Annotated in this window: 53 protein-coding genes (2 of these 53 cut by a window edge); 30 read left to right on the top strand and 23 right to left on the bottom strand. The window is 72.0% G+C overall.

Annotated elements, in window-relative coordinates; all coding sequences use genetic code 11:
* Positions 1–1,146: the 5' portion of an MFS transporter gene (locus tag IW249_RS06610; RefSeq protein WP_196919942.1), read on the bottom strand. Its footprint begins 153 nt before the window's first position; the window shows 1,146 of its 1,299 coding nt (coding positions 1–1,146); it begins with the start codon at positions 1,144–1,146; its stop codon lies beyond the left edge, outside the window.
* 74 nt (positions 1,147–1,220) lie between these two features.
* Positions 1,221–2,501 carry an MDR family MFS transporter gene (locus IW249_RS06605; protein WP_196919941.1) on the bottom strand — a complete coding sequence of 427 codons (1,281 nt, stop codon included), beginning with the start codon at positions 2,499–2,501 and terminating at the stop codon, positions 1,221–1,223.
* A gap of 152 nt (positions 2,502–2,653) precedes the next feature.
* Between IW249_RS06605 and IW249_RS06600 the strand changes: the two genes are divergently transcribed.
* Positions 2,654–3,421 (top strand): phosphoglyceromutase, encoded by a 768-nt coding sequence (locus tag IW249_RS06600; protein WP_196919940.1) that lies wholly within the window; start codon positions 2,654–2,656, stop codon positions 3,419–3,421.
* Between the two features lie 64 nt (positions 3,422–3,485).
* On the opposite strand, the gene phoU is transcribed toward IW249_RS06600, so the two are convergent.
* The gene (gene phoU, locus IW249_RS06595; protein WP_196919939.1) at positions 3,486–4,139 is read right to left on the bottom strand and encodes a phosphate signaling complex protein PhoU; all 654 of its coding nucleotides are present in this window, start codon (positions 4,137–4,139) and stop codon (positions 3,486–3,488) included.
* Between the two features lie 204 nt (positions 4,140–4,343).
* On the opposite strand from phoU, the gene IW249_RS06590 reads away from it, so the two are divergent.
* Together IW249_RS06590 and IW249_RS06585 are read left to right on the top strand one after the other, a co-directional pair.
* Positions 4,344–5,627 carry a sensor histidine kinase gene (locus IW249_RS06590; protein WP_196919938.1) on the top strand — a complete coding sequence of 428 codons (1,284 nt, stop codon included), beginning with the start codon at positions 4,344–4,346 and terminating at the stop codon, positions 5,625–5,627.
* A gap of 24 nt (positions 5,628–5,651) precedes the next feature.
* Complete coding sequence (locus tag IW249_RS06585) at positions 5,652–6,335, top strand: response regulator (RefSeq protein ID WP_030329696.1); 684 nt, start codon at positions 5,652–5,654, stop codon at positions 6,333–6,335.
* A 61-nt stretch (positions 6,336–6,396) separates the two neighbouring features.
* Here the strand turns inward: IW249_RS06585 and IW249_RS06580 are convergent, their stop codons facing one another.
* A complete protein-coding gene (locus IW249_RS06580) occupies positions 6,397–7,050 on the bottom strand; it encodes an NADPH-dependent F420 reductase (protein WP_196919937.1) in 654 nt (217 codons plus the stop codon).
* A gap of 342 nt (positions 7,051–7,392) precedes the next feature.
* Between IW249_RS06580 and IW249_RS06575 the strand changes: the two genes are divergently transcribed.
* Positions 7,393–7,971, top strand: a complete 579-nt coding sequence (locus IW249_RS06575; RefSeq protein ID WP_196919936.1) for a TetR/AcrR family transcriptional regulator — start codon at positions 7,393–7,395, stop codon at positions 7,969–7,971.
* Between the two features lie 12 nt (positions 7,972–7,983).
* On the opposite strand, the gene IW249_RS06570 is transcribed toward IW249_RS06575, so the two are convergent.
* The 3 genes from IW249_RS06570 to IW249_RS06560 are packed head-to-tail and all read right to left on the bottom strand — an operon-like array spanning position 7,984 to position 9,400.
* Positions 7,984–8,367 (bottom strand): type II toxin-antitoxin system death-on-curing family toxin, encoded by a 384-nt coding sequence (locus IW249_RS06570; protein WP_196919935.1) that lies wholly within the window; start codon positions 8,365–8,367, stop codon positions 7,984–7,986.
* Positions 8,367–8,567: a ribbon-helix-helix domain-containing protein gene (locus IW249_RS06565; RefSeq protein ID WP_145790112.1), complete on the bottom strand. Its 201-nt coding sequence runs from the start codon at positions 8,565–8,567 to the stop codon at positions 8,367–8,369. Before IW249_RS06565 ends, IW249_RS06570 begins: the two co-directional genes overlap by 1 nt.
* Before the next feature lie 35 nt (positions 8,568–8,602).
* On the bottom strand, positions 8,603–9,400 hold the full coding sequence (locus IW249_RS06560) for a DUF3109 family protein (RefSeq protein ID WP_196924662.1): 798 nt from the start codon (positions 9,398–9,400) through the stop codon (positions 8,603–8,605).
* An 80-nt stretch (positions 9,401–9,480) separates the two neighbouring features.
* Here IW249_RS06560 and IW249_RS06555 point away from each other — a divergent pair, with 80 nt between their 5' ends.
* Positions 9,481–10,425, top strand: a complete 945-nt coding sequence (locus IW249_RS06555; RefSeq protein ID WP_196919934.1) for a Ppx/GppA phosphatase family protein — start codon at positions 9,481–9,483, stop codon at positions 10,423–10,425.
* Positions 10,426–10,500: 75 nt separating this feature from the next.
* Positions 10,501–11,307 (top strand): sugar phosphate isomerase/epimerase family protein, encoded by an 807-nt coding sequence (locus IW249_RS06550; RefSeq protein WP_196919933.1) that lies wholly within the window; start codon positions 10,501–10,503, stop codon positions 11,305–11,307.
* Positions 11,308–11,338: 31 nt separating this feature from the next.
* On the opposite strand, the gene IW249_RS06545 is transcribed toward IW249_RS06550, so the two are convergent.
* Genes IW249_RS06545 through IW249_RS06535 form a run of 3 tightly spaced genes read right to left on the bottom strand, consistent with a single transcriptional unit; the run spans position 11,339 to position 13,386 of the window.
* Positions 11,339–11,926: a CGNR zinc finger domain-containing protein gene (locus tag IW249_RS06545; protein WP_091402753.1), complete on the bottom strand. Its 588-nt coding sequence runs from the start codon at positions 11,924–11,926 to the stop codon at positions 11,339–11,341.
* A gap of 19 nt (positions 11,927–11,945) precedes the next feature.
* Complete coding sequence (locus IW249_RS06540; RefSeq protein ID WP_196919932.1) at positions 11,946–13,112, bottom strand: glutathionylspermidine synthase family protein; 1,167 nt, start codon at positions 13,110–13,112, stop codon at positions 11,946–11,948.
* A gap of 1 nt (position 13,113) precedes the next feature.
* Complete coding sequence (locus IW249_RS06535) at positions 13,114–13,386, bottom strand: hypothetical protein (protein ID WP_307788538.1); 273 nt, start codon at positions 13,384–13,386, stop codon at positions 13,114–13,116.
* A gap of 106 nt (positions 13,387–13,492) precedes the next feature.
* Here IW249_RS06535 and IW249_RS06530 point away from each other — a divergent pair, with 106 nt between their 5' ends.
* The 11 genes from IW249_RS06530 (at position 13,493) to IW249_RS06480 (ending at position 23,895) form a co-directional block, all read left to right on the top strand.
* Positions 13,493–14,413: a proline dehydrogenase family protein gene (locus tag IW249_RS06530; RefSeq protein WP_196919931.1), complete on the top strand. Its 921-nt coding sequence runs from the start codon at positions 13,493–13,495 to the stop codon at positions 14,411–14,413.
* A gap of 107 nt (positions 14,414–14,520) precedes the next feature.
* Positions 14,521–15,321, top strand: a complete 801-nt coding sequence (locus IW249_RS06525; RefSeq protein ID WP_196919930.1) for an alpha/beta fold hydrolase — start codon at positions 14,521–14,523, stop codon at positions 15,319–15,321.
* Positions 15,314–15,889 carry a TetR/AcrR family transcriptional regulator gene (locus IW249_RS34950; RefSeq protein ID WP_196919929.1) on the top strand — a complete coding sequence of 192 codons (576 nt, stop codon included), beginning with the start codon at positions 15,314–15,316 and terminating at the stop codon, positions 15,887–15,889. Before IW249_RS06525 ends, IW249_RS34950 begins: the two co-directional genes overlap by 8 nt.
* 69 nt (positions 15,890–15,958) lie before the next feature.
* Positions 15,959–17,248 carry a hypothetical protein gene (locus tag IW249_RS06515; protein ID WP_196919928.1) on the top strand — a complete coding sequence of 430 codons (1,290 nt, stop codon included), beginning with the start codon at positions 15,959–15,961 and terminating at the stop codon, positions 17,246–17,248.
* A gap of 79 nt (positions 17,249–17,327) precedes the next feature.
* Positions 17,328–18,674: an efflux RND transporter periplasmic adaptor subunit gene (locus IW249_RS06510; protein WP_196924660.1), complete on the top strand. Its 1,347-nt coding sequence runs from the start codon at positions 17,328–17,330 to the stop codon at positions 18,672–18,674.
* Complete coding sequence (locus IW249_RS06505) at positions 18,671–19,585, top strand: ABC transporter ATP-binding protein (protein WP_196919927.1); 915 nt, start codon at positions 18,671–18,673, stop codon at positions 19,583–19,585. Before IW249_RS06510 ends, IW249_RS06505 begins: the two co-directional genes overlap by 4 nt.
* Complete coding sequence (locus IW249_RS06500; RefSeq protein WP_091402733.1) at positions 19,582–20,766, top strand: ABC transporter permease; 1,185 nt, start codon at positions 19,582–19,584, stop codon at positions 20,764–20,766. The genes IW249_RS06505 and IW249_RS06500 overlap by 4 nt, the downstream gene beginning before the upstream one ends.
* Before the next feature lie 213 nt (positions 20,767–20,979).
* A complete protein-coding gene (locus tag IW249_RS06495) occupies positions 20,980–21,189 on the top strand; it encodes a helix-turn-helix domain-containing protein (RefSeq protein ID WP_007465625.1) in 210 nt (69 codons plus the stop codon).
* A 270-nt stretch (positions 21,190–21,459) separates the two neighbouring features.
* Positions 21,460–21,561 (top strand): 30S ribosomal protein bS22, encoded by a 102-nt coding sequence (locus IW249_RS06490; RefSeq protein ID WP_007465623.1) that lies wholly within the window; start codon positions 21,460–21,462, stop codon positions 21,559–21,561.
* A gap of 122 nt (positions 21,562–21,683) precedes the next feature.
* Positions 21,684–22,760 (top strand): NAD-dependent epimerase/dehydratase family protein, encoded by a 1,077-nt coding sequence (locus IW249_RS06485; protein WP_196919926.1) that lies wholly within the window; start codon positions 21,684–21,686, stop codon positions 22,758–22,760.
* A gap of 55 nt (positions 22,761–22,815) precedes the next feature.
* Positions 22,816–23,895, top strand: coding sequence for a lysophospholipid acyltransferase family protein (locus IW249_RS06480; protein WP_231392427.1), 1,080 nt, complete (start codon positions 22,816–22,818; stop codon positions 23,893–23,895).
* A gap of 46 nt (positions 23,896–23,941) precedes the next feature.
* On the opposite strand, the gene IW249_RS06475 is transcribed toward IW249_RS06480, so the two are convergent.
* The 3 genes from IW249_RS06475 to IW249_RS06465 form a co-directional block, all read right to left on the bottom strand.
* Positions 23,942–24,811, bottom strand: a complete 870-nt coding sequence (locus IW249_RS06475; protein ID WP_196919925.1) for an HAD family hydrolase — start codon at positions 24,809–24,811, stop codon at positions 23,942–23,944.
* A 126-nt stretch (positions 24,812–24,937) separates the two neighbouring features.
* A complete protein-coding gene (locus IW249_RS06470; protein ID WP_196919924.1) occupies positions 24,938–25,807 on the bottom strand; it encodes a DUF5667 domain-containing protein in 870 nt (289 codons plus the stop codon).
* Positions 25,808–26,096: 289 nt separating this feature from the next.
* Positions 26,097–27,053 carry an ECF subfamily RNA polymerase sigma factor, BldN family gene (locus IW249_RS06465; protein ID WP_196919923.1) on the bottom strand — a complete coding sequence of 319 codons (957 nt, stop codon included), beginning with the start codon at positions 27,051–27,053 and terminating at the stop codon, positions 26,097–26,099.
* Between the two features lie 587 nt (positions 27,054–27,640).
* Between IW249_RS06465 and IW249_RS06460 the strand changes: the two genes are divergently transcribed.
* The 3 genes from IW249_RS06460 to IW249_RS06450 are packed head-to-tail and all read left to right on the top strand — an operon-like array spanning position 27,641 to position 30,175.
* Complete coding sequence (locus IW249_RS06460) at positions 27,641–29,248, top strand: AMP-binding protein (RefSeq protein WP_307788537.1); 1,608 nt, start codon at positions 27,641–27,643, stop codon at positions 29,246–29,248.
* Positions 29,238–29,492, top strand: a complete 255-nt coding sequence (locus tag IW249_RS06455) for a glutaredoxin family protein (RefSeq protein WP_030329740.1) — start codon at positions 29,238–29,240, stop codon at positions 29,490–29,492. Before IW249_RS06460 ends, IW249_RS06455 begins: the two co-directional genes overlap by 11 nt.
* A 20-nt stretch (positions 29,493–29,512) precedes the next feature.
* Positions 29,513–30,175 (top strand): HAD family hydrolase, encoded by a 663-nt coding sequence (locus IW249_RS06450; protein ID WP_196919921.1) that lies wholly within the window; start codon positions 29,513–29,515, stop codon positions 30,173–30,175.
* On the opposite strand, the gene IW249_RS06445 is transcribed toward IW249_RS06450, so the two are convergent.
* Positions 30,156–30,809, bottom strand: a complete 654-nt coding sequence (locus IW249_RS06445) for a response regulator transcription factor (RefSeq protein ID WP_030329744.1) — start codon at positions 30,807–30,809, stop codon at positions 30,156–30,158. The two genes, IW249_RS06450 and IW249_RS06445, sit on opposite strands and share 20 nt — an antisense overlap.
* Positions 30,810–30,926: 117 nt before the next feature.
* Positions 30,927–32,231, bottom strand: coding sequence for a sensor histidine kinase (locus tag IW249_RS06440; RefSeq protein ID WP_196919920.1), 1,305 nt, complete (start codon positions 32,229–32,231; stop codon positions 30,927–30,929).
* 371 nt (positions 32,232–32,602) lie between these two features.
* Here IW249_RS06440 and IW249_RS06435 point away from each other — a divergent pair, with 371 nt between their 5' ends.
* From IW249_RS06435 to IW249_RS06410, 6 genes are all read left to right on the top strand, one after another.
* Positions 32,603–33,373: a redox-sensing transcriptional repressor Rex gene (locus tag IW249_RS06435; RefSeq protein WP_030329747.1), complete on the top strand. Its 771-nt coding sequence runs from the start codon at positions 32,603–32,605 to the stop codon at positions 33,371–33,373.
* Complete coding sequence (locus IW249_RS06430) at positions 33,370–34,767, top strand: glutamyl-tRNA reductase (RefSeq protein WP_196919919.1); 1,398 nt, start codon at positions 33,370–33,372, stop codon at positions 34,765–34,767. Before IW249_RS06435 ends, IW249_RS06430 begins: the two co-directional genes overlap by 4 nt.
* On the top strand, positions 34,764–35,732 hold the full coding sequence (gene hemC / locus IW249_RS06425; RefSeq protein ID WP_196919918.1) for a hydroxymethylbilane synthase: 969 nt from the start codon (positions 34,764–34,766) through the stop codon (positions 35,730–35,732). Before IW249_RS06430 ends, hemC begins: the two co-directional genes overlap by 4 nt.
* Positions 35,729–37,309: a bifunctional uroporphyrinogen-III C-methyltransferase/uroporphyrinogen-III synthase gene (locus IW249_RS06420; RefSeq protein WP_112584249.1), complete on the top strand. Its 1,581-nt coding sequence runs from the start codon at positions 35,729–35,731 to the stop codon at positions 37,307–37,309. Before hemC ends, IW249_RS06420 begins: the two co-directional genes overlap by 4 nt.
* Before the next feature lie 20 nt (positions 37,310–37,329).
* Positions 37,330–38,313, top strand: a complete 984-nt coding sequence (hemB, locus tag IW249_RS06415; RefSeq protein ID WP_196919917.1) for a porphobilinogen synthase — start codon at positions 37,330–37,332, stop codon at positions 38,311–38,313.
* Between the two features lie 429 nt (positions 38,314–38,742).
* Positions 38,743–39,318 (top strand): helix-turn-helix transcriptional regulator, encoded by a 576-nt coding sequence (locus tag IW249_RS06410; protein ID WP_196919916.1) that lies wholly within the window; start codon positions 38,743–38,745, stop codon positions 39,316–39,318.
* Positions 39,319–39,385: 67 nt separating this feature from the next.
* Here IW249_RS06410 and IW249_RS06405 read toward each other — a convergent pair whose 3' ends face one another.
* The 3 genes from IW249_RS06405 to IW249_RS06395 form a co-directional block, all read right to left on the bottom strand.
* Entirely contained in the window at positions 39,386–42,664 is a 3,279-nt protein-coding gene (locus tag IW249_RS06405) for a lamin tail domain-containing protein (RefSeq protein WP_196919915.1), read from the bottom strand.
* Positions 42,665–42,756: 92 nt separating this feature from the next.
* Positions 42,757–43,773, bottom strand: coding sequence for a GNAT family N-acetyltransferase (locus tag IW249_RS06400; RefSeq protein ID WP_196924658.1), 1,017 nt, complete (start codon positions 43,771–43,773; stop codon positions 42,757–42,759).
* Between the two features lie 72 nt (positions 43,774–43,845).
* Positions 43,846–45,300 (bottom strand): lytic transglycosylase domain-containing protein, encoded by a 1,455-nt coding sequence (locus IW249_RS06395; protein WP_231392426.1) that lies wholly within the window; start codon positions 45,298–45,300, stop codon positions 43,846–43,848.
* A 37-nt stretch (positions 45,301–45,337) separates the two neighbouring features.
* Here IW249_RS06395 and IW249_RS06390 point away from each other — a divergent pair, with 37 nt between their 5' ends.
* The gene (locus tag IW249_RS06390; RefSeq protein ID WP_196919914.1) at positions 45,338–45,544 is read left to right on the top strand and encodes an FmdB family zinc ribbon protein; all 207 of its coding nucleotides are present in this window, start codon (positions 45,338–45,340) and stop codon (positions 45,542–45,544) included.
* Between the two features lie 152 nt (positions 45,545–45,696).
* Entirely contained in the window at positions 45,697–48,537 is a 2,841-nt protein-coding gene (locus tag IW249_RS06385; RefSeq protein ID WP_196919913.1) for an ATP-binding protein, read from the top strand.
* A gap of 134 nt (positions 48,538–48,671) precedes the next feature.
* Here IW249_RS06385 and IW249_RS06380 read toward each other — a convergent pair whose 3' ends face one another.
* Both IW249_RS06380 and IW249_RS06375 read right to left on the bottom strand, forming a co-directional pair.
* Positions 48,672–49,208 carry a phospholipase gene (locus tag IW249_RS06380; RefSeq protein ID WP_196919912.1) on the bottom strand — a complete coding sequence of 179 codons (537 nt, stop codon included), beginning with the start codon at positions 49,206–49,208 and terminating at the stop codon, positions 48,672–48,674.
* 178 nt (positions 49,209–49,386) lie between these two features.
* The gene (locus IW249_RS06375) at positions 49,387–51,048 is read right to left on the bottom strand and encodes a glycoside hydrolase family 10-like protein (RefSeq protein WP_196919911.1); all 1,662 of its coding nucleotides are present in this window, start codon (positions 51,046–51,048) and stop codon (positions 49,387–49,389) included.
* A 202-nt stretch (positions 51,049–51,250) separates the two neighbouring features.
* Between IW249_RS06375 and IW249_RS06370 the strand changes: the two genes are divergently transcribed.
* Positions 51,251–52,732, top strand: coding sequence for an amino acid permease (locus IW249_RS06370; protein WP_196919910.1), 1,482 nt, complete (start codon positions 51,251–51,253; stop codon positions 52,730–52,732).
* A gap of 37 nt (positions 52,733–52,769) precedes the next feature.
* Positions 52,770–53,777, top strand: coding sequence for a LacI family DNA-binding transcriptional regulator (locus IW249_RS06365; RefSeq protein ID WP_196919909.1), 1,008 nt, complete (start codon positions 52,770–52,772; stop codon positions 53,775–53,777).
* Here the strand turns inward: IW249_RS06365 and IW249_RS06360 are convergent.
* The 3 genes from IW249_RS06360 to IW249_RS06350 form a co-directional block, all read right to left on the bottom strand.
* Positions 53,774–54,499, bottom strand: a complete 726-nt coding sequence (locus IW249_RS06360; RefSeq protein ID WP_196919908.1) for a methyltransferase domain-containing protein — start codon at positions 54,497–54,499, stop codon at positions 53,774–53,776. The genes IW249_RS06365 and IW249_RS06360 overlap by 4 nt on opposite strands.
* A gap of 224 nt (positions 54,500–54,723) precedes the next feature.
* Positions 54,724–55,032 (bottom strand): hypothetical protein, encoded by a 309-nt coding sequence (locus IW249_RS06355; RefSeq protein ID WP_196919907.1) that lies wholly within the window; start codon positions 55,030–55,032, stop codon positions 54,724–54,726.
* Between the two features lie 38 nt (positions 55,033–55,070).
* Positions 55,071–56,174: the 3' portion of an ABC-F family ATP-binding cassette domain-containing protein gene (locus IW249_RS06350; RefSeq protein WP_196919906.1), read on the bottom strand. 534 nt of this gene lie beyond the right edge of the window; 1,104 of the gene's 1,638 nt are visible here — the last part of the coding sequence; its start codon lies beyond the right edge, outside the window; the stop codon is at positions 55,071–55,073.

Raw genomic sequence — 56,174 nt, 5'->3', positions numbered from 1 at the left:
GTCGCCGAGGTGCTGGAGGCTCACCCCGCCGAGGGTGGGCGCGACGAATGCCGCGGCCGGGAACGTCAGGTAGAAGACCGACTGGTAGCGCGCGCGTAGCTGCGGTGGTGCCAGGTCCGCGTTGATCTGCGCGTTGGGCGGGGCGGCGAGCATCGAGCCGACCGTCCAGACCACTGCGGCACCCAGGTAGATGGCCAGTTCGTCGGCGATGGCCAACGCCCCGAAGCCGAGCGCGAGCAGGGCGGTGGAGGCGGCCAGCACGACGTCCTTGCGGTGCCTGTCGATCAGCCGGGGCACGAACAGTTGCCCGACCACGATCAGCGCGCCGCCGAGCGCCACCACCAGCCCGTACGCCGATGGCCCCAGGCCGTCCGCGCGCATGGCCAGCGGCATGATCGTGGACGTCTGCATGGTGAGCACGGCCAGCACGAAGGTGAGCCCGACGAAGACCAGGAAGGTGCGGTCGGTGAGCGCGGTGTGCAGTCCCGGCCCCCGGGTCCGGACGGACCTCTGTGCCGTGGGGGTGGCGGGCGGTGGGCCGGCCACTGGCCGGGCCAGCCGCAGGGTTTCGGGCACCTTCCAGCCGATCACGGCGGCGGCGGTCAGTGTGGCGCCCGCGTCGACCAGGAACAGTGCGGTGAAGCTCGCCTCGGCCAGCACCCCGGCGAGCAGCGAGGCGACCGCCATGCCCAGGTTGAACGCCCAGAACTGGAGGTTGAACGCGCGCGAGCGGCGTTCGGCGGGCACCACGTCGACGATCGCCGCCACGAACGCCGGGCTGGGCATCGAGTGGACCACGCCGATCAGCGCGGAGAGCACAGCGATCAGCAGCAGGGGTCGGGTGAAGGCGAGCGCCACCATGAGGCCGACAGTGGCCAGGTGTGCGGCGAGCAGGGTCGCCCGGCGGCCCCACCGGTCGGCGAGCACCCCGCCGAGCAGGACGCCGGCCGCCCCGCCGGCCCCGTACGCGCCGACCACTGTGCCGGCCAGGCCTTCGCTCGCGCCGCGTACGTCGGTGAGGTAGAGCGAGAGGAACAGCATGGCGAAGGCGCCGGCCCGGTTGATCAGCAGGCCGGCCCAGAGATACCAGAAGGTGGCGGGAAGTCCGCCTGCGGTGTCGTGCCACCAGCGCCGCAGGGCGTGCACCCGACCTCCCGACAGTTCAGGTTGTTAACTGTTTCCACTGCACAGTAGGAAATCCGGCACCGCCGCGCCACTCATTACGCCTCGGCGGGCTGCGGGGCCCGGGAGGCGGTGGTCGGTGCCAGTGCCTCGCCGGAGCCGCGCAGTGCGACCGCCCGCCGTTCCCGGGCCGGCCCGGACACCAGGTGGGCCACAGCGGTCAGGAGGCCGAGCGCCGCGCAGCCGTACCAGAGCGTGTCGTTGCCGGCGTGCTCGCGCACCAGTCCACCGAGGATCGGCGCGCTGGCCCCGGCGATCTGCCACGAGAGGGAGAACACGCCCTGGTAGCGACCGCGCAGTTCGGCCGGGGACAGCTCGGCGATCAGCGTGGAGTTGGAGGGCGAGTTCAGCATCTCCCCGACCGTCCAGATCAGCACGGTCAGCCCGTAGAACCAGGGGGTGCCGGCGAACGCGGTCAGCCCGAACCCGACGCCCATCACCACGGATGCCAGCGCGAGCACGTGTGAGCGGCTCCGTCCGCGGATCAGTCGGGGCACGAAGAGCTGGCCGACCACGATGAGGATGCCGTTGAGTGCGATCACCGAGCCGTAGGTGGCCGGGCTCAGACCGTCGTCACCCATCGCGATCGGCAGCATCGAGATGTGCTGAAGGAACACCAGCGCGGCGAACAGGTTGAGTGCCACGAAGCCGAGGTAGACCCGGTCGGTGAGGATCGTGCGCAGCGCGCCTCGCGGAGCCGCTGCTGACGTGACGGCGGTGGCGGGGCCGGCCTGCCGGGTCTCCGGCACCTTGCTGAAGATGATCAGCGCGGTGATCAGCATGGTGCCTGCGTCGACGACGAAGAGCAGCAGGTAGTCGGCCTGGGCGGCGAGGCCGGCGAGGACGGCGGCGCAGGCGAAGCCCAGGTTGATCGCCCAGTAGTTGAGCGAGAAGGCGCGCAGCCGGTCCTTCGCCGGCACCACGTCGATCATCATCGCCCCGAACGCGGGTCGGGCCGCCTCGGCGAACATGCCGAGCAGCAGCGCGCCCAGCGCCACCGCCCAGAGGTCCCGGGCCAGCCCGAGCGCGAGCATCATGGCCGCCGCGCCCACGTGGGCGGTGAGCAGCGTCGGCCGGCGGCCCCACCGGTCGGCGAGGGTGCCGCCGGCGGTGGTGCCGAACGCCCCGCCGACGCCCCAGAGGCCGATCACCAGGCCGGCCTGCGAGGCCGAGAAGCCACGTTCCTGGGTCAGGTAGATGGCGAGGAAGACGAGGACGAACGAGCCGAGCCGGTTGATCAGGGTGCCGGACCAGAGGTACCAGAAGGTGGTCGGTAAGCCGCCGGTGGTGTCCCGGAACCAACTCCGCATCGTCCGCATATGGCGCCCCGCTTGCAAGTAATGACCGATGTGACTGGCGTGCCTTACAACCCTAGTGGCGGGCGGATCCGCTGGTCATCAGCTTTTTCACGTGGTGGTCGTCACGACGGCTGCCCGCGTGTCCGTCGGGCGGTTGAGGCAGGATGATCCGCATGACTGCGAGCGAAGGGCCCACCGTCGGGACGCTGGTCCTGCTGCGACACGGTGAGAGCGACTGGAATGCCAAGAACCTCTTCACCGGCTGGGTGGACGTCGACCTGACCGAGAAGGGCGAGGGCGAAGCGAGGCGCGGCGGCGAGTTGATGCGCGAGCACAGCCTGCTGCCGGACGTCGTGCACACCAGCGTGATGCGTCGCGCCATCCGCACCGCCGAGCTGGCGCTCAACGCCGCCGACCGGCACTGGATCGCCGTCCGCCGGTCGTGGCGGCTCAACGAGCGGCACTACGGCGCCCTGCAGGGCAAGAACAAGAAGCAGACCCTCGACGAGTACGGCGAGGAGCAGTTCATGCTCTGGCGCCGCTCGTACGACACCCCGCCGCCGCCGATCGACGACAACGACGAGTGGTCGCAGGTGGGTGACCCGCGCTACGCGCTGCTGCCGACCGAGCTGATGCCGCGCACCGAGTGCCTCAAGGACGTCGTCGAGCGGATGCTGCCCTACTGGTACGACTCGATCGTGCCGGACATCCTGGCCGGCCGGACGGTGCTGGTGGCCGCGCACGGCAACTCGCTGCGCGCCCTCGTCAAGCACCTCGACCAGATCTCCGACGAGGCGATCGCCAAGCTGAACATCCCGACGGGCATCCCGCTGCGCTACGACCTCGACCCGCAGCTGCGCCCGCTCACGCTGGGCGGCACCTACCTCGACCCGACCGCCGCGAAGGCCGCCGCCGCGGCGGTGGCCAACCAGGGGCGCTGAGCCAGCCGAAAGGGGCCCCTCGTCATCGCGGAGAGCGATGGCGAGGGGCCCCTTTCCGTGCCGGTCAGTTGCTGTTGGGCGCGCTCTCCCCGGTGATCAGGTAGATCACGTGCTCGCCGGCGTTGACAGCGTGGTCGGCGAAGCGCTCGTAGAAGCGGCCCAGCAGGGTGGCGTCGATCGCCGTCTCCACCCCGTACGGCCAGTCGTCGCCGAGCAGCACCGCGAACAGGTTCTTGTGCAGCTCGTCCATGGCGTCGTCGTCGCGGTCCAGCTCGCCGGCGAGGTCGGCGTCGGGCTTCGCCAGCACCGAACCGATCTTGACGGCCATCCGGTCGGCGATCTCGGACATCTCGGTGAAGACCGTCCGCAGCTCGGCCGGGACGGCGGGGGAGGGGTGCCGGCGCAGCGCGGTCTTGGCCACGTGCTCGGCGAGGTCGCCCATCCGCTCCAGATCAGCTGCCACGTGCAGCGCGGTGATCATCGCCCGGAGGTCGGAGGCGACCGGCGCCTGTCGGGCGAGCAGGTCACAGACCCGCTCCTCGACGTGCCGGTAGAGGTCGTCGATCTCGGCGTCCCGCTCGATGACCGTCTCGGCGGCCTGCCGGTCGGCGGTGAGCAGGGCCCGGGTGGCCTGGCGCATGGCGGCGCGGACGCCCTCCGCCATGTCCACCAGCAGTTGGCTGACGATCTGGAGGTCGGCCCGGAACTCGTCGCGCATCATCACGTCCTGTGGTCGGTCGCCGCCGACGGGTGCCGGCGCAGGGGGTTGAGCAGGTGCGACGCCAACGGTAGGGCGCGTGGACGGATCCCGGATGAACCACGGTGAACGACGCCAGACGTGGGGGTGAACACTTCCGTAAGTGAGGGTAGTTCGTCCCGGTCTGTGTGGTAGCCAGGTTAACAATGACCCTACGATCGCCGGGTGGAGTGGGCGGTGGCGGTCGTGGTGGCCGTGGCGTTGGTGGCCGGGATGGCCGCCGGTCTGCTGCTGCCCCGGTTCCTGCCGAGGCGGGGCGGCCGCTCCACGTCGACGGGGAGCGTCAGCTTCCGCTGGAGCAGGGGGAGGCCCGCGATAGCCGACGAGCAGCAGGCCGGGCTCGGCCGCCGGACGATCGACTCACTCCGGGCCGGTGTCGTGGTACTGGACAACGACGACGTCCCCGTGTTGATCAACCCGGCCGCCCGCGCGATGGGGCTGCTGCGTACCGGCAGCACCCCCGGCTCAATCGCCGCGCACCCGCTGATCCGTACCCTTGCCGGCCAGGTGCGACGCACCGGCGTGCGGCGCGAGATCGAGCTGGACCTGCCCCGGGGTCGCGACAGCGCGGGGGAGAATCCGCTCGGCGTACACCTGCGGGCGATGGGTCTCGGCAACGGCTTCATCGCTGTCGAGGCGGTCGACGTGACCGAGTCACACCGGCTGACCCGGGTGCGACGCGACTTCGTGGCCAACGTGAGCCACGAGCTGAAGACCCCGATCGGGGCCCTGCAACTGCTCGCCGAGGCGTTGCTGGACGCGACCGAGCCGGCCGACGTGGCGACGCCCGACCTCTCCGAGGACCTGGTGGCCGCCCGCCGGTTCGCCGAACGGATCCAGCACGAGTCGACCCGGCTGGGTCGGCTGGTGCAGGAGTTGCTGGAGCTGACCCGGTTGCAGGGGGCTGAGCCGCAGCCGCCACCGGAGCCGGTCGCGCTGGACTGGGTGATCGCCGAGGTGGTCGACCGGACGCGCACCACGGCCTCCGCCCGGGGTGTCGCGGTGACAGTGGACGGGCAGCGTGGCCTGACCGCGTACGGCAGCGACTCCCAACTCGCCACGGCGGTGGCGAACCTGGTGGAGAACGCCATCAACTACTCGGGCGAGGACACCACGGTCCGGGTGACCCTGCGCGGCGACGACGAGCACGTCGAGGTCGCCGTCGCCGACCAGGGCATCGGTATCGCCCCCACCGACGTCGATCGGATCTTCGAGCGGTTCTACCGGGCCGACCAGGCCCGCTCGCGTGCCACCGGCGGCACCGGGCTCGGCCTGGCGATCGTGAAACACATTGCGAGCAACCATGGCGGACGGGTCGAGGTGTCGAGCACTCTTGGTGGTGGATCGACGTTCACCCTCCGGCTGCCCGCCAGTCCACCGGACGACCTCCTGGCGACACTGCCGCCGGTTGGGATCGAGTCCGGTCCGACTGGGCTACGGCAGGTCTGACAGCAAATGGAAAGGAAATCCCCGTTGAGCCGCGTTCTCGTGGTCGAGGACGAGGAGTCGTTCTCCGACGCCTTGTCGTACATGCTCCGTAAGGAGGGCTTTGAGGTTTCGGTCGCCGCGACCGGCACCGACGCCCTCACCGAGTTCGACCGGACCGGCGCCGACATCGTGCTGCTCGACCTGATGTTGCCCGAGATGTCGGGGACCGAGGTCTGCCGGCAGTTGCGGCAGCGCTCCGCCGTGCCGATCATCATGGTCACCGCCCGGGACAGCGAGATCGACAAGGTGGTCGGGCTGGAGATCGGCGCTGACGACTACGTCACGAAGCCGTACTCGCCGCGGGAACTGGTCGCCCGGATCCGGGCGGTGCTGCGCCGGCAGAGCCCGGAGGTCGCCGAGGCGGGTGCGCCGACGCTGGCCGCCGGCCCGGTGCGGATGGACATCGAGCGGCACGTGGTGACAGTCGACGGCGGGGCCGTACAGCTGCCGCTGAAGGAATTCGAACTGCTGGAGCTGCTGCTGCGCAACGCGGGCCGGGTGCTCACCCGCGGCCAGCTCATCGACCGGGTCTGGGGCGCCGACTACGTCGGTGACACCAAGACGCTTGACGTGCACGTCAAGCGGCTCCGCTCCAAGATCGAGCCGGAGCCGTCGGCGCCGCGCTTCATCGTGACCGTCCGGGGTCTGGGCTACAAGTTCGAGCCGTGATCGGCGTACTCGAAGGGGGTCTGCGTTCGACGCAGGCCCCCTTCGGCCTGTCGGCCCTCGGTCAGCGGACGACCTTGATGTTGAACATGGCGGTGTCGAGCCGCCCGTAGAGTCGTAGCCAGAGCGGCAGCAGCATCTCGACGCCCCGGGCGGTCGAGATGTCACCGAGGTCGATGACGTCGGTGTGCCCGAAGCTGACGAGCAGCTCGGTGACGATCCGTTTGGCTTCCGCGTCGTCGCCGGAGACGAAGACGCTGTGCGCGCCGTCGGCGAGCTGACGTGGGCGCACCATCAGCTCCGCCGTCAGCGTGTTGAGTGACTTGACGACCTTGGTCTGCGGAAACTCACGCTGGATCCGTTCGGCGAGGGAGTCGGTGTTGTGCACCGACAGGGTGGGCGGGAAGCCCGCACCGAAGTCGAGCGGGTTGGAGATGTCGAGCACGATCTTGCCGGACAGGTTCGCCGCGCCGGCCGCGGTGAGCGCGGGCAGGGAGCCGTCGCCACTTGTGGCGTTGACCACCAGGTCGGCGTCGACGGCCGCGTCTGCCTGGGTCGCCAGGCCCACCTCGGGATGCTGCGCCGCCCAGGCCGCGTACTCGCCGGCCCGGGTGGTCGCGACGTCCCGGGTGCCGATGGTCACCTGGTGGCCCAACTCCGCCGTACGAGCGGCGATCGCCCGCCCGACCGATCCGGTTCCGAAAACTGCGATACGCATGTCGATCGCTCCTCCGTCGTGGCGCGGAGCGGGCTCGCGCCGAATGGCGAGCAGGCTAACAGACAGGTCTGTCTACTGCTGTCCCCTTGCCGCGTCCCAAGGCTGGCGCCGCCCTGCGGACGGCCCTGCGGTGTGCGATGGGGATGGGGATGGGGATGGACTCTGCTGGAGGACCTTTGGAGCTGATGTCGCAAACGAATCACCCGCTGATGTCGTAAGCGATTCAGCTCCAAAGGCCGCCCACCTGACACCCCCGCCTCCTCGCCCGCGTCACCGCACCGGGGCCGACAGACGGAACTGTCGGTATGATCAAGCCGACACCAGCAGATCAAGGGAGTACCGATGCCCGCGCCACGCACTCCGGCCGGCTCGGCCCGGGACCGGATCCTGGACACCGCGTTCCGACTCTTCTACGCGCACGGGCCGCGTGGCGTCGGGGTGGACACGGTCATCGCCGAGTCGGGCGTGGCCAAGGCGACGCTCTACAAGCACTTCCCACGCAAGGACGATCTGGTGCTGGCCTACCTGGATCGGGTCGACCAGGCGTGGTTCGGTGCGCTGCGGGCCGCGGCAAGGGATGCCGGCGACGAGCCGCGCGACCAGCTGATCGGGATGTTCGACGCGTTGGCCGGCGCCTGCCGCCGCGACGGCTACCACGGCTGCGCGTTCATCAACACCGCCGCCGAGTCACCTGCCGGCGGCCCGGTGCACGCCCGGACGGTCGAACACAAGACCGTGGTCCGCGCCTGGGTGACCGAGCTGGCCCGTCAGGCGGGCGCGGCCCACCCGGAGTTGCTCGCCCGGCAGCTCACCCTGTTGCTCGACGGTGGGCTCGCCAGCGGCGTGCTGGACGGAGACCCGGCGATCGCCGAGGCGGCCCGGCGCAGCGCCCGCACGATCGTCGACGCGGCGTTGAGCTGACGGGCGCCCAGCTCAGAACAGCTTGCGTAACACCGCGGCGATCTCGGCCACCTCCGTCAGCCGGCTCTCGGTAACGCTGATGACCAGGTCGTACGCGATGTCCTGGTCGACCTCGTCGAGCTGATCGATGGTGACGGCGTGATTCTGGAGCAGGAAGGTGATGGCCACGATCCAGCCGATCCGCTTGTTGCCGTCCACGAACGGGTGGTTGTTGACAAGCGAGTGCAGCAGTGCCGCCGCCTTGGTCCACAGGTCGGGGTAGGCGTCTTCACCGAACACGCTCGTCTGCGGCCGGGCCACCGCCGACTCGACGAGACCGGCGTCCCTGATCCCAACGCCGATCTTGCGGGCGATGCTCGCCACGTCAGCGAGCGTGGGGTAACGGATCTCCGTCATCACTCCGCCAGGCGAGCGAGCAGCGTGGCGTGGCGTTCGATGATTTCGTCAGCGAGGTCGCCGAACTCCTTGGCGTTCCGCCGAGCGAGGTAGTCGTCGATCGCGGTGACGACGACGGCGTGCATCGACCGCGCCTCTTCGTCCGCAACGAGTCGGAGTCGCCGTTCACGGTCGTCGTCAAGTCGAAGCGTCATAGCCATGACCTGAATGGTAGCAAGATTGCTACCAAGATCCGCTAGACCTCGTCGGCCGGGTGCGGGGCGATCATGCCCTGCTTCGTCCTGGTCGCGCACAGCTCGGCCAACCGCTCGTACGCGGCAGCGCCGATCAGCGCGGTCAGCTCCGGCCCGTACGACAGGTACATCGGCTCGGTGCCGACGTGCGCGTCCGTCGAGGAGGTGCACCACCAGTCCAGGTCGTGCCCGCCGGCTCCCCACCCCCGCCGGTCGAACTCGGACAGCGTGGAGACCAGCACCTTGCTGTTGTCCGGCCGCTTCACCCAGTCCTGATCGCGGCGGATCGGCAGCTGCCAACAGACGTCCGGCTTGTATTCCAACGGGTGCACCCCGTCGCGCAGCGCTTGGGCGTGCAGGGCGCAACCGCCCCCGCCGGCGAAGTCGGCGTCGTTGAGGAACACACACGGACCGTCGGCGCCCTGGGTGGCGGTGCGGCGGGCCGGGTTCTTGCCGTCGATGGTGTCCTCGTCGGTCCAGTTCTTGAAGCCGCGACGGAAATGCTGCCAGGTCGACGGGGCGAGCCGCCGGACGGCGTTGCGAACCCGCTTCTCGTCGTCCGAGTCGGTGAAGAACGCCCCGTGCGAGCAGCAACCGTCGGCGGCCCGGCCGGCGATGATGCCGTGGCAACCCTTGCCGAAGATGCAGGTCCAGCGGGAGAGCAACCAGGTCAGGTCGGCCCGGATCAGGTGCGTCTCGTCGGCCGGATCGGTGAACTCGATCCACTCCCGAGGGAAGTCCAGGGGCACCTCGCGGCTGCGCGGGTCACCCGGGTCGTCCACCAGCACACGGAGCTCCATCGTCACTCGGCCCAGCGTACGCGCGGTCACGTCCGCAGGCCGGTGAGCCGCGCAAACGTGTTGCGCCTAGGGTCTTCACCATGCGACTGGGTGTCCTCGACGTCGGATCCAACACGGTGCATCTCCTCGTGGTGGACGCGCACCACGGCGCGCACCCGTGGCCGGCGCACTCCGAGAAGGTGGTGCTCCGGCTGGCCGAGCAGATCGGCCCGGACGGCGCGCTGACCGAGGCGGGCGCGGACGGCCTGGTCAAGGCGGTGGGCATGGCCAAGGCGGCGGCCACCGGGTTGGCGGCCGACGACCTGATCGCGTTCGCCACGTCCGCGGTGCGCGACGCCACAAACGCGGCCGAGGTGCTGGCCCGGGTCCGGGACGAGACCGGCGTACGCCTGGCGGTGCTCTCCGGTGCGGACGAGGCGCGGATGACGTTCCTGGCCGTGCGGCGGTGGTTCGGCTGGTCGGCGGGCCGGCTGCTGGTGCTGGACATCGGCGGCGGCTCGTTGGAGATCGCCGCCGGCATCGACGAGGACCCGGACGTCGCTGTCTCCCTGCCACTCGGGGCGGGTCGGCTGACCCGGGAGCGGCTGCGGGTCGATCCGGCCAGTGCGGCCCCGCCGTCGGCGGAGGCCGTCGACAAGCTCCGGGAGTACGTGGACGGCCGGCTGGACAAGGTCGTCGACCAGATGACCGAGGTGGGCTGGGGTCGGGCGGTGGCCACCTCGAAGACGTTCCGCACCCTGGCCCGACTGGCCGGGGCGGCCCCGTCCGGTTCCGGGTTGTGGGTGCGACGCAGCCTGACCCGGGCCGGCCTGCGGCAGGTCATCGGCTTCATCCGGCATATCCCACCGGCGCAGTTGATGGAGTTGGAGGGGGTCAGCACGGGTCGGGCACACCAGTTGCTGGCTGGTGCCGTGGTCGCCGAGGCGGTGATGCGCCGCCTGGATCTGGACTCGCTGGACATCTGCCCGTGGGCGCTGCGGGAGGGTGTCATCCTCCGCCGGCTCGATCAACTGGAGCCGATCTGATCCGGAGGCCGTTTTCGGTAGGTTTGCCGGCGCTCGTCACGATGCCCCCGGCGCTGCCGGGCTACGCTGGCTGATGTGACTTCCCGCGTTCCCGTGCTCCTGTCCAGCTCGTCGGTCTTTCCCGAGCCGACCGCGGCGGCGTTCCAACTGGCCGCGGCGCTCGGTTACGACGGCGTCGAGGTGATGGTCTGGACCGACGTGGTCAGCCAGGACGCGGGCGCGCTGCGCGGCCTGTCCACGCACTACGACGTGCCGGTGCTCTCGGTGCACGCGCCCTGCCTGCTGGTCACCCAGCGGGTGTGGAGCCCGGACCCGTGGGAGCGGCTGCGCAAGGCCGCCGAGTTGGCCGAGACGCTGGGCGCGCCGACCGTCGTGGTGCACCCGCCGTTCACCTGGCAGCGCGAATACGCGCGAAACTTCGCCGAGGGTCTCGCCGCCGTCGCGGACCGGTTCCCCGGGCTGCGTTTCGCCGTGGAGAACATGTACCCGGTGCGGATGGCGGGTCGGCAGTTCGTCCCGTACGTGCCCGGCTGGGATCCGACCGACGCCGGCTACCCGTCGTACACCCTGGATCTGTCGCACTGCGCGGCCTCGCACAGCGACCCGCTGGAGATGGCCGACCGGATGGGCGCCGGGCTGGCGCACGTGCACCTCGGTGACGGCACCGGCGAGGGCCGCGACGAGCATCTGGTGCCCGGGCGGGGCACCCAGCCCTGCGGGGAGCTGCTCTCGTCGCTGGCCGGTCGAGGTTTCACCGGGGCGGTCGCGGTGGAGGTCGCCACCCGGGGCGCGAAGAGCCGCGCGGTGCGCGAGGCGGACCTGCGCGCCGCGCTGGAGTTCGCCCGCCAGCACCTGACCGCGTCGTCACCTGTCGACGCCTGACCCGTCCGCCCACGATCGGGCGGTGGCGGCGTCAGCTGACCGGCGAGAGGGAGTCTGCGGCGGAGGTCGGCTGCGGGGCGACAGTCACCTGCTCGCCGACCGCCGCCCGCTTGCGGGCGCGGTGCGCGGCGACGTGCGAGCGGGTGGCGCAGCGCTCCGAGCAGAACCGCCGGCAGCAGTTTGACGACGTGTCCAGGTAGACGTTGCCGCACCGCTCGTCGGCGCAGACCCCGAACCGGGCGCTGCCGTACTCGCAGAGCCAGACCGACAGCCCCCAGACCGCGCCGGCCAGGTATTCAGCACTGACCGAGGCACCCCGACTGGTCACGTGCATGTGCCAGTCGCTGGAGTCGTGCCCGGAGATGCGCGGCTGCACCGGGAACGCCTCCAGCAGCGCGTTCAGCTCGGTGACCGCCTGGGCGTCCCGCCCCGAGGTGCCGTACTCGAAGACGTCGCGCAACCGCTTCTGCGCCCGGCGGAAGATCGCCACGTCCCGGTCCGCGACCTCGTCGCGCATCCAGGCGTTCTCGTCGGGGAAGAGGGCTCGCAGGTCGTCGAGGTCGTCCAGGCGGGCGTTGACCAGGTCAACGCCGGTCCGGGCGTACGCGTCGAAGTTCACGCCCCCAACGGTAGACGACTCAGCGGGTGCGCGGCGCGTCGATGTAGTGCGGCAGGAACCGCGCGTAGCCGTCGGTGATCAGACTGGCGCTCTCCCGCACGCCCACGCCTGCCGACTCGCCGTCGACGATCCAGCTGCCCAGCACCATTCGGTTGCCGGCGAACTGCGGCAACGCCCGGAACTCCTGATAGCACCAGCCCTCGTCGCCGTAGATCCCCGGATTGGTGATCTCCTCATCGGCGGTGACGATGCGTACCGAACCGCCCTCGCGGCCGAGCAGTGGCTTGGCGACGTACTCCGGCATGCCGCGCGGCGAGTCGAGGTACGCCGGGAGCAGGTACTCGTGGCCGGGGTACAGCTCCCAGAGGACCGCGAGCAGCGCCTTGTTGGAGAGCAGCAGTTTCCAGGCCGGCTCGATCCAGGTGGTCGGGGTGCCCGGGGCCAGGGCCGCCGGCCCGTACGGCTCGGCCAGCATCCACTCCCACGGGTAGAGCTTGAAGCAGGTGGTCACCGGGCGGTCGTCGGCGTCGACGAAGCGTCGGCCGTCCCAGCCGATCTCCTGGATGGGTTGGAGCTCGACGGTCAGGCCGGCCTGCCGGGCGGTCTCGGCGAGGTAGCCGGCTGTCATGTGGTCCTCGCCGGACTCCTCCTCGTTCGACCAGAGCACGTGCACCCGGGGGTCGTGCAGCCCCGCCCCGATCTTGGCCCAGGCGCCGACCAGCCGCTCGTGCAGGCTGTTCCACTGGTCCAGCTCCGGCCGGGTCTGCTCCAGCCAGTACCACTGGATGATGCTCGCCTCGACCAGCGCGGTGGGGGTGTCCGCGTTGTACTCCAACATCTTCGGCGGCCAGGTGCCGTCGTACGCGAGGTCGAAGCGCCCGTACAGGGTGGGTGGCGCCTCGCGCAGCGACCGGGCCACCGCTTCGGCCGCCCACTCGGGGATGCCGAACTCGGCGTACCGGCGCTGCGCCACCACGTGCTCGGCGGCGGCCACCGACATCCGGTGCAGCTCCTCGGTGGCCTCCTCCAGCCGCAGCACCTCGTCGAGGTCGAAGGCGTACGCGGCGGTCTCGTCCCAGTACGACATGATCCCGCCGTCGGGCAGTTCGGTGTCGACGTAGACCAGCCCCTGCGACCGGATGGTGGCGTCCCAGTCGGGGCGCGGCGTGACCGACTCGCGGCGCACGTCAGCCGCCGCAGGCGGCGAGGTGGGTGCCGAATCCGCCGCGCTCGGGCAGGGCCGCCGTGGTCGGTTCCGGGGCGGTGCGACCGGCGGCCGGGTCGCTCACCCGCATCGCCAGCGCGACGGTGCCGCCGCCGCCGACCGGGCCGAGGGCGCAGTCGTCGTCATCGTCGTCGTCCGAGGTCATGTTGCAACCGGAGAGGGCAAGCGCGAGAGCGGTGAGCGCGCCGAGTTGCACGGAGGCCGATCGGAGCCGGCGGCGGGGGCGTTGGTCCACGGCATCGTTGTAGCCGATCGGCGCCACCGCCGCCGCCCCGCCCCCCGTGCCGAGCTGCCCGGCCGCCCCTCGGCAAGGGCCCTGGCAGGGGCGTTACGCTCGGCTCATGCTCCGTTCCGTCATCCTCGCCGCCTCCCGGTCATCCCAGGTCGAGCGGCTCGTCGCGACCGCCCCGTACACCCGGGACGTCGTCCGCCGGTTCGTCGCCGGCGCCGCCACCGACGACGCGTTGCGCGCGACCCGCGGGCTCGTCGACGACGGCCTCGCTGTCACCCTCGACCACCTCGGTGAGGACACCGTCACCCCCGAGCAGGCCACCGCCACCCGGGACGAATACCTGAAACTGCTGAAGATGCTCGGCGCCGCGGGGCTCACCCCGGCCGCCGAGGTGAGCGTGAAGCTCTCCGCCCTCGGCCAGATGTTCGACGAGCAGTTGGCGTACGACAACGCGCGGGCGATCTGCGCGGCGGCCGACGCGGCGGGCACCACCGTCACCCTGGACATGGAGGACCACACCACCACCGACTCGACGCTGGAGGTGCTGAGCCGGCTGCGCAAGGACTTCCCGTCGACCGGCGCGGTGCTCCAGGCGTACCTGCGCCGGACCGAGTCGGACTGCCGGGAGCTCTCCTCGGCCGGGTCGCGGGTGCGGCTGTGCAAGGGCGCCTACAAGGAGCCGGAGTCGGTGGCGTACCAGTCGGCCCGTGAGGTGGACAAGTCGTACGTGCGCTGCATGAACATCCTGATGTCCGGCGACGGGTACCCGATGCTGGCCACCCACGACCCACGGATGATCGCCATCGGCGAGGACCGGGCCCGGTGGTTCGACAGGGGGCCGGAGCGCTTCGAGTTCCAGATGCTCTACGGCATCCGCCCCGAGGAGCAGGCCCGGCTGGCCGGCGAGGGCTACACGGTGCGCACCTACGTCCCGTACGGCGACGAGTGGTACGGCTACCTGATGCGCCGGCTCGCCGAGCGCCCCGCGAACCTGGTCTTCTTCGGCCGCGCCCTGATCTCCAAGAAGTAACCTCTCCGACTCGGCCGACGGGCCGGCGGCGACCCGAAAGGTCGCCGCCGGCCCGTTTCGGTTTATCAGACTTGCCATCGTTGGCTAAGTGGCTTAGCTTTAAAGCTATGACAACTAGCCAGGTGCGGCGGGACGGCGGACACATCGCGTACGAGGTGCGGGGCGACGGGCCGCTGGTGGTCCTCGCGCACGGCATGGGGGAGAACAGGGCGAGCTTCCGGCACCTCGTTCCGCTGCTGGTGGCCGCCGGGCACCGGGTCGCCTCGGTCGACGTCCGGGGGCACGGCGAGTCCAGCGCCGGCTGGCCCACGTACGCCCCGGCGGAGGTCGGCGCGGACCTGCTGGCCGTGGTCAGCGACCTCGACGCCGGTCCGGCCGTGCTGGTCGGCAGCTCGTCCGCCGCGGCGGCGGTGGTCTTCGCCGCCACCGACGCGCCCGAGCTGGTCACCGGCATCGTGCAGATCGGCGCGTTCGTCGGTCAGCCGAAGCTCAACCCGCTGCTGCGGATGGCGATGTGGTCCGTGCTGCACAGCCCCCGACTCTTCGGGATGTTCCACAACACCCTGTTCCCGGTGCACAGGCCCGCCGACGACGCCGCGTACCGCCGCTCGATGGTGGCCAACCTGCGCGAGCCCGGCCGGATGGCCGCCACCCGTGGCGTGATCGCACCGGTCGAGCCGCACTGGACCGCCCGCGCCCCGCAGGCGCGGCAACCGGTGCTGGTGCTGATGGGCTCCAAGGACCCGGACTTCCCCGACCCGGGCGCGGAGGCGCGGGCCGCCCGCCGGCTCTTCGGCACCGCCGAGGCCCGGATGATCGAGGACTCCGGTCACTACCCGCACGCCGACCGGCCGCAGCGCACCGCCGAGGAGTTGCTCGGCTTCCTGGCGGTGTGTACCGGTGCCTAGGGTCGGCCTCAACCAGCAGGCCGTCGTACGGGAGGCGGCCCGGCTGGCCGACGAGGTCGGCTTCCAACAGCTCACCCTCGCCGCGCTCGCCAGCCGGCTCGGGGTCGCGCTACCGAGCCTCTACAAACATGTGAAGGGCGCCGACGCGCTGGTCCAGAAGCTCGCCGCACTGGCCACCGCCGAGCTGGCCACAGCGATGACCACCGCCGCCGTCGGCCGCTCCGGTGGCGACGCGCTCCGGGCCATGGCAGACGCCTACCGTGACTACGCCCTCCGGCACCCCGGCCGCTACCCGGCCACCCAGCGGGTGCCCGACCCGGCCGACGCGGAGCACGTCGAGGCGGGCGAACGGGCCGTCGGCGCCATCTTCGCTGTGCTGCGCGGGTACGGGCTCACCGGCGACGACGCCGTGGACGCGACCCGCGCGCTGCGCAGCGCCCTGCACGGTTTCGTGACCCTGGAGGCCGCGGGCGGCTTCGGCCTGCCCCGAGACGTCGACCGCTCGTACCACCAGTTGGTAGCGAGCATGGACATCTCGTTCCGCTCCTGGCCGCGCAGCGGCGGGTGAGCGGGCGGCCGGGCCGACCGGTCCGGGGCGGCCTCGCCGCGTTCAGGGTTTGGTCGTACCCTTCGGCGGGTGACTGACGAGGTGCAGCAGCCAGCACCACGGCGGCTCTGGCCGCTGTGGACGGTGCTCGTGGTGGTCTTCCTGCTGCTGGGCTGCGGCCTGCCGGCGACGCTCGTCGTCGGAGTGATCCGGGAGACAGGCGCGCGCCCCACTGTCAGCCGGGTCGGTGCCTCGGCGGCCGACGACCCGGCCACCGCAGTTGCCCGCGGGTTGTCCGACCGGATCACCGCCCAGCTCCACCGGCAGTCCGCGGCACTCCTCGGCGGTGACCGCGCCGGCTTCCTCGCCGTCGCCGATCCCGCCGCCCACAACGAACTGCGCCGACGGTTCGCCGCACTACGCGAACTCAAGGTGACCGGCTGGCGAGCCGAGCCGAGTGGGCTGCCCGTGCCGATCATCGGCAAGCCCGGCGAGTGGCGGCTGCTGGTGCGCTTCCAGTACTGCTTCGTCACGCCGAACTGCCGGCCCAGCCCAGTGCTGATCGGCACCCGGTGGCGGGAGAACGGTGACCAGCCCCGGATGGTCGCCATGGAGGAATCCAAGTCGGTGGAGACCGGCACCCGACCGTGGGAGATCAGCGACCTGGCGGTCGCCATCGGCGCGCGGACCATCGTCGCCACCACCCCGGCGCTGCGCGGCAAACTGCCCGGCCTGCTCGCGCAGGCCGAAGCGGCGGCCAAGGTCGCCGACGGATACGCGGTGACCGGATCACCGCCGGACCGGTACCGGATCTTCTACGCCGGCCGCACCGAGTGGCAGCGCTGGTACGGCGGGGAGCGCCCGGAATGGACCGGCGGTTACGCGGTCACAGTGGGCGGCGGCCACCACGAGGTGGTGCTCAACGCCGAAGGGCTCACCAACAGCGGCACCGACGACCTGCTCCGGCACGAGCTGACCCACGCGGCGTCACTACCGGAGCGCGGCTACCCGGGCAAGCTCACCTGGTGGTTGGTGGAGGGCCTGGCCGAGTTCGCCGGTGCCGGCGGCCAGGCGGTCGACCGGTACGAGGGGATTGCCGACGTCCGCAAGATGGTCCGGGGCGGCTGGGACGGCAAGTTGGAGGGCGTCAACCCCGCCGACGACGCCTCCGCCGAACGGGTCGCCGCCAGCTACGGCATCGGTTACCTGGCCGTCCGGCACCTTGTCGACAGGTACGGGCCGCTGCGGCTGCTGACCTTCTTCAAGACGGTGGTGCACGACGGCCGGACCATTGAGGCGGCCTCCGAGAAGGCGTTCGGTGAGCAGTGGTCGACGCTGCACGACGAGTGCGTGGCGTACGTCCGCGCCACCGCCGGCTGACGCAGCTCGGGGGTGGTGTGACGGTGCGCCGTACCATCGATGGGTGCGCCGTCCCCAGTCGTCACGGCCCGCCAGCACCATGCGGCCCCGCCTGCTCATCGCCCTGACCGCCGTCGTCGTCCTCACCGCCACCACCGCCGCCTCCTGCGGTGACGAAGGCCCCGACCTCGCGCTGGCGTCGGCCGCCCGTAACCCGGTCACCGAGGTGATCGACGCCCCGGCCACGGTGACCGCTCGCGCCGCCGCCACTCTCACCGCTCCCGCCGACGGCACCCTGGCCAGCCTGCGGGTCCAGCCTGGACAGCGGGTCAAGCGCGGTCAGGTGCTGGCAGTGGTCGACTCGCCGAGCGCGCAACAGCGTCTCCGTCAGGCCAAGGAGGCGCTGACCGCCGCGAAGCGCGCCGGCCGAGGCGTCGGAGCGGGCAGCCTGACCAGCAGCCGGCGCGGCACCGACAAGGCCGCCGACGAGGCGTTCGACGCGGCCCGCAAGGCCGCCGAGAAGATCGCCGACCCGCAGTTGCGGGACGCGCTGCTGACCCAGGTGACGTCCGCGCAGCGCCAGTACACGGCCGCCGCGCGCAGCGCCGACCAGGCGGTCCGCGCGGTGCAGCGGGGGATCAACGGGTTGAGCTCCGCTGTCGGCGCGCTCTCCGCGGCGCAGCGGCTCCAGGCCCAGCAGGCGTACGACCTGGCGAAGGCGACAGTCGACGCGCTGACCCTGCGCGCCCCGATCGCCGGGGTGGTGCAGCCCGGCGGCACCCGGGCCGCTGGTGGCGCGAACGGCGGCCTGGCCGGGCTGTTGGAGCAGGCCGGCGGCGCTGGCCTCGACCCGTCCGCGCTGGCCCCCAGCCAGGGCGGTCCGCCGGCCGGCGTTGACGACGCCGTCGCGGTCGGCGGGCTGGTCACCGCCGGCACGCCAGTGCTGACAGTGGTGGACACCGGGCAGTTGGGTCTGCTCGCCGAGGTGGACGAGACCGACGTGCTGCTGGTCAAGGCCGGCGTGACCGCCACGGTCGAGCTGGACGCCGTCACCGGCGCCAGCTACGACGCCACCGTCCGGTCTGTCGACGTGCTGCCCACCAGTTCCGCGCAGGGCGGGGTCACCTATCGGGTACGCCTGGCACTGGGCGCCGGGAAGCTGGCCGAGGACGAGCCGGCCCCGACGCCCCGCCCCGGCATGAACGCGATCGTGCACCTGCGGGTACGTGAGGCCACCGACGCGGTGACCGTCCCCGCGTCGGCGGTGTTCTCCGCCGACGGCCGGGACGCGGTCTGGGTGGTCCGTGACGGTAAGGCGGACCGGGCGTCGGTGACTGTGGGCGTCCAGGGGTCCGACCTGGTGCAGATCCTCAACGGTGTCCAGCCCGGCGACCGGATCGTGGTGCGCGGCGCCGACCAGGTCCGCGACGGCCAGGAAGTCCGGTGACCGAATCCGCCGTCGCCGGTTCGCGTGGCGATCGGCCGGCTGCGGAGCGCGTCCCGGCCATCGAGGCGGTGGACGTGTCCCGGACGTACCAGCTCGACGGGGTGTCGGTGGAGGCGCTGCGCGGGGTGTCGCTCACCGTGCAGGCGGGGGACTACGTGGCCCTGGTCGGCCCGTCCGGCTCGGGCAAGTCCACCCTCATGCACCTTCTCGGTGGGCTGGACCGGCCCACCGGTGGCCGCCTGGTGATCGGCGGGCGGGACGTCAACGCCCTGGCCCCGCCGGAGATGGCGACCCTGCGCAACGAGACGATCGGCTTCGTCTTTCAGGCGTTCCACCTGCTGCCGCGTACCTCGGCGGTGGAGAACGTGGCGTTGCCCCTGGTCTACCGGGGGGTGTCGGCCCGGCAGCGGCGGGAGCGGGCGGCGGCGATGCTCGGCCGGGTCGGTCTCGGGCACCGGCTGGACCACCGACCCAACCAGATGTCCGGCGGTGAGCAGCAGCGGGTGGCTATCGCCCGCGCGCTGGTCACCGAGCCGACGGTGCTGCTGGCCGACGAGCCCACCGGCAATCTGGACAGCGTCACCGGCGCCGCCGTCCTGGAACTGTTGGAGCAGTTGAACGCCGAGTCCGGGGTGGCGCTGGTGATGGTCACCCACGACCAGGAGGTGGCCGCCCGCGCCCACCGTCGGATCACCATGCGCGACGGCGTGGTCGTCGCGGACAGCGCCGCCCCGCCCGCCGCTCATGATCGACCGCCGTCCGTTGATCACGGTCGACCTGCGACACTGGTCCCCGCTCCCAGCGCGGAGCCCCGGTCCGCGTCCGGAAGCGGTCCGGGGCACCCGTCCGGTGGCTCCGGTGGCGCCGCCGGAGCCACCGGGCGCCTTCCGCAGGACGGGGGTACGGCGTGAGAGTCGCCGAGGCGTGGCGGGTCGCGCTGGACGCCCTCCGGGCCAACCGGCTGCGCAGCGCGCTGACCATGCTCGGCGTGATCATCGGGGTGGCCTCGGTGGTCCTGCTGGTGGCCATCGGCACCGGCACCAAACAGAAGGTCGAGCAACAGGTCGAGGGCCTCGGCTCCAACCTGCTGCTGGTCGTCCCCGGCCGGATCGAGGTGGGCAACGCGCCGGTCGTCTCGCCGCTGACCCTCAAGGACGTGGACGCCGTCACCCGGGTGGTCGGCGACCCCGACCGGGTGGCGGTCACCGTCGCCTCCGGGGCGACAGCGCGGGCCGGCGCCCGTTCCGACTTCACCACCGTGCAGGGCGTCCTGGAGACGACCCCGGCGGTGTTCACCCGGTCGCTGGCCCGGGGACGCTATCTCACCGGCACCGACGTGGACACCAGCCGACGGGTGGCGGTGCTCGGCGACTCGGTCGCCCGTGCGCTCTTCCCCGACCGGGACCCGCTCGGCCAGCAGGTGGCGCTCGCCGGGGTGCGGTTCCGGGTGATCGGGGTCTTCGCGCCCCTCGGGCAGAGCCTCGGCGTCGACCGGGACGACGAGGTGCACGTGCCGGTGACCGCCGCGCAGCGACTCTGGGGCACCCAGCGGGTCGACGGCATCGCTGTGAAGGCTCCGGACCGGGAGCGGATCGACGAGCTGGGCGAACGGATCGTCGCCGAGCTGAACCGCCGTCACCCGGACACCGAGTTCAGCGCGGTCACCCAGCAGCAGATCCTCGGCGTGCTCGGCGACATCCTCGGTGTCCTCACCGGCGTACTGGCGGCCATCGCCGGCATCTCGCTGCTCGTCGGCGGCGTCGGCGTCTCGAACATCATGCTGGTCAGCGTGCGGGAGCGGACCCGGGAGATCGGGCTGCGCAAGGCCGTGGGCGCCCGTCCCCGCGACATCGGCGTGCAGTTCCTGCTGGAAGCGGTGCTGCTCACCACGATCGGCGGGCTGACCGGAATGGCGCTGGGTGTGGGAACAGCCCTTCTGGTCGACGCGCTGTCGCCAATCCCGGCGGCGATCACCTGGTGGTCGTTGGCGCTCGCCTTCGGTGTGTCGGCGGTGGTGGGCATCGTCTTCGGGGTGGTTCCCGCGCAGCGTGCCGGCCGTCTCGACCCGGTGGTCGCGCTGCGCACCGAATGAGCAGCACCCGGGACAACCGGACGACGGACGCGCACGGGCAGATACCGGGAGCGCGGATCGGGTGAACCGGCCACCGAAACATGATCAGTTGCAGGAAGGGATCGCGCCGGTCACAACCGCCCCGCTACCGTACTGGTAACACGCGCGTCGCCGGCTCGGCCCGGAGCATCCGTCGGGTTGGCACGCGCCGGGCATGGGATGGGTCGGTGAGCCATGGCCGGGTCACAGTCCGACGGACGGCTGTCGGAGGTCAAGTTCCTGACCGTCGCGGAAGTGGCGACGGTCATGCGGGTGTCAAAGATGACTGTCTATCGCCTTGTGCACAGCGGTGAGCTCACCGCCGTCCGGGTCGGCCGGTCGTTCCGAGTGCCCGAGCATGCGGTGCACGAATATCTCCGGGGTGCCTTTCAGGAGACCGCCTGAGCCACCACACCGCCCTCCGATCGCCGGCTGACCGGCATTGGTGGGCGTAGTGAGCGGGCTTGCGCGCCCCGCGGTCGCGAGCCGAAGGCAGCCGCGACGGGGGCGCGTTGGTCCGGCTGACGCCCTCCGGCTACCCTGGAGCCCGACCGAGACCCCACCGGTGCGCCCCGCCGCCCAGACTGGTCCGGTCCGTTGTCCGCAAGCGGTCGCCGTCGCCACCTGCGTGGTGTCATCCGGTCCGCCCCGCACGTTGTATCGAAAGGCTGTCGTATGGGCTCGGTGGTCAAGAAGCGCCGTAAGCGCATGGCTAAGAAGAAGCACCGCAAGCTGCTGCGCAAGACCCGCGTCCAGCGTCGCCGTCTCGGCAAGTGATCGCCGCCGGGCTCTCGGCCCGGCATTCGGCGTCACTTGCCAAACTGTCGACCTCCGGAGGCTCAGGTGATCAGGCCGTGGTCGTCCCGGCTCGGTCCATCCTGCCGGGGTAGGTGCGTCAGATGACCCTCGGTGGCACCTCAGGTGCCCCGGGGGTCGTCGTCGTCACCGGGGTGGGCCGCTACCTGGGCGCCCACGTGGCGGCCCGACTGGCCGCCGACCCGCGCATCGAACGGGTCATCGGGGTCGACGCACCGGATTCCGGCACCGAGTTCACCGACCTGCTGGACCGGGTCGAACGGATCCGCGTCGACAACGGTTCGCTCGGTGACCTCCTCGCCGACCTGGACGTCGACGCGGTGGTGCACCTCGCGCTCGTCACCTCACCCGACCCGCAGCACGGCGGCCGGTCCGCGATGAAGGACCAGAACGTCATCGGCAGCATGCAGATGCTCGCCGCCTGCCAGCGGGCACCCCGGCTGCGCAAGCTCGTGGTCCGCTCGTCGACAGCCGCGTACGGGGTGTCGTTCCGGGATCCGGCGGTCTTCACCGAGGAGACCGAGCCCCGCGAGGTGCCGCGCGGCGGTTTCGGCCGCGACATCCTCGACCTCGAGGGGTACGTCCGCGGTTTCCGCCGCCGCCGGTCCGACGTGACCGCCACTGTGCTGCGCTTCGCCCCGTTCATCGGTTCGACCGCCGACACCACGTTGACCCGCTACTTCTCGCAGCCGTTCGTGCCGACCGTCTTCGGCCGTGACCCCCGTCTGCAGTTCCTGCACTTCGACGACGCGTTGGAGGTGCTGCACCGGTCGATCGTGGAGGACCATCCCGGCACGTACAACGTCGCCGGCCCGGGGGTGCTGTCGCTGTCCCAGGCGATCCGGCGTGCCGGCCGGGTGGCCGTGCCGGTGCTGGAGCCGGGTCTGTCCGGGGCCGCCGCGCTGGCCCGCACCATGGGCTTCGGCCGCTACGGCCTGGACCAGGTCGACCTCTTCGTGCACGGCCGGGTGGTCGACACCAGCCGGCTCGAGCAGGAGTACGGCTTCACGCCCCGGTCGACCGCCGAGGCGTTCGAGGACTTCATCCGCGCCCATCACGGTGGGGTGGTGGTCACCCGGGACCAGTTGGCCGCCGCCGAGCGACTCGTCCTGGACGGCATCCGGCAGGTCCGGTCAGCGGTGCGGGAGCGGCCGTCGTGAGCGCGAGGAGTGAGCCGGTCTTGCGAGCCCCGCAGTCGCGAACCAAGGTGGCATCATGAGCCGGCCGGAGGAGGGGCGCGACCCGCAGTCGGTGGGGCGTTTCGACGTACCGCAGCAGGTGCCCGCGCCGGACGCGGAGCCGGCGCGGCGCAACGGACATCGACCGGCCGCGCAGGCCCCGCCGACCCCGGCCGCAACGCCGACCCCGGCCGCTACGCCTACGCCGACGCCGGCTGACCCGGTCGACGCCGGCTTGCCCGGCGGCACCGAGCCGGCGGTGTCGGACCAGCCCGGGGACCACTGGGACCGCAGGGTCGCGAACGGGTTGGCGTTCCTGCGCCGGCGGCTCTCCGGTGACTACGAGGTCGACGAGTTCGGCTTCGACTCGGAGTTGACCGACGCGGTCTTCCACCCGCTGCTGCGGCTGCTCTACCGGGACTGGTTCCGCACCGAGGTCAGTGGGGTGGAGCACGTCCCCGTGGACGGGCCCGCCCTGGTGGTCGGCAACCACTCCGGGACTGTGGCACTGGACGCCCTGATCCTCTCGGCGGCGTTGCACGACAAGCATCCCGCCCACCGCTACCTACGGCTGCTCGGCGCCGACCTGGTCTTCCGGATGCCGGTGGTGTCCGAGCTGGCCCGCAAGACCGGCGGCACTGTGGCCTGCAACCCGGACGCCGAGCGGCTGCTCGGCGGCGGCGATCTGGTCGGTGTGTTCCCCGAGGGTTTCAAGGGCATCGGCAAGCTCTACGCCGACCGGTACAAGCTGCAACGCTTCGGGCGGGGCGGGTTCGTCTCGGCGGCGCTGCGCACCGGCACCCCGATCGTGCCCGTCGCCATCGTCGGCGGCGAGGAGATCTACCCGATGCTCGCCGACATCAAGCCCCTGGCGCGGCTGCTGAAGCTGCCCTACTTCCCGGTCACGCCGACGTTCCCGCTGCTCGGCCCGCTGGGCATGGTGCCGCTGCCCAGCAAGTGGCTGATCGAGTTCTGCCCGCCGATCCCCACCGCCCACCTGACCGATTCGGCGGACGACCCGCTGGTGGTCTTCAACCTCGCTGACCAGGTGCGGGAGACCATCCAGCAGACCCTGCACACGCTGCTCGAGCGACGGCCCGACCCGTTCGGCCCTTAAGGCCTCGGCCGACTTGACGTTTTGACTCCCGTGCTGAGCGGGCGGCTCAGCCGGTGCGGCGGCGGCGTTGCAGGGCCAGGCCGGCGGTGACCGCACCGGCGACCAGCCCGGCCGCCGCTGTCGACGGCACGGCGATCTTGACCGCTCGGCGGCCGGTGCGGAAGTCCCGTACCTCCCAACCGTGCTGGCGGGCCTGCCGCAGCAGGGCACCGTCCGGGTTGACGGCCACCGCCCGGCCCACCGCGCTGAGCAGCGGCAGATCGTTCGCCGAGTCGCTGTAGGCCGCGCAGCGGGTCAGGTCGAGCCCTTCCACGGCGGCGAGCTGGGTGACCGCCTCGGCCTTGGCCGGCCCGTGCATCAGGTCACCCACCAACCGCCCGGTGTACGCCCCATCCACCACCTGGGCCACCGTGCCGATCGCACCGGTCAGGCCGAGCCGGGCGGCGATCACCCGGCCGATCTCGACGGGGGCGGCACTGACCAGCCAGACCCGCTGACCGGCGTCCAGGTGACGCTGAGCGAGTTGGTGGGTGCCGGCCCAGATCCGGGGGGCCATCATCTCGTCGAAGATCTCCTCGGCGAGGTGTTCGACCTCGTCGACCCGCCAGCCCTGGACGAAGGCCAGCGCCGCCTCCTTGGCCACTGACATGTCACCGGCGTGTTCCCGGGCCAGCAGCCGGAAACGGAGCTGCTGCCAGGCGAAGCGGGCCAGGTCGGCGGTGGTCACGTAGTTCCGGGAGGCGAGCCCCCGGGCGAACCAGTAGATCGACGCGCCCTGCATCATCGTGTTGTCCACGTCGAAGAACGCCGCGGCGGTCGGGTCGGGTGCGCTGACCGGGGCCAGGTCGGTCTCCGCCCAGCCCGCGGTGTGCCCCTCGGCGTCGGTGCTGACCGTCACCTTACGGCTACGCGCCACGCGATTCCCTTCCTCACCGGTACGACGGATGCTTCCTCGCGAGGGTATCCGCCGTAGACGGGCGACCGGCCGGGCACACAGCGAACTGTGGCGCGGCCGGTCGGACGTGCGGTATAGGAGCGCGGGTCAGCGAGCCCCGGGGCAGGCGCTCGGGGCCGGGCCGAGGGCGTCGCTGGCGGTCGGTGCCGGCAGACCGCAGGTGATCGCCGCGCGGAGGTCGTCCGAGCGTTCCCGGATGGTGTCCAGCAGCAGCAGCGACCGTTGGGTCCGTTCCCGGTCGACGCGGGTGCTCCCGTCGAGCAGACCGCGTACGGCCCGGCGCTGACTCGTCACGAAGGTGTTGAGGGTGTCCAGGCTGCCCGGCTCGGCCCGCTGCACCGCGGCCGAGGTCAGCAGGCGAACTCCCTGCCGACTGTCGGCGTCCATGTCGTCGAGGACCGCGCTGTAGCCGATCCGGTCACCGCGCAGCTTGGCGGCTTCACCGACCCGGGTCCGGGCGAAGTCCAGGAAGAGCTGGCCTCGGCTGATGTCCGAGCTGGCCAGGGCGAGCTGTGCCCGTTCGGTGGAGCGCTTCATGCCGTACAGCGCGTCACCGGGCACCGCGTTCTCGCTGGCGGCGGAGATCCCGGAGACGGCGATGGCCCCGGCGGCGATGCCGACCAGGATCGCGCCCCGGGCTCGGGCCCGCCGGGCGGTGACCGCCGGCAGTAGCCGCCCGCGGGTGGTCGTGGCGGCCGGTTCGCTGACCGCCGCTGGTGTGGTGCCCAACCCCTCCCGCTCGGCCGTGGCGAGCAGCATCGCCCGCAGGCCGGTACGGAAGTCCTGGTCCACCTCGACAGCCGGGGGGTCGACGCTGAGCCGCTGACCCACTGCGACGAGCGGCGCGAGCTGGCCGTCCACCCGGGATCGCACGTGGTGTCGTCGAGCGCCGTTGGCCTCGTCGAGAAGCTGCGCGAAGCGCTCCGCGCGCCGGCGGGAGAAGAGGGTGTTGTCCACCGCAGGCACCTCCTCTCGCTGGTCACGGCCGGTCGGCCGCCGTCGTTGCCAGCGACCGGGCGGCAGTGTGACACCACGGAGGTGAGGTGCCGCCGGCATGCCGGTCGGACCTCGGTGACCCGGGCCTGCCGGGACATCCACCGGTCGCACCCGGAGAAACGCGGCGGACCGGGCACGGGTTACGGGCCTGGCGGAGCGGAAATTACAGAAAGTGATGGTCATCACCAGGCGGGACCGACTCTGAGCTGCGCGGACGCTGATCGACGCCCGTCGGTCCCGCCGTAACAAACTACGGCTGGAAGCCGTCGGGCAGCAGGCGGGCCAGGGCGCGGACGGCGCGGTACTGAAGGGCCTTGATGGCGCCCTCGTTCTTGCCCATCGCGCGGGCCGTCTCGGCGACCGAGAAGCCCTGGAGGAAGCGGAGCACGATGCACTCCTGCTGCTCCGGGTTGAGCTGCTTCACGGCGGTGAGGAGTGCGACGTTGGTGATGTGCTCCACCACCGCCGCCTCCGGGCTGCCCTCCGGGCCCCGGTCCTCCCGGTCGGCGTCGAGCACGTCGCCGGTGGTGACCTCCAGCCGGTACCGACCCGACTTGAAGTGGTCCGCGACGAGGTTGCGGGCGATCGTTACCAGCCAGGCGCCCAGGTCACGGCCCTGCCAGGTGAAGCTGCCGATCCGCTTGAGCGCGCGCAGGAAGGTGTCCGAGGTGAGATCCTCGGCGAGTTGCCGGTTGCCGACCCGGAAGTAGACGAACCGGAAGACGGTGTCCACGTACCGGTCGTAGATCAGACCGAACGCCTCGGACTCGCCGGCCTGGGCCCGCTCGATCAGCGTCCAGACCTCGGTTGCCGGGTCGGACGGGTCCGGGCGGCTCGGGAAACCGGTCGGGGTGGTGGCGGTGGTGGCCGGCACCGCCGGGATCACCGCTGTCTCACCCGCCGCCGGGTCGGTGGTGACCGCCGGTGTGTCGCTTACCCGACGGCCCTGCACGGGCATCGTGGGTCGGGGCGGCACGGCGACCCGGCCGCCGGCCGGCTTCGCGTTCCCACCGGGCACCGCGGGCCGCGGCGGTGGTTCGTTGTGGTGTGGCCGGCTGCGGATCCGTTGTGCCCCGCCGTCACCCCGCACCACGCCGCCGTGCTGCTCGTCCATCGGGGCACGGGCCGCTGGCCGTTCGTTGACGTGGGAGCGGGCCGGCTGTCCGGTCAGGCCGACCGGGCGTTCCGCGTAACCGAAGGTGGTCACCGTGCTGCCCCCGTCCCGTCGGTCGCCGGGCGGGCCGGTCTGGGTCTCGTCGGGGCGGACCGACCGGGTGACCGGTCGGGCAGAACTGTCGCGGGAGTTGCCGACGGGCGGCAAATCCCCTGGAGGTGCTGGTCCAATGCGCTCACAGGCACGGGGGCCTCCTCGGGCTGAGGGGTGTCGACTCACGGCAAATGGGGTGACCCGACCCGAGTGATGATAGGGCCAACGTCACCCGCGCGTGGCAAGTCCGTTACACAAGGCGGAAGTATTTCCCGCTCCCTCGCACCGGCGGCGGACCGGTTGTCCGTCGTGTGCGATTGACTTTCCGCCGACCCGGTGTTCCAGGATGGATGCCCAGGTGGGGGGCGTACCGCCCGTTCGGTTGGCCCGGCGCGCCGGCCGGTCGGACGGGGGCGGCCGAACTGCCGGCGATGAGCCTCGCACGTCCCATCGACAGGACCCGATCGGATCGCCGGTGGCACACCGGACAGTCCCGTGCATGGGACTGTCCTGGCGTCGTCCTCCGGGCCGGGCCCCCGACCGTCGGGCGTGGCCCGTCGCCGTCCGCTGTGCCAGACTCGATCACCGTGCAGGACGCCTCGGGAAACCCCGCGCCGAACCTCGCCGACCGGGTTCGCCGGGCGGCTCTCGACCACGCCGACCGGCCCGCGCTGCACTGGCGTGAGCGCGCCCTCAGCTGGTCCGAACTGGACGCCGAGGTGGACGCCGCCGCCCGCGGCCTCTCCGCCGCCACGCCATCCACCGACCCCGGCGGTACGCCACCACGCGTCGCCATCGCGCTGCCCAACACACCGGACTTCGTGATCGCCTGGCTCGGCGCCCTCCGCGCCGGGCTCGTCACCGTGCCGGTCAACCCCGGCTTCACCGCCCCGGAGCTACGGCACGTGCTGGCCGACTCCGGCGCGTCGGTGCTCATCGCCACCGACCGCGTCCGGGACCTGGTCGTCGACGTGGCCGCCGAGCTGCCCGCGCTCACCTCAGTGCACGGCACGCCACCGACCGCCGAGGCGCCCGGACCGGCACCCCGCCCCCGACGAGGCGGCACCGATCTGGCTGTACTGCTCTACACCTCCGGTACCGAGGGACGGCCCAAGGGGGCGATGCTCTCGCACCGGGCGCTGCTCGCCAACCACGAACAGGTCGCGGAGATCGAGCCTTCGGTGGTCGGGCCGACGGACACTGTTCTGCTCGCGTTGCCGCTGTTCCACGCGTACGGGCTCAACTCCGTGCTCGGCGCGGTCGTGCACCACGGCGCGACCGGCGTGCTCCTCGACGAGCCGGGCCCGACGGCGGGGCTGGACGAGATCGCGCGGCACCGGGTCAGCGTGCTGGTCGGCGTACCGTCGATGTTCCTGACCTGGGCCGGCGCGGAAACAGCCCGCGCGGCCACCGCGTCGGTGCGGGTGGCGGTCTGCGGCGCGGCACCGCTCGAACCCGCTGTCGCGGCGCGCTTCACGGCGGTCACCGGGCATCAGGTGCACATCGGGTACGGCCTCACCGAGACCGCGCCGGTGCTCACCTCCACCCTGGTCGGCGGCGTGGCCAAGCCGGGTTCGATCGGCCGGCCGCTACCCGGGGTGCGGCTCCGCCTGGTCGGCGCGGACGGGGTGGACCTGTGGCGCGACGGGCTGGCCGTTCCCGACGACGACCCGGATGAGCTGGACATCTCCGACGTGGCGCCGGGCACCGACCCGGGGCAGATCGTGGTGTCCGGTCCCAACCTCTTCACCGGCTACTGGCCCGACGGTCGGGGTGGCCCGGACGCCGAGGGTTGGTGGGGCACCGGTGACATCGCGTACGCCGACGAGGACGGCGACCTCTTCCTGGTCGACCGGCTCGGCGAGTTGATCCTGGTCAACGGCTTCAACGTCTATCCACACGAGGTCGAGCTGGTGCTGGCCGGGCACCCCGGGGTGGCCGAGTCGGCGGTACTGGGTGTGCCGCACCCGCGGACCGGCGAGACTGTGCGGGCGTACGTGGTGCCGGCGCAGGGCCGACCGGTGACCAGCGAGGAACTGCTCGCCCACTGCGCGCGGAACCTGGCCCGGTTCAAGTGCCCGACCGCCGTCGAGTTCGTCGACGACCTGCCACACTCGGCGATCGGCAAGGTACGCAAGACCCAGCTCCGGTCGGCGACGCCGACCGACCGCACGGAGGTAACCGATGGCCACTGACGCCCGACTCGCCCTGATCACCCGACCCGGCTGCCACCTGTGCGACGACGCCAAGGCGGCGCTCGACCGGGTGGTCGCGGTCACCGGCGACAAGTGGGTCGAGTGGGACGTCACCGGCGACGAGGGGCTGGAGCGGGAGTACGGCGACCGGCTGCCGGTGGTGATGCTCGACGGCAAGGAGCACGGCTACTGGCGGGTCGAGGAGGACCGGCTGCTGCGGGACCTGACCACGCCGCAGCTCTGAGGAGTGCCTATGGTGCTCTGATGACCACTGCGCCCCCGCACCTCGTCTGGGACTGGAACGGCACCCTGCTCAACGACCTCAGCCTGGTGGTGTCCGCCACCAACGTCGTGTTCGCGAGCCTCGGCGGGCCGACGGTCAGCCTCGACGAGCACCGGGTGCGGTTCCGCAGACCGATCGCCGAGTACTACGCCGAGGTGCTCGGGCAGGCCGTGGACGACGACGAGTTCGGCCGACTGGACAAGATCTTCCACGACGCGTACCGCACCGGGTTGACCACCTGTGAGCTGGCAGCCGACGCTCGGGCGGCGATGGCCGCCTGGCCGGGCAGTCAGAGCCTGCTGTCCATGTGGTTCCACGAGGAGCTGGTCCCGACCGTGCACACGTACGGGTTGACCAGCCACTTCACCCGCGTCGACGGGCTGCGGACCACTGTCGGCGGCGGCCGCAAGGCCGAGTCGCTCCAACTGCACCTGGCCGAGCTGGGCGTGGACGGCGCCGCTGTGGTGCTGATCGGCGACTCCATCGACGACGCGGACGCGGCGCTTGCGGTCGGCGGCCGTGCCGTGCTCTACACCGGCGGATTCACCGACCCGGCCCGGCTGCGCGCCTCCGGTCACCCGGTGGCCGACACCCTCACCGACGCGGTGGCCCTGGCTCGGGAGGTCAGTTCCGCAGATAGGTGAGGACAGCCAGCACCCGCCGGTGCTGTTCGGTGTCCGGTGGCAGGGTGAGCTTGGTGAAGATGTTGCGCACGTGCTTCTCCACAGCGCCGTCGCTGACCACCAGGGCGCGCGCGATGGCGGTGTTCGAGCGCCCCTCGGCCATCAGGGCGAGCACCTCGCGCTCGCGGGGGGTCAGCTCGCGCAGCGGGTCGTCCCGGCGGCGTCGGGCGAAGAGCTGCCCGACCACCTCCGGGTCCAGCACCGTGCCGCCGCCCGCGACCCGGCGCAGCGCGTCCAGGAACTCGTCGATCGCGGCAACCCGGTCCTTGAGCAGGTAGCCGATCCCGCCGCCGGCGCCGCCGGTGGTGGCGAGCAGATCATCGGCGTACGAGACCTCGACGTACTGGGACAGCACCAGGATCGGCGTACGCGGCACCAGCCGGCGCGCCTCCACCGCGGCCCGCAGCCCCTCGTCGGTGTGCGACGGCGGCATCCGGACGTCGACGATCGACACGTCGGGCCGGTGCTCGACCACCGCCTCGACCAGGGCGTCACCGTCCCCGACGGCGGCCACCACCTGGTGCCCGCTCTCGGTCAGCAGCCGGACCAGCCCCTCTCGGAGCAGGACGGCGTCGTCGGCGATCACGATGCGCATGGCTGTGTTGTCTACCACGTCCGGCCCGTCGAACGGGCTCGGCGCGGTGCCGGACCGGTCACAGCGTCTCCATCGTTCGCGACTGCGGGGCTCGCAAACCCGGCTCACTCCTCGCGCTCACAGCGGCAGCTCGGCGCGGATCTCGGTGGGGCCGCCGGTCGGGCTGACCACCAGCAGTTCCCCGCCGGCGGCCCGGACCCGGTCGGCGATGCCGGCCAGTCCGTGCCCCTTCGCCAGGTGCGCGCCGCCCTGCCCGTCGTCGCCCACCCGTACCTGCAGGTGGGTGCCCTGCCGGGCCACGGCCACGGTGGCCTCGGTGGCCCGGCTGTGCTTGGCGACGTTTGTCAGCGCCTCGGACACCACGAAGTACGCGGTGTTCTCCACCGCCGGGTCGAGCCGTCCGGCCGGGGTACCGAGCTGCGGGTCCACCTGGAGCTCGATCGGGATCAGCCCGCGGCCGGCGATCGCGGCCAGGGCGCTGGGCAGGCCCCTGTCGACCAGGATCGGCGGGGCGATGCCCCGGGACAGCGCCCGCAGCTCGGCCAGCGTGTCCCGGGTCTGGGTGACCGCCTCGTCGATGGTGCGGCCGGCCGCCTCCGGGTCCGAGGCGAGCTGCATCCGGGCCCGGCTGAGGTCCATGGCCAGCCGGACCAGGCGCTGCTGGGGGCCGTCGTGGATGTCACGTTCCAACCGGCGCAGCGCGGAGGCCTCGGCGGACACGGCGGCCCGCTTCTGCTCCTCCAGCACGGTGATCCGGTCACGCATCTCGGCCACCCCGGTCAGCATGGCCTTGGCGAAGCTGGCCTGGAGCAGCGCGCAGCCCCGCACCACGATCGGCAGGGTGATCAGGAAGAACACCCCGAGCGCGGTGTACAGGCCGATCCGGGCGGTGGTCGAGTCGCCCAGGCCGAGCAGCTGCGCCAGGTCCTGGTCACCCTCGCCGGCGGCCCGGGGCAGGGCCCAGTCGTAGGCCCAGTAGAGCGAGCCGGCGATCGCCGCGGCCCACCAGGACACCGTCACCACGAAGGTGCCCACCGCCGCGATCAGCCGCAGGATGCCGTGCGCCAGGTCGAGCCAGGACTGGGCGTCCCGCATCGGCACGAAGATCCGCCGCCAGGCGTTCGCGCCCGCCTCGGGCAGCCGGTAGTGCGGCCGGATCCGGGGTTGGTGGAGCACCGCGGGCAGCCGCAGCCGCTCGACGTCGGCCAGCCCACGGGCGGCGTACAGGGTGCCGCTGAGGATCGGCAGGCCGATCACGGTGACCACCAGGCCGATGCCGACCGCGAGGCCGACGATGAGGACGACGAAGCTGGCCACCGCCAGGGGCAGGCCGAGCACCACGTACCCGGAGTCGACGAAGAGCTGGCGGGGGATGCTCGGTGCCAGCGTCGGTCTCTCGCTGGTGGCGGCAACGGCGGTCATGCTCAAAGGCTAGGCAGTTGGGCTCGGTGTCCCCATCCCGAAACCCCGCCTCTCCTCCGTAGTGCTGTCCCTACCACCGCCGGAACGACCCCTGGACGGGGCCGGCGCGGGATTGGTCAGAGAAGTCGGGATTGAGCAATAATCGCCCGGGCGGCGCGCGGACCAGGCCGTTCAATCGATCTTGTGGAATGGAGGGGCTGGTGGGGTCGCGCCACGCAGCGGCAAGATCGCGATTTGTGCACGTCTTCACAAGCGCCTACGCTGTGACTCCGACGCGCCCTGCTAGCACAGCCGGCAACCTCGGTCGCCAGCGGGAGTCCACAAACGGCCCACCAGCGGAGTTGGCCGAGGATCGCACCGCACGGAGTCTCATGAGTCAGCACCGTCACCCAGGCGCGCCCGGCCGCGCCGGTGCCGTACCGGCGCTCCCGGATCTGCCCGAGGCGACCGTCGCTCGGCTCCCGGAGTACCTGCGCGCGCTGCACAACCTCGCCGACACCGGGCACGAGACGGTCTCCAGCGAGGGTCTCTCCGCGGCCGCCGGCGTCAACTCCGCCAAGCTCCGCAAGGACCTCTCCCACCTCGGCTCGTACGGCACCCGGGGCGTCGGATACGACGTCGCGCTGCTGATCGAGCAGATCGAGTATGTGCTCGGGCTCACCCAACGCCGGGCGGTCGCCCTGGTCGGCGTGGGTAATCTCGGTCACGCTCTGGCCGGCTACGACGGCTTCGCCAGCCGGGGCTTCCGGATCGCCGCACTGCTCGACGCCGATCCCTCCCGGGTCGGTGAGGAGATCAACGGGCTGGTGGTCAGGCATGTTGACGACCTGCCGACGGTCGCCGCCGAGGAATCCCTCGCGATCGGCGTGATCGCCACCCCGGCCGCCGCCGCCCAGCAGGTCGCCGACCAACTGGTCGCCGTCGGCGTGACGAGCATCCTCAACTTCGCGCCGTGCGTACTCTCGGTTCCGGAGGGGGTCGACGTGCGCAAGGTCGACCTCGCCATCGAGCTGCAGATTCTGTCCTTCCACGAACACCGCAAGGCGTCGCTGACCGCGCTGCCCGCCACCGGCGGGTCCGCGCTCACCGCCCTGCCGGGCGGGTTCGCGGCCACCGACACCCAGGAGGCGATCGGCACGTGAAACTGCTCGTCGTCGGCGCGTCCTACCGGACCGCCCCGGTCGCCACGCTGGAGCAGCTGGCCGTGCCCCCTGCCGACCTCACCCGCACACTCGACCGCCTGGTCGCCCAGCCGTACGTGGCCGAGGCGGTGATCGTCTCCACCTGCAACCGGGTGGAGGTCTACGCCGCCGTGTCCGGTTTCCACGGCGGGCTCGGCGACGTCTGCGCCGTGCTGGCCGAGCAGGCCGGCAGCTCCCCGACCGCGCTCGCCAGCCACCTGTACGTGCACTACGACACCGCCGCCGTGGACCACGTCTTCCGGGTCGCCAGCGGTCTGGACTCGATGGTGGTGGGCGAGGCGCAGATCCTCGGCCAGCTGCGTGACGCGTACCACTGGGCCACCGGGGCCGACTCCGCCGGCCGGCTGCTGCACGAGCTGATGCAGCAGGCGTTGCGGGTCGGCAAGCGGGCCCACGCCGAGACCGGCATCGACCGGGCCGGCCAGAGCGTCGTCACCGCCGCACTGGAGTTGGCCGCCGGGCACCTCGACGGTGACCTCGTCGGCCGCCCGGCCCTGGTGGTCGGCGCCGGCGCGATGGGTTCGCTCGGGGTGGCCACGCTGTCCCGGCTGGGCGCCGGGCCGCTCACCGTCAGCAACCGGGGCGCCGACCGCGCCGTCCGGCTCGCCGAGTCGTACGGGGCGAGTGCCGCGCCGATGACCGAGCTGGCCGACACCCTCTCCACAGTGGACATCGTAGTGGCCGCCACCGCGTCCACCGAACCGGTCCTCACCCGGGCGGTGGTCACCGCGGCGCTGGCCGAACGCGACCCGGCCCGGGGCCCGCTGGTCCTGCTCGACCTGGCCGTCCCGCGCGACGTCGAGGAAGGCGTCGCCGAGCTGCCCGGCGTCGAGGTGATCGACATCGACCGGATGGCGGCGCTGCTCGCCGACGGTCCGGCGGCCGCCGACGCCGCCGCCGTCGAACGCATCGTGCTCGGCGAGGTGGAGGGCTTCCTCACCTGGCTGCGCGGCGCCGACGTGGCACCCACAGTGGCCGCGCTGCGCGGCCGGGCCGACGACGTGGTCACCGCCGAGCTGCGCCGACTGGCCCAGCGTCGCCCCGACCTCGGTGATGACCTGCGGGCCGAGGTGGCCCGCACCGTGCACCGGGTCGTGCAGCGGCTGCTGCACCAGCCCACCGTCAAGGTTCGGCAGTTGGCCGCGGAGCCCGGCGGCGACCAGTACGCGGCACTGCTGCGCGAGCTGTTCGACCTTGAGGTGCCGCAGACCTCGCCGGTCGACACCGTCCCGGACGTGCTGACCGCCGACCTCGGCCTGGCGCTCACCGGCACCGACCCCGTGTCCGGAGCCGACGCCGCCGAGCCGACCCCACCCACCGGAGGTGCGCGATGACCGCCCCCCTGCGCCTCGGCACCCGGGGCAGCGCCCTGGCGATGGCCCAGTCCGGCCAGGTCGCCGAGGCGGTGACCGCCGCCACCGGCCGCCCCGTCGAGCTTGTCGAGGTGGTCACTGCGGGCGACCGCTCCAACGCGCCGGTGCACCGTCTGGGAGTCGGGGTGTTCGTCTCCGCGCTGCGCGACGCGCTGACCGCCGGAACGATCGACTTCGCTGTGCACTCGTACAAGGATCTGCCCACGGCTGCCGCCGGTGGGCTGCACATCGCCGCGGTGCCGGCCCGGCAGGACCCGCGCGACGCGTTGGTGGCCCGCGACCGCCGGACGCTCGCCGAACTGCCGCCCGGGGCCACCGTGGGCACCGGCGCGCTGCGCCGGATCGCCCAGTTGCACGCCCTCGGCCTGCAACTGGAGGTCACCCCGATCCGCGGCAACGTCGACACCCGCCTGGCGCGGGTGCTCGGCCCCGAGGCCGACCTCGACGCCGTCGTCCTGGCCCGGGCCGGTCTGGCCCGACTCGGCCGGCTCGACGTGATCACCGAGTCGCTGGACCCGATGCTGATGCTGCCCGCGCCCGCTCAGGGGGCGTTGGCCGTGGAGTGCCGGGTCGACGACCAGGACCTGGTCGAGCTGCTCGCAGTGCTCGACCACGCACCGTCGCGTGCCGCGGTCACCGCGGAACGCGCGTTTCTGGCAACCCTGGAGGCCGGGTGCAGCGCACCCGTCGCCGCCTATGCCGAACTCGCCGAAGGCGAGACCGGCGATGAGATCTACCTGCGCGGGGCGGTGATCAGCCCGGACGGCACTCGTGACCTCCGGCTGTCCCGCACCGGAACGCCCGCCGACGCGGCGGAGATCGGTAAGGCACTCGCCGCCGAACTCCTCGAACTCGGCGCCGACTCGATCCTCGGCCACGAAGGACACACCGGCCCGGGGACCCAGCAATTTGGGAGCACAGAATGACCCGCACCCGTAAGCCCGTCGGCCGTATCGCGTTCGTCGGGGCTGGCCCCGGTGACCCGGGCCTGCTGACCCGTCGGGCCCACGACGCCCTGGTCGACGCCGACCAGGTGATCTACGACCGGGGAGTCCCGGAGTCGTTGCTCACCGTCGTTCGCGCCGAGGCCAGGGACGATGCCGAGTTCACCCCGGCCGAGGGCGCGCCGGGGGACGTGGCGAAGGTGCTGATCTCCGCGGCCCGCTCCGGGCTGAACGCGGTGCACCTGGTCGCCGGCGATCCGTTCGGGCATGACTCGGTGGTCAAGGAGGTGCAGGCGGTGGCCCGCACCGCCGCCCACTTCGAGGTGGTGCCCGGCGTCGGCCAGGCCGAGGGTGTGGCCACCTACGCCGGGGTCCCGCTGCCGGGTGTGCGTACGGCCGCCGACGTCGAGGACGTCAGCGCACTGGACTTCGAGGCGCTGGCCACGGCCGTCGGCCGGGGTTCGCTCGCGCTCGCCGTGGACGCCGGTGACCTCGCGGCCGTCCGGGACGGGCTGCTCGCCGCCGGGGTCGACGGCACCACCGGCGTCGGGGTGACCGGCGACGGCACCGGCGAGACCCAGTACACGACCACGTCGACAGTGGACAGCTTCGTGGCCGCCGCGCTCGGCTTCACCGGCCGGGTGGTGCTCACCGTCGGTGTCGGCGTGGGGCAGCGCGACAAGCTGAGCTGGTGGGAGAACCGCCCGCTGTACGGCTGGAAGGTGCTCGTACCCCGCACCAAGGAGCAGGCCGGCGCGATGAGCGCCCGGCTGCGCGCGTACGGGGCGATCCCGTGCGAGGTGCCGACCATCGCGGTCGAGCCGCCGCGCACCCCGGCGCAGATGGAGCGGGCCGTCAAGGGTCTGGTCGACGGCCGGTACGCCTGGGTGATCTTCACGTCGGTCAACGCGGTCCGCGCGGTCTGGGAGAAGTTCGCCGAGCACGGCCTCGACGCCCGGCACTTCGGCGGCGTCAAGATCGCCTGCATCGGTGAGGCCACGGCGGACGCGGTCCGCGCGTTCGGCATCCAGCCGGAGCTGATCCCCGCCGGGGAGCAGTCCTCGGAGGGCCTGCTCGCCGAGTTCTCGCCGCACGACGAGATCCTCGACCCGGTGGGCCGGGTGCTGCTGCCGCGCGCCGACATCGCCACCGAGACGCTCGCCGCCGGGCTCACCGAGCGCGGCTGGGAGGTCGACGACGTGACCGCGTACCGGACGGTGCGGGCTGCTCCGCCGCCCGCCGAGATCCGCGACGCGATCAAGTCGGGTGGCTTCGACGCGGTGCTCTTCACCTCGTCCTCGACCGTCCGCAACCTGGTCGGCATCGCCGGGAAGCCGCACGCCCGGACCGTTGTTGCCGTCATTGGGCCCAAGACGGCGGAGACCGCGACGGAGTTCGGCCTGCGGGTCGACGTCCAGCCGCCGCACGCCTCGGTGCCCGACCTGGTGGAGGCGCTCGCCGCCTACGCCGTCGAGCTGCGGGAGAAGCTGGCCGCCATGCCGGCCAAGCAGCGCCGTGGCTCGAAGGTGCAGGGCCCGACCGCCCTGCGCTTCCGGTAGTCGTTCGAGGAGGGCCTGCCATGTCGTACCCCGAGATCCGGCCCCGCCGGCTGCGCCGCAACCCGGCGGTCCGCCGGCTGGTGTCCGAGACCCGGGTCGACCCGGCCGAGCTGGTCGTGCCGATGTTCGTCAAGGAGGGGCTGACCGAGCCCCGTGCCATCGGGTCGCTCCCGGGGGTGCTCCAGCACTCCCGGGACTCGCTGCGCAAGGCCGCGGTCGAGGCGGTTCAGGCCGGCGTCGGCGGGATCATGCTCTTCGGCGTGCCGGAACAGCGGGACCCGACCGGCTCCGGCGGCATCGACCCGAACGGCATCCTCAACGTCGCCATCCGCGACGTGGTGGCCGAGGTGGGCGACGCCACTGTGGTGATGAGTGACCTGTGCCTGGACGAGTTCACCTCGCATGGGCACTGTGGGCTGCTCACCCCCGACGGTGAGGTCGACAACGACTCGACCCTGGCCGCGTACGCCGAGATGGCGGTGGCCCAGGCCGCCGCCGGGGTCGGCATGGTCGGGCCGTCCGGGATGATGGACGGCCAGGTCGGCGTGGTACGCCGGGCGCTCGATGCCGCCGGCTACCAGGACGTCTCAGTGCTGGCGTACGCCGTGAAGTACGCCTCCGCGTTCTACGGCCCGTTCCGTGAGGCGGTGGAGTCGGCGCTGGAGGGTGACCGGCGCACCTACCAGCAGGACCCGGCCAATCTGCGTGAGTCGCTGCGCGAGGTGGCGCTCGACGTCGCCGAGGGCGCCGACCTGGTGATGGTCAAGCCGGCGCTGCCCTACCTCGACGTGGTGTCGGCGGTGCGGGCCGCGGTGGACGTCCCGGTCGCCGCCTACCAGGTCTCCGGCGAGTACGCGATGGTCGAGGCGGCCGCCGCGAACGGCTGGATCGACCGGGAGCGGGTGATGCTGGAGACGCTCACCTCGATCAAGCGGGCCGGCGCACAGGTCATCCTCACCTACTGGGCTGTCGAGGCCGCCGGCCTGCTCCGCCAGCGCTACTGAGCGACCCCGCCGACGACCGTCGCCTGACCGCACACCGCTCGTGACGCGCGCGGCGAAGCGGGCACCGTAGGTCGCCTTGACGGCTGGGCTCCCTGCCTCGTCGGCGGGTTCCTGGCCCCGACGCCGTCCCGCCTCGCGGATCCTTGGTCCCGACCTCTCCATGCCAGCCTTTGCTCTGCACCCGCGGATGCGACAGCTACGGACCGCGACCGGTGCGTATCGGGGTGCAGAGCAAAGGCAAAAGTTGGGGGTTGGGGTTCCCGCTCCCTTGCGGCGAGGGCGCGCTGCACGATTCCCACGGCTTCGCCGGTCCCGCGGGAGCCACCCTCCCTGCGGTGACAGCCGCTCGGTTGTCCACAGCTCCTTCCGTTGTACACAGGCTCGCCGAACGGGACTGCGAGGAACACGGCGAGCCGGGACGGTGGCGGCATGGACGATTCACCGACACCCCCGGATGTAGGAGCACCCAGCGCCGACGGTTGGATCCCCGACGGTCCGAGCCCCAGCACCGCCCAGCGGAGAGTCATACTCAGCGAGCCCTCCGACACTCCATGGCCGGTCGTCGGCATCGTCCGGGCGGTCCGTCGTCACGCCGACCTGAGCCAACGTGAGCTGGCCCGGTGGGCCGGGGTGCACCATGCGACCATCGGCCGCATCGAGGCTGGTCGGACTGTTCCGAGCATTGATCTCCTCCGCCGGATCGTCGGGGTCGTCGGATGTCGGCTGGCCGTCGTCGACGAGTTCGGCCGGGTGCTCAGGCCGATGCGGGACTGGGAAGACACGCGCGACGGTGCGGGGCGCCGCTACCCGTCGCACCTGGACACCATCCTCGACCCCGAGCCGGGGGAGTGGTGGGCGGACATCTACGGGCTGGCCCGCCCGCCGGAGACGTTCTACCGCAATCGGGAGGTCCGGGACGCGATGCGTCGGCGCAGCCAATGGGAGGTGCGGGTAGCCAGGCACCGCGGCGACCCGCCGCCGCCACAGCTCTGGCGGTTGCGCTGACGCAGGATGGACGACGGCCCGCCGAACCCCAATCGGGACGGCGGGCCGTCGTCGACCACCCCGACGATCAGTCGTCGTTGGTGATCGTTCCGGTTGCGAGTGGGTCGGCCAGCCGCAGGCCGGGCACGCCTGCCACCAGCAGCGTCAACTTCTCGTCCGACTCCCGCTTGCGGTCACCGCGCACCGGCACCGGGAAGGCCACCGACGTCTGCCCGGCGGCCAACACCTTGCAGCCCGCGTACGGCTCGAAGTCCGAGCCCGCCTGCGCCGTGAGGCCGACGGTGGCGGCGCAGAGCAGCACCGACTGGGACAGCGGCCGGGACACGGTGGCGGTGAAGGTGAGCTGCCGGGTGCCCTGGTCGCCCTCGACCACCGTCGCGTCGGCCACTGTCAACGACGCCCGGGACCGGAACCGGGCCACCTGCGGGTCGTGGTCACTGGAACCCCGCGAGCCGTCACCGGCGAACTCCGCCGGCCAGTCGGCGTTGATGTGCGCCGCCCGCACCTGCACCAGGTCGCCGTAGAACGCGTCGTTGACGAACAGGTGGTCGAGGGTCTGCGCATGCCCCTCGAAACTGTACGAGTAGGCCGAGGCCGGCACGTCCGCGACGAGGTTGTCCCACAGGTTGTGCAGGCCCGCCTCGTAGAGCGGTGCGAGCTGGTCCGACGGCGTGGGCTGCTCGCCGGTGGCGATGGGATCGTCCGGGCGGGGGAAGACGTTCAGGTCACCGCCGTAGACCACCCGGGCGGTCTGGTCGGCCGCCTCGATCGCGGTGACGATCGCCGCGCCGTAACGCGCCTGCTCCCGCCGCTGCCCGACCCGGCTGTCCGGGCCGGAGGAGTAGTGGTTGCTGAGCGCGTACAGGGTGAACCGCTCGGTCGAGCCGGGTGCGGCGGCCACGCTGAACTTGCCCAACTGCGGAGCACGGGTGAAGACGTTGTTCCCGTCCCGACCGGTCGAGGTGTCCACATCCGCCGGCAACACCGCGTTCAGGGCCTTCGGGTTCTGCACGTCGGCGTTGGCCGGCAACCCCGGAGCCCGGTACTGAACTGTCGGTGCCGAACCCAGCAGCGGGTCGTTCGCCGTCGCGGCCGCCAGCGACACCCGATCCGTGCGGTACAGGAAGGCGGCGGTGATACCGCGGGCGTCCGCGCCGGTCCGGTCATAGGCAGCGGCGTACGCGGGCCCACCGGCCGCCGCCACCGTGAGCGCCAACTCCTGGATGCTGTCCGGGGCGCCATCGGCGTTGTTGGTGTCGCCGCAGCTCAGCGCCGCCCCGGAGACCGTGCAGATGTCCTGGTCCTCGGCCTCCTGCACCAGGATCAGGTCCGGTGCGTGCAGGTCCTTCACGATCTGGTCGGCGAGCGCAGCCAACTGCTCGCGGTATTCCGCCTCGCTGCCCGGCACGTAGTCGAACGGCGGGTCGACGCCCGCACAGCCGGCGTTGCCGGCGAAGTCGCAGCCGTCGAACGGGTCGTCGCGGTAGTCGTACAGGTTCTCCACGTTGTAGGTGGCCACGGCCACCTCCTGCGACCGGTCGGCCGGCTTGGGCGGGTTGTTCTTCGACGGGTCTGCCCCGGCGGCGAACTCCGCCCGCTCGACCTGGACGCCGTACTTCTCGAACGAGTAGTAGACGCCGCCCACCGCGTCCGCCCGCAGCGTGTCGAAGGTGTGCGCCGGCGGAAGCAGCGTGGCGCTGTCCCCGGCGGTGGCCTTCACGCCCATGCTGCCGAGCAGCGTCCGCTGGCCGTTGCCGTCGTCGAAGAGGCGGGTCGGGTCGTTGTCCAGCGGGTGTGAATCCCGGAAGACCCTCCGGGAGTACGGGTCGGAGCGGTCGAGCAGCGGGTCGTCGCGGTCGACCACCCACAGCTCCGCGTCGGCAGTGGAGGAGAAGACGTCCCGGCCGCTCACCGCGCCGCTGCCCGCGCGTACCCGCATCCGGGAGCCCTCGTGCCGTTCCCAGAAGCGCTGCGCGTCAGTCAGCACGGCCGGCGGCACCGCGTCGGTCACCGCCACCGCGGTGTCCACAGCCAGGTCGCTGGCGATCCGGCGGACCAGCGACGCGCCGGAGAGCTGGGTGAAGGTGTAGTACTCCGACACCCGGGCCCGCAGGACGACCTCGTCGCCCACCGTCGGCACGTAACCGCCGATCAGCGAGGTGAACGTGCCCATGAACACGAAGATGCCGTCGGAGCTGGTCGGGTCGCCGTCGGTGTCACCAACGCGGCTCTGCAGGAAGAACCCGTGCTGCTCCGCACCGGCCGAGGTACGGGCCAGGGTCAACTGGGTGATCACGCCGCGTACGTCGTACAGCGTGCTGCTCGTGCCGTTGCCGCTCGCCGGTGCGAGCGGTGACCTGTCGCTCGGACCGGACTCGGCGTCGGTGGTCGGACCCTGCACCTCGCCGACGGTCAGCTCCCTGGTCACCTGCACGACCAGCGCGCAGGTGGCGGTGCCACCGTCCGCGTCGGTCGCGGTGAGGGTGACCGTGTACGCCCCGGCGGCGAGGTCGGCGCTCACGCCGACCGTGGCACGTGCGGTGCCGCCCACCCCGCCGGCCGGGGTGAACGCGGTGCGGGTGATCGAGCCGGAGGCCGGGGTCGGGCTGATCGCGGTCACCGCCAGGTCGACGATCGTGTCGTCGGGGTCGGCAGCGGTCACCTCGCGGCTCGCGGCAGTGCCGGAGGCGGTGACCAGCGGCCCACCACAGGTCAGCGTGGCCGGCACGTCGACCGGGCCACCGCCGTCCACTGCGTGCGCGCCCAGCCCGTCGAACGTGTCGACGGGGAAGCCGGCCCACTGCGCCGCGGGGTCGAACGCGTCCGCCGGGTCGGTGTCACCGGCAGCCACGCTCGGCGACCGGCGCAGTGTGTTGTCCGCGGTGCTGGTGACGCCGGCACCCCACTCGGTGCCCGGGTCGACGCCCACCTGGCCGATCGAGTCGAGCACCGTGGTGCCCCGGCGCAGCACTATCGCGTCGTCACCGTTGAAGAGGCTCGCCCCGGTCGTCTGGTCGGCCTGGGCGAGGATGGCCGCCCCCGCCGAGGCGCTGGCGAACACGAACGCGTCACCGGCCGCCACGCTGCCGGTCAGGGCGATCGTGGTGGCCGTGGTGGCGCCGTTGAAGTAGAGCTGCAACTGGTAGCCACCGGCCGTCAGGTCGACGGCGGCGCCAGTGCCGTTGAACAGCTCGATCGCCTTGTTGTTCGACGAACCCTCGACATACTCCGAGATGAACAGGTCGGTGGGCGCGGCGCTGGCCGCGGTGGGTGCGACGCCGAGCGCCGTGAGTGTCACGGCGGCGGTGGCGGTCGCGAGCGCGGCGATTGAGCGGCGCGGGCGCATAGGGCCTCCACGATGGGTGGATGGGGGTCAACGCACGTTAAGGTGCGCGACTGTCCACCGTCCATCCCCTAATGGACAGTTTCGTGAATTCCTCAGCGCGGTGGGTCGAGGCGGTGCACCAGCTCAGCGACGTCGACGCTGTATTCGCACCAGTCCCGGTCGGGGCGGTAGCCCAGCTCCGCGTTGACCTTGAGCATCGCCTCGTTGGCCTGCGCGTTCCAGGTCTGCACCTCGATCAGCTCCGGCTCGGCGGAGCGCAGCTCCAGCAGCATCCGGGCCTTGATCGCCCGATCGATGCCGTAGCCCCGGTGATCCTGCGCCACGATCGTGTCGTACTGGTCGGCACGGGTCGGGTGCTGCGCCGGCACCACCACCTCGGTCAGGCCGGCCACCTCGCCGCTCTGCTCGTGCCGGGCGAGCACGATGTACGGCTTCATGCCCCGCCGGTGCAGCGTGTCGAGGCTGTCGCGCAGCCGCTCCGGGTCGTAGGAGCTGGGCCGCAGCTCACCGTCATCGACGTCGCGCACCTCGGCCTTGGCCCGCGCGTACGCCTCGATCAGGTCGTCCGGCGGGCCGCCCGGGAAGAACTCCAACTGGTAGCCCGCCCCGATGCCGGTGGCCATCTCGGCCAGCTCGGCCCAGTCCACCGAGGTCAGGTCGAGCACGCTGCGCGTCTCCACGTACTCCCGGTTGAAGCCGAGCGACTCGTAGAACCCGATCGCGGGCGTGTCGCCGACGACCTCGACCCCGATCGACCGGAAGCCCTCCTGGTAGACCCGGCGCGCGGCACGCAACACCAGGTCACGGCCGAGGCCGGTGCGCCGCGCGGACGGGTGCACCAGCACCTCGATCACGCCGATGTCACCCAGAAGGAGTACGTGCACCTGGCCGAGCACCGCGCCCGGGTCACCCGGGGTGGTCGGCTCGGCCTGGGCGATCCAGGAGATCCGCCGCTCGCCGGGCATCACCTCGGCGAGGTATTCCCGCAACGAAGTCTCCCGCCAGGGCGGGTCCTGCGGCAGATCGGCCGCCAGGACCGCGTTCAGCGTGGCCAGCAGCGACGCGATCTCGGCGGACGACGCGGTCCTGGGGTCCCACTCGCGCACCATCACCCGTCTAGCTTGCCGCTAACAGAGGCCCGGGGGAAGTGTCCAGTTCTCCAACGTATCGAGACGATCACTTCACGACCGACTGGCCCGTCCGTACCGGTTCGCGGTGTCGTAGACGTCCTGGGCGTACCGCCGGACATCGTTGTAGGAGAGGATCGCGTTCCACCAGTCGCCCGGAATGCTCAGGTTTCGGCCGCCCTTGCAGAGGTAGTTGCCCGCTGCAAGGGCGGCGTCGTCCAGGTCGTGCGGGTCCTTGCGGCCGTCGTTGTCCGCGTCCGCGCCGATCTCCTGCCAGGTGGTCGGGATGAACTGCATCGGCCCGATGGCGCGGTCGAGGGTGGCGTCCCCGTCGAGCGCGCCACGGTCGGTGTCGATGATCCGCATCCGACCTTCCTTCCCGTCCAGCGGCAGCCCGATGATGTTGGGCACCGCCTTGCCGTCCTGCCCCAACCGCGCGCCGTTGGCCGAGCCGTGTCCCGATTCGACCTGCCCGATCGCGGCCAGCGTGGTCCAGCTCAACGCGCAGCTGCGGTTGGTCTGGGCGAGCACCAGCTCGGCGTAGCCGTACGCCTGCATGGCGATCGCCGGGACACCGACCTTGGCGCCGACCTGCTGCGCCCAGCCGGCCAGGGCGTCCGACGGTCGGCCCCCGATCGCCGGCCCGGTCGGCAGCCCGTTGCCGGGCAACCCGCCGCTGGGCAGCGGGACGGTCGGCAGTGGCCCGGTGGGCAGCGGGCCGGTGGGCAGGCCGGACGGCGCCAGCGGCGGTGCGACCCCGGGCGTGGCCGAGACGTCGACAGCGACCGGGCGCGGTGCGCGGATCGCGGCCGGTACGAGCAGCGCTCCCGCCGCGGCGGTCGCGGCCACCAGTGCCAGCAGGAAGACGCCGGGGAGGGTCAGCCGACCGCTCGGCCGGCGGGCCCAGGCCCGGGTCGCCCGAGCCGCGGTGGCTGCTGCCCGGCGTGGCGGCACACGTAGGGCGTGTGCGAACTGCACCCGCCGCCGACGTGCCGGGTCGGACGCCGGCACGACCGGGACCTCATCCACAGTGGTCTTCGCCGGATCCGCGGCACCGGTCTTCGCGGCGTCGGTCTTGGGCGCCTCGGCCTTAGGGTCCTCGGCCTTAGGGTCCTCGGCCTTCGGGTCCTCGGCGTTCGCGGTCTCGGTCTTGGGGGTCTCGGCCTCGGGGTTGGCCTCCGGGCGGGCGGTCGGGACGGGCTCGGCCGGGGTCTTCGCGCCGGTGGCACTCGCGTCCGGTTCGGACCTGGCGAGGTCGGTCGCGGTCGGCTCGGCGGCTGGTGGAGCCGGTGTGGTGGCCGGTGGTGCGGTTGGCGCGGTGGCCGGTGGTGTGGTCGGCGCTTCCGCCGAACGCCCGCTCAGCCAGGGACGGCGGGGGCGGGGCACCTTGCGCCCCGGATCGGGCGCGGCTCCCGAGCCTTCGAGCGGCCCGTCCAGCGGCGCGGCCGGTCGTAACGGTTGCACACGCGTGTCGTCCTCGCCGTCCACCACCTGTCGAGTATCACCCATGCTTCGCGAACCGTCAGATCCACGTACCCTGGGTGGCATGCCCCGGTACGAGTTCCGCTGCCGCGCCTGCGGAGACACTTTCGAGGTCAACCGTTCGATGGCAGCGGCCGGTGAGCCGGCCAGTTGCCCACAGGGACACGCCGACACGGTCAAGCTTCTTTCCGCGGTCGCGGTCACCGGCCGGGGTGGTGGCGCCCCGGCACCGGCCGGCGGTGGCTGCTGCGGCGGTGCCTGCGGCTGCTGATCGGGCCAATTCGTCGACGACTGGTGGGCCGCCCTTGCCGGGAGCGGGTCCGAGTGGCACGTTGAGGCGGCTATTGCCCGGCCGTTCTCACGATGTGTGATCGTCCGGACTCAGGCAGCATGAACCCGACGTCACGGGCGGAGGTTCCTCGCATGTCGCCACGGATCCAGCTCCCGAGCGGTTGGGTGACCTTCGTGTTCACCGATATCGAGGGCTCGACCCGGCTGGCCCAGCTGCTCGGCCCGGACTACCGGCCGGTGCTCGCCGAGCATCGCCGGCTGCTGCGCCGCACGCTGGCCAGCACGGGCGGCGCGGAGCTGCTGACCGAGGGCGACTCGTTCTTCCTGGCCTTCGAGGAAGCGACAGCGGCGATGACGGCGTGCCTGACCGCTCAGCGGGCACTGTCCAGCCACGACTGGCCCACCCCCGAAGCCGCGCCCCGGGTGCGGATGGGCCTGCACACCGGCTATGCCGAGCCACGCGACGGCGAGTACGCCAGCGCCGAGGTGCACCGGGCCGCCCGGGTGGCCGCTGCCGCGCACGGCGGGCAGGTGCTCTGTACGGCGTCCACCGCCCGTCGGGCCGAGCCGATGCCGCCGGGCGCCACCCTGCTCGACCTGGGCCTGCACCGCCTGCGCGGTTTCGACGACCGTGAACGACTGTTCCAACTGGTCGCCCCGGGTCTGGAGCGGCAGTTCCCCCGGCCCCGCACCGCCGACGCGGTGGCGCACAACCTGCCGACCCAGGTGACCTCGTTCGTCGGCCGTCAGGCCGAGCGCATCGAGTTGGGTCTGCTGGTGCGACAGCACCGCCTGGTCACCGTGCTGGGCGCCGGCGGCGCGGGCAAGACCCGACTCGCGGTGGAGTTGGCCAGCGGAGTTGTCGAGGCGTACCCGGACGGGGTCTGGTTCGTCGACATCGCCTCGGTGACCGACCCGGGGCTGGTGGCGTTCGCCATCGCCGCCGTGCTCGGCCTGCGCCCCGAGCCCGGCCGGCCGATGCTGGACACCCTCGTCGAGTACGCGGCCGGCCGCCGGATGCTTGTCGTACTGGACACCTGCGACACCCAACCGGCAGCCTGCGCCGAGGTGATCGCGCGTCTGCTGTCCGGCGGGGGCGGCGTACGGGTGCTGGCGACCAGTCGTGAGTCGTTCAGCCTGCCCGGCGAGGTGGTGTGGCGGATTCCGCCGCTCTCGGTCGACCCGAGGGCGGACGGTGCGGAGAGCGACGCCGTGGCGCTGCTGCTGGATCGCACGGCGGCGGCGCGCGGTGGTCGGCAACCGGACCCGGAGGAGTCCGCCGACCTGCGTCGGGTCGTGCAGCGGCTGGACGGTCTGCCGCTCGCCATCGAGTTGGCCGCCGCCCGGCTGCGGGTGCTCTCCGTCGGCCAGCTCGCCGAGCGGCTGGACGATGTCCTCGGCACCCTGGACGCCGGCCGGGAGGACCCGGATCCGCCGCCGGTGGAGCGGGGCTGGTCCGGCAACCAGCAGGACACCGTGGACCTGGTAGCGGCGGCGGCCGGTGCGTCGCCGCCCACCCCGGCGAGTCGGGCGGTGCAGCGTTCGGCCACCGAGCGGCACATGACCATGCAGGCCACCGTCACCTGGTCGTACCGGACGCTGGGGCCCCGGGCGGCCCGTCTGCTGCGGTGGCTGGCGGTCTTCGCCGGGCCGGTGGATCTGGCGACGGTGGAGTGGCTGCTGGGTGACGACCCGCTGGACCCGCTCTCGGTCCTGGTGGACAAGTCGATGGTGTTGGCCGAGCCGCGCGCCGCCGGCAGCACCTACCGGATGCTCGACCCCATCCGGGCGTACGCGGCGCGGCGGTTGGCCGAGGCGGGTGAGGAGCAGGCCGCTCGGGACCGGCACGTGGCCTGGTCGGCGCACGCGTTGGACCGGGCCCACCTGGGCCAGGACGGCCGGCCGGTGACGCTGTCGTTGTATGCCCTCGACCCACTGGCCGGGGAGCTGCGCGCCGCGCTGCGCTGGTGCGCCACCGGCGGCAGCGCCCGTGCCGGTCTCGGTCTGGCGGGTGGGCTGGACCAGTGGTGGCTGGAGCGGGGCCTGGCCCGGGAGGGCCGGCTGTGGCTGTTCCGGCTGTACGGGCGGATCGCCGAGACGGGGGAGCGGATCCCGGAGGCGGAGCTGGCGGCGGCGTACCACATGCATTCACTGCATGCCAGCGCCGACGGCGAGTTCGCCGAGGAGCTGCGCTACTCCCAGCGGGCGGAGGCGGCGGCCCGGCAGGCCGGCGACGCCGGGTTGTTGGCCCGGGTACTCGCCGGCCGGGCAGCGCCGCTTGTGGACATGGGGCAGTTCGTCGAGGCCGAGCGGGTGTGCCGGGAGGTCATCGACTGGGCGCACGGGCAGGACGTGGTCGGCGAGGCGCTGTTCGCGGTGTTCAGCCTGGCCGAGCTGCTCTGGCGGCGGGGTGCCCTGGAGGAGGCGGCGGAACTGCTGGGCGCGGTACGTCCGGTGGAGGCGGCCCGGCCCGTGGAGCGGGGCCGGCGTTCGGTGGACATGCTGCTCGGCATGGTCGCGTTGGCGCGGGGCGACGTGATCGCCGCGCACGAGCATCTGCTGGTGGCGCTGCGTTCCCGGATGGGTCACGGCTACCACGGCCGGGCGTGCGACACCTTGAACGCGGTCGCGGTGCGCTGCATGATCGGCGGGGAGCGGTTGACGGCCGCCCGCCTGTTCGGGGCCGCGCAGGCCACCAGGGCGAGCATGCGTGCCACCCCCGGCATCTTCGGCGGTTACTGGGCCGAGCAGCAGGTGGAGTTGCGCGCGGTGCTGGGCGACGCTGCCTTCGACGACGCGTACGGCGAGGGTGCCGAGCTGGGGCTGGACGAGGCCGCGGCGCTGGCACTCGACGTGGAACACCCGGACCTGGCGGCGGACTCGACCCGCTTCAGCACCGGCCTGTCCCAACCGACCCCGCGCCGTCCCGCCGACCCCGACCGTCACCCAGCCACCCGAACCGAACGCGCCTGACCCCACCCACCCCTCTTGCACGGTTGATCATGGGGTTAGCGGGTGCGACACGCCGAGCGGACCGCCGCTAACTCCATGATCACCGGGGTTTGGCAAGGGGGGTGGGGTGGGTCGGGGGTGGGTGGGTGAGGGGTTTAGCGGGTTGCTGCGTTGGCTTCGGCTTCGGCCTTCATTCGGGCGGCGCGGTCGATGTCGGCCTGCTGGACGGCCGCTACCGAACCGAAGATGCTGACCGCCTGGTAGTAGGTCCAGGCCAGGCTGTAGCAGGCCGGCCGGACGACCGAGTTGTACGTGGTGCAGACGCGCTTCAGGTCCTCGTAAAAGGCGCTGTCGAGGCGGGACTTGTTGGCGGAGAACTGGCCGACCGCCTTGTAGTTGCGGTAGCCGAAGTCGTGCCGGTAGCAGCCCAGGTTGAAGGTGAAGCCGAGCGGGTTGTCCGGGCTGGACGAGCAGTAGTCGGTGGACCAGTTGAAGTTGTACTCGGCCCACGGGGCCCGGTTGATCCGGGCGCTGTTCCACGAGTTGTAGCTGGACGCGCTGGTCTGGGTCCAACTGGACAGCACGGAGAGCCGTTGGGCGGTGGTGACGGCGGCGGCGGGGGAGGCGATGGTGAGGGTGGCGAGCAGCGCTAACGCGCCCGAGGCGAGCAGGGTGGCGAGACGTCGGGGCACGGGTTACCTCCGCGGGTGAGCGGGTGGGACGGAAGTTACCGGCGGGTTACCGGATGTCGATGAGTGTCGATCAGCTGATCAACTAGGCGGTATGCGCGTCGCCAACTATTGGTGACATACGTTGAAACAGACGAATGCCCCGGACGCGCGAGGCGTCCGGGGCATTCAGGGAAGCGGGTCAGTGCCTGACGAATGCCGGCGGGCTCGCGGGGCTCTCGTTGGCCGAACGGTCGAGCGCGGTCAGTTGGTAGGTGTAGCGCCGACCGGGCTCCGCCGAGGTGTCCACCCAGGACTGGGTGCCACCGGGAGTCGCCCGGACGGTGTCGACCAGGTGCGCGGCGTCGGCCGTGGCGCACCGGCCGGGCAGCGTGGTGCCGTCGAAGCGGTAGATCGCGTACGAGGTGGCGGTGCCGAGCGGGCCGACGCCGTCGGCGGGCTGCCGCCAGGTGAGCCGGACCCCGTCGGCCTGCCGGGTCGCCTTGCTGACCACCGGGAAGAGCAGCGGCCGGGCCGGCAGGTGGGGCATGGCCGGCACCAGCGCCGGGCGGGAGTAGTGCTCGGCAGCGTAGATGTCGGTGGCGCCGAGCCGGTTGGCCCGCACCTGCACCGCGGAGAAGTGCACGTTGCCCTGCACCTCCGGGTACGACCGGTTGAGCGTCAGGTGGTCGGACAGCTCACGCGGGTTCTGCCAGTACGGCCCGTACGCCGGGTCGCCGCTCTTGTAGTCGGCCTGGCCGATGTAGAGCTGGACGCGGGTGCCGCGCACCGTCTCGGCCCACCACGGCACCAGGCGCGCGTAGTCGGCGGCCGGGTACTGGCCGATGTACCAGTAGAGCTGCGGCACCACGTAGTCGATCCACTCCTGCTTGATCCACTTGCGGGTGTCGGCGGAGATGATGTCGTACGACTGGCTGCCGGTGGTGTCCGAACCGAGCGGGTCGGCGGTCTTGTTGCGCCAGATGCCGAACGGGCTGACGCCGAACTTCACCCACGGCTTCGCCGCCTTGATCTTGCCGTTCATCTCCTGGATCAGCAGGTTGATGTTGTCCCGCCGCCAGTCGGCCCGGTCGGTGAAGCCCCGGTTGTGGGCGGCGAAGGTCGTGTCGTCCGGCACCTGGTAGGTGCCGCTGGGGTAGGGGTAGAAGTAGTCGTCGAAGTGGACGCCGTCGATGTCGTACCGCTTGACGGCGTCCATCATGGCGGTCTGGACGAACTCGCGGACCTCCGGAATGCCGGGGTTGTAGTAGAGCCGGCTGCCGGCCACGCCGGCCGGTGGGTAGGCGAAGGTCCAGTCGGGGTGCTGCTGCGCCGGGTGGCCGGGGGCGAGTTGGGCGAGGTCGGCGCCGGCGCCGCCGGGGGCCGGCATGGAGACGCGGTACGGGTTGAACCAGGCGTGGAACTCCAGGTTCCGCTTGTGCGACTCGTCGACCAGGAAGGCCAGCGGGTCCCAGCCCGGGTCCTGGCCGCGTACCCCGGTCAGGTATTCCGACCAGGGCTCGTACGGTGAGGGCCAGAGCGCGTCGGCGGTGGGCCGGACCTGCACCACGACGGCGTTGTGGTGCAGTCGCCCGGCCAGGTCGAGCAGTTGGCGGTATTCGGCCTGCTGGGCCGCGATCCGGTCCGGGTTGGTCTGGGACGCCTTGCTGGGCCAGTCGATGTTGACCACCGACGAGATCCACATGGCCCGGAACTGCCGCTTCGGGGTGGCCGGGTCGGTGGCGCAGGTGGCGGTGCTGGTGGTGTCGGCCGCGCTGGGTGCGGCGCTCGCGGGGGTGGCGGTGACGAACGTGCCGAGCAGGGCTGCGACCAGCCCGGCGACTCCGAGTCGGGTGGCTTTCATGCGGTCTGTCCCTTCGTTGGGGCTCCCGGATGTTTCGCGCGGCGCACGGCAAGATTCGCCGCCGATGTCCGCGTTGCTGGTAGGAAATTTTCACAGTCTGGCCATCGCCGCAAGAGTTCGTGGTTGACGAATCGCGCCGGTGGGTAGCAACGGCGGTCACCGGCCGCCACGGAGGTGGTCGCACGGTGGGAGGGGTGACCGGGTGTCCGTGCTGCGCACAAAACCAATCAAGGACGTGATAGCCCAGGGTGAGGCGGACGGCAGCGACGGCCAGTTGGGGCTGAAGAGGCGGCTCGGCGCGATCGACCTCACCGGCTTCGGCATCGGCATCGTGATCGGCACCGGCATCTTCACCCTCACCGGGATCGAGGCCCGGGACAGCGCCGGGCCGGGCGTGGTGATCTCCTTCGCCATCGCCGGCGTGGTGGCCCTGCTCGCCGCCCTCTGCTACGCCGAACTCGCCTCCAGCGTGCCGACCGCCGGCAGCGCCTACACCTACGCGTACGCCACGATGGGCGAGATCGTCGCCTGGATCATCGGCTGGGACCTGCTGCTGGAGTTCGCGCTCGGCGCCGCAGTGGTGGCCCGAGGCTGGTCCGGCTACCTCGCCGAACTGCTCGACCTTCCGACCCGGTGGTTCGGTGAGGAGGGCAGCACCGTCAACGTGGGCGCCATCGCGATCGTGCTGATCCTCGGCGTCGTGGCGATCGTCGGCATCCGGGAATCCGCCCGGATCACCAACCTGCTGGTACTGGTGAAGGTGGCCATCTGCGTCTTCGTGGTGGTCGCCGGGCTGTTCTTCGTGAAGGCCGCCAACCTCACCCCGTTCATCCCGCCGGCCGAGCCCGCCGGGAGCGGCGACGACGGCATCAAGCAACCGGTCACGCAGGCGCTCTTCGGGCTGGAGCCGTCGGTCTTCGGCTTCGTCGGGGTGCTCAGCGCCGCCGCCGTGGTCTTCTTCGCGTACACCGGCTTCGAGGCCGTGGCCAACCTGGGCGAGGAGACGAGGAAGCCCAAGCGGGACCTCACCCTGGGTCTGCTCGGCACGCTGCTGATCTCCACGGTGCTCTACATCGGCGTCTCGCTGGTGGTGGTCGGGATGGTGCCGTACACCGAGATCGACAGGGGCGCCCCGATCGCGTCGGCCTTCGAGTCGGTCGGTGCCGGCTGGGCCGCCGTGCTGGTCTCCATCGCCGCGGTCGCGGGCCTGACCAGCGTCATCCTGGTCGACCTGGTGGCGATGGGCCGGATCGGCTTCGCCATCGCCCGGGACGGGTTGATCCCGCCCTCGATCGCGAAGGTGCACCCGCGCTGGGGCACCCCGTACCGGATCTCGGCGATCATGACGGTGGCGGTCGCGCTGCTGGCCGGCTTCCTGCCGCTCTCCGCGCTGGCCGACCTGGTCAGCATCGGCGCGCTCTGCGCGTTCGTCCTCGTGTCGGTGGCGGTGCCGATCCTGCGCCGCAAGCGGCCGGACCTGGAGCGGCCGTTCCGGGTGCCGTTCTCGCCGGTGCTGCCGATCGTCTCGGCGCTGGCCTGCTTCTACCTGATGCTCAACCTGTCGGTGGAGACCTGGCTGCGGTTCCTGGCCTGGATGCTGCTCGGCGCGGTGATCTACTTCGGTTACGGCCACCGCCGCAACCGGCTGGTCCAGCACCAGCCCGCCGTGCAGGGGGGTCGCTGACGGTATGGTGCGCCCGTCACCTCGGGGAGGTTGTGGCGTGCGACACAGACTCAAGGACGTGGCCGAACGGGCCGGCGTCTCCGTCAAGACCGTCTCGAACGTCGTGAACGGCCACCTGCACGTGCGGCCGGACACCCGTGCCCGGGTCGAGGAGGCGATCGCCGAGCTGAACTACCGGCCCAACCTCTCGGCCCGTCACCTGCGCAAGGGCCGCACCGGCGTGATCGCGTTGGCCGTTCCGGAACTGGACGTCCCGTACTTCGCCGAGCTGGCCCGCCACGTGGTCACCGCCGCCGCCGAGTACGGCTGGACGGTGCTCATCGACCAGACCGAGGGCCGGCGTGACCAGGAACGGGTGCTTGCCTCCGGTATCACCGACCACCTGATCGACGGGCTCATCCTCAGTCCGTCGGCGCTCACCGCGGCGGACCTGGCCGGCCTGGACGGCACTCCGATGGTGCTGCTCGGCGAGCGGATCGAACACTGCTCCGCCGATCGAGTGGTGATCGACAACGTGACCGCGGCCCGGGAGAGCACCGCTCACCTGATCCAGATCGGTCGCCGTCGGATCGCTGCCGTCGGCGCGCAGCGCACCGACGTGGGCGCCAGTGCCCGGCTGCGCCTGGCCGGCTACCGCGACGCGCTGCGCGCCGCCGGGCTCGACTACGACCAGGCCCTGGTGGCGTCCGCGCCGGCCTGGCACCGCGCCGACGGCGCGGCCGCGATGCGCGGCCTGCTCACCTCCGGTGTACGCCCCGACGCCGTCTTCTGCTTCAACGACACGCTCGCCCTCGGTGCCCTGCGCGCTCTGCACGAGGCCGGCCTGCGGGTGCCCGAGGACGTGGCAGTGGTCGGCTTCGACGACATCGAGGACGGCAGGTTCGCCATCCCGGCCCTGAGCACCGTGGCCCCGGACAAGGAGCAGATCGCCCGCCTGGCCATCCAACTCCTCGCCGACCGCCTGGATGGCGACCGCACCGTCCCCGCCCGGGAACTCGCCGCCCCCTACCGCCTGGAACTCCGCGAGTCCACAGGGACCGGCTAGTCGAAGAAACGGGCCAGGTGGGACTGGGGCGCCGGGTCGGCGTCCGGGGGGAGGGGGGTCAGGTCGGCGAAGATCGACGCGCCGTCGCAGCCGGCGTGCAGGGGGTACCACCGCGGCGTGCCCGGTGGCCGGAGCTGGCAGATTCCCTTGAACGTCTGCACGTCCATCAGCCGGACGTGGGTCGGGTCGGCCACCGCGTTCACATGCCCCCACCAGGGGCTCATCACGTGCAGCACGCCTCCGGGGCGGAGCACCCGATGACACTCGTCGACAAGCGGCAGGAAGTCGATCAGGTGCTCCAGGATGTGCACCGCGAAGAGGACGTCCACCGAGTTGTCGGCGAGCGGCAGGGAGCCGGACAGGTCCGCGACGGCGTCCACGCCGGGCGCCGGGTAGATGTCCAGCCCCAGGTTGCTCGACCATTGCTTGGTCGGCCCGCACCCGAGGTCCACGACCACGGGCGCCCGCCCGCCGATGCCGACCCGGCACCAGACGCCGTAGACACCGGCCAGCCGCCCCACCAGGTCCCGCACCAGCCGTAGCTGGGTGGGCTCGGCCACGTCACCGCTCAGATGGGCCACCCCCCGGTCGAACCGCACCTCGACCGCCAGGTCCCGCAACCGATCATCGTGGCGGACCTGGTCCGCCCACGCCTGAGCGAGGAATTCGTCGATCGCCCGCAGCCGGTCGGCCGAGGGCGGAGTCTGTGCCAAAGCGACCATTCGGGCCACCTCCCGCCGCGCGTTACCCGCAATCACGCCCGTTATGCCCCGCTCGTCCACCTCGCCGCCCGCGGGGGCGCGGCCCGCGCACGAGCGTGTCGCGGGATGCGGGCTGGGGCCGCAATCAGCCTGATGCCACACAGGCATCAAGATGACTCACAGGCATCACGGTCAACGGAGGCACCGGCTCCGCGCTGGCACGGCCGAGCCGCGAAGCGGTCGGGTCAGCCCGAGAGGGTGCGGCGGCCGCCGCGGATCCGCTGGCGGGGCGGCGGGTCGGCGGGCTTCGGCCGCTTGAGGTGGTAGCGGTGCAGCTCGTTGTTGCCGGGCAGGGACGGATCCTCGCTCATCGCGACCAACTCCCAGCCCTGGTCGCCGGCCCGGTTCAGGTGGGCCAGGGCGGTGTCGCCGTACGGCGTCACGTCGACCATCGAGCCGTCCGGGCCGTACCAGACGAAGACGACCTCCCAGCCGAGGTCGTTGGTCGCGGCCTGGCGGCGGCGGACCAGCAGGGCGTACTCCCACTTGAGCATGGCGTCATTCTCACCCCGCGCCGGCCCGCCGGCACGGATCAATCCTCGGCGATCCGCCCGGCGTCGACCCGCAGCCGCCTGTTGGTCTCGATGGCGGCCAGCATCCGCCGGTCGTGAGTGACCAGCAGCAGCGTTCCGGGGTAGCTGGCCAGCGCCGATTCCAGCTGCTCGATGGCGGGCAGGTCCAGGTGGTTGGTGGGCTCGTCCAGCACCAGCAGGTTGACCCCACGGCCCTGGAGCAGGGCCAGCGCGGCCCGGGTGCGCTCACCGGGTGAGAGGGTGGCCGCCGGCCGGGGCACGTGCGCCGCCCGCAGGCCGAACTTGGCCAGCAGGGTCCGCGCGTCCGCAGGCGACAGATGGGGTACGGCCGCCTCGAACGCGTCGATCAGCGGTACGTCGCCGAGGAACAGCCCGCGAGCCTGGTCCACCTCACCGACCACCACTCCGGGCCCGAGCGAGGCGGTGCCGGCGTCCAGCGGCAGCCGCCCCAGCAACGCGGCCAACAGGGTGGACTTGCCCGAGCCGTTCGCCCCCGTCACCGCGACCCGGTCCGCCCAGTCGATCTGGAGGTCGACCGGGCCGAGGGTGAAGCCACCCCGGCGTACCACCGCTCCACGCAGCGTGGCCACGACGGCGCCGGCGCGGGGCGCGGCGGCGATCTCCATCCGCAGCTCCCACTCCTTGCGGGGCTCCTCGACCACGTCGAGCCGTTCGATCAGCCGTTCGGTCTGCTTGGCCTTCGCGGCCTGCTTCTCACTCGACTCGCTGCGGAACTTACGGCCGATCTTGTCGTTGTCGGTGGCCTTGCGGCGGGCGTTCTTCACGCCCTTCTCCATCCAGCCACGCTGGGTGCGAGCCCGAGCCTCCAGCCCGGCCTTGGTGTCGGCGTACTCCTCGAAGTCCGCGCGGGCGTGCCGGCGGGCCACCTCGCGCTCCTCCAGGTAGGCCGCGTAGCCGCCGCCGTAGTGGTGCACCTGCTGCTGCGGCAGGTCCAGCTCCAGGACCCGGGTCACAGTGCGGGTGAGGAACTCCCGGTCGTGGCTGACCAGCACCGTGCCGGCCCGCAGCCCGGTGACGAACTCCTCAAGCCGCTCCAACCCGGCCAGGTCCAGATCGTTGGTCGGCTCGTCGAGCAGGAACAC

The organism is Micromonospora vinacea (assembly GCF_015751785.1).
GTDB lineage: Bacteria > Actinomycetota > Actinomycetes > Mycobacteriales > Micromonosporaceae > Micromonospora > Micromonospora vinacea.
The sequence above is the reverse complement of the archived record's forward strand: the minus strand, read 5'-3'. Positions and strand labels throughout refer to the sequence as shown.

Excerpts from the sequence above, each read along its gene's own strand:
- IW249_RS06605 (WP_196919941.1), bottom strand. The coding sequence starts at position 2,501 with ATGCGGACGATGCGGAGTTGGTTCCGGGACACCACCGGCGGCTTACCG.
- IW249_RS06600 (WP_196919940.1), top strand. The coding sequence starts at position 2,654 with ATGACTGCGAGCGAAGGGCCCACCGTCGGGACGCTGGTCCTGCTGCGA.
- phoU (WP_196919939.1), bottom strand. The coding sequence starts at position 4,139 with ATGCGCGACGAGTTCCGGGCCGACCTCCAGATCGTCAGCCAACTGCTG.
- IW249_RS06580 (WP_196919937.1), bottom strand. The coding sequence starts at position 7,050 with ATGCGTATCGCAGTTTTCGGAACCGGATCGGTCGGGCGGGCGATCGCC.
- IW249_RS06575 (WP_196919936.1), top strand. The coding sequence starts at position 7,393 with ATGCCCGCGCCACGCACTCCGGCCGGCTCGGCCCGGGACCGGATCCTG.
- IW249_RS06570 (WP_196919935.1), bottom strand. The coding sequence starts at position 8,367 with ATGACGGAGATCCGTTACCCCACGCTCGCTGACGTGGCGAGCATCGCC.
- IW249_RS06565 (WP_145790112.1), bottom strand. The coding sequence starts at position 8,567 with ATGGCTATGACGCTTCGACTTGACGACGACCGTGAACGGCGACTCCGA.
- IW249_RS06560 (WP_196924662.1), bottom strand. The coding sequence starts at position 9,400 with ATGGAGCTCCGTGTGCTGGTGGACGACCCGGGTGACCCGCGCAGCCGC.
- IW249_RS06555 (WP_196919934.1), top strand. The coding sequence starts at position 9,481 with ATGCGACTGGGTGTCCTCGACGTCGGATCCAACACGGTGCATCTCCTC.
- IW249_RS06530 (WP_196919931.1), top strand. The coding sequence starts at position 13,493 with ATGCTCCGTTCCGTCATCCTCGCCGCCTCCCGGTCATCCCAGGTCGAG.
- IW249_RS06525 (WP_196919930.1), top strand. The coding sequence starts at position 14,521 with ATGACAACTAGCCAGGTGCGGCGGGACGGCGGACACATCGCGTACGAG.
- IW249_RS06510 (WP_196924660.1), top strand. The coding sequence starts at position 17,328 with ATGCGGCCCCGCCTGCTCATCGCCCTGACCGCCGTCGTCGTCCTCACC.
- IW249_RS06495 (WP_007465625.1), top strand. The coding sequence starts at position 20,980 with ATGGCCGGGTCACAGTCCGACGGACGGCTGTCGGAGGTCAAGTTCCTG.
- IW249_RS06490 (WP_007465623.1), top strand. The coding sequence starts at position 21,460 with ATGGGCTCGGTGGTCAAGAAGCGCCGTAAGCGCATGGCTAAGAAGAAG.
- IW249_RS06485 (WP_196919926.1), top strand. The coding sequence starts at position 21,684 with ATGACCCTCGGTGGCACCTCAGGTGCCCCGGGGGTCGTCGTCGTCACC.
- IW249_RS06480 (WP_231392427.1), top strand. The coding sequence starts at position 22,816 with ATGAGCCGGCCGGAGGAGGGGCGCGACCCGCAGTCGGTGGGGCGTTTC.
- IW249_RS06455 (WP_030329740.1), top strand. The coding sequence starts at position 29,238 with ATGGCCACTGACGCCCGACTCGCCCTGATCACCCGACCCGGCTGCCAC.
- IW249_RS06450 (WP_196919921.1), top strand. The coding sequence starts at position 29,513 with ATGACCACTGCGCCCCCGCACCTCGTCTGGGACTGGAACGGCACCCTG.
- IW249_RS06445 (WP_030329744.1), bottom strand. The coding sequence starts at position 30,809 with ATGCGCATCGTGATCGCCGACGACGCCGTCCTGCTCCGAGAGGGGCTG.
- IW249_RS06440 (WP_196919920.1), bottom strand. The coding sequence starts at position 32,231 with ATGACCGCCGTTGCCGCCACCAGCGAGAGACCGACGCTGGCACCGAGC.
- IW249_RS06435 (WP_030329747.1), top strand. The coding sequence starts at position 32,603 with ATGAGTCAGCACCGTCACCCAGGCGCGCCCGGCCGCGCCGGTGCCGTA.
- hemC (WP_196919918.1), top strand. The coding sequence starts at position 34,764 with ATGACCGCCCCCCTGCGCCTCGGCACCCGGGGCAGCGCCCTGGCGATG.
- IW249_RS06420 (WP_112584249.1), top strand. The coding sequence starts at position 35,729 with ATGACCCGCACCCGTAAGCCCGTCGGCCGTATCGCGTTCGTCGGGGCT.
- hemB (WP_196919917.1), top strand. The coding sequence starts at position 37,330 with ATGTCGTACCCCGAGATCCGGCCCCGCCGGCTGCGCCGCAACCCGGCG.
- IW249_RS06410 (WP_196919916.1), top strand. The coding sequence starts at position 38,743 with ATGGACGATTCACCGACACCCCCGGATGTAGGAGCACCCAGCGCCGAC.
- IW249_RS06405 (WP_196919915.1), bottom strand. The coding sequence starts at position 42,664 with ATGCGCCCGCGCCGCTCAATCGCCGCGCTCGCGACCGCCACCGCCGCC.
- IW249_RS06400 (WP_196924658.1), bottom strand. The coding sequence starts at position 43,773 with ATGGTGCGCGAGTGGGACCCCAGGACCGCGTCGTCCGCCGAGATCGCG.
- IW249_RS06395 (WP_231392426.1), bottom strand. The coding sequence starts at position 45,300 with ATGGGTGATACTCGACAGGTGGTGGACGGCGAGGACGACACGCGTGTG.
- IW249_RS06390 (WP_196919914.1), top strand. The coding sequence starts at position 45,338 with ATGCCCCGGTACGAGTTCCGCTGCCGCGCCTGCGGAGACACTTTCGAG.
- IW249_RS06385 (WP_196919913.1), top strand. The coding sequence starts at position 45,697 with ATGTCGCCACGGATCCAGCTCCCGAGCGGTTGGGTGACCTTCGTGTTC.
- IW249_RS06375 (WP_196919911.1), bottom strand. The coding sequence starts at position 51,048 with ATGAAAGCCACCCGACTCGGAGTCGCCGGGCTGGTCGCAGCCCTGCTC.
- IW249_RS06360 (WP_196919908.1), bottom strand. The coding sequence starts at position 54,499 with ATGGTCGCTTTGGCACAGACTCCGCCCTCGGCCGACCGGCTGCGGGCG.
- IW249_RS06355 (WP_196919907.1), bottom strand. The coding sequence starts at position 55,032 with ATGCTCAAGTGGGAGTACGCCCTGCTGGTCCGCCGCCGCCAGGCCGCG.